The sequence below is a fragment of the Leucobacter rhizosphaerae genome (genome assembly GCF_022919175.1).
Taxonomy (GTDB): domain Bacteria; phylum Actinomycetota; class Actinomycetes; order Actinomycetales; family Microbacteriaceae; genus Leucobacter; species Leucobacter rhizosphaerae.
In genome coordinates this window covers 225,603-283,273 of the sequence record NZ_CP095043.1, presented here as the reverse complement: position 1 = coordinate 283,273, position 57,671 = coordinate 225,603, and the positions used below count along the sequence as shown (strand labels likewise).

Here is a 57,671-nt window from a genome sequence, read left to right as displayed (position 1 = left end):
TGCCGCATCGAATCCGCCCGCGAAATACTGAGCCAGATCGCGTTCAAGATCTGCAGGTGCTTGGGTTTGACAGAACGGGCATTTTCCCCGAGCCTCATCTACGTACTCTCGACCTTTGCTAACCCAGTCTTCATTCTGTAAATGCTGAATGAGTTCAGTGAGCCTTCCCCCTTGACCGTGCGAACTCTTGCTACCCACCTCTGCGACATCGGTGGCAGATATCAAACTGGTTGTCCGAATTTCTGGCAGCCTCGCGCGAGTCCTTTTGCCGCTACTCAAGCTCTGAGCGCGCACGATGATCGGCTCCCAGTCAACTTCTGAGTTTGAGGACTGAATCTCTTCGAAACGTTTGCGAGCCTCAGCAAAGAACTTGTCTTTGTTATTTCGATAGCCCCCAAAGACGATAGGAAGTACAGTCTCTTCAACCTTCTTGTGTGCATTGAAGACCGCATTGCGGGCATCAATTCGATAGCGTTCAATCTCTCCCAGTAGTCCGCTCTGTGCGTTCTCGTCGGGACCCGGACCAATCTCATCGCGCCACTCATCACGCTCGCTCACGCGATCTCTAATTTCCACCTTCAGAGCGTCAATTTGATCGTTAATCGTCTTTGATGTATCTCCCATGGTGAATATTCCATTCACCCGTTCGGTGAGGACTCGCGAGCGGTACGCCTCGTTGAACACTCGAATCGGAAGGTCCGTACTTGCGACATTCCAATTGACTCTTTGAGTCGCATCGATTGGCTGCCTAGCTAGCATGCTTGAGATCGTTGACTTGCCTGCACCATTCGGCGCGAAGATGAAATTGACCTTTTTGAGATCAGCGAGCTGCATGGGCTGCTTGCCGAAGCAGTACTCGGCCTGCACAGTGATTGACGCGATTTCCACGTTATCCTCCGTTGGTGTTCATTGCGTTTCAGTCCATATCCTCCCGCAAGATCGCGTACCTATTAACGGAATTCGTCCACAGTGGACAATCTGAAGCATTTCTCGACCTCGCTTTACGACGAGGGAACCTGGCAGCTTAGAGGCGAATCCGAACGCTTCCCGCCCGCCAGCACCTACTCGAGAACTGAAATCCCGACCTGATTCAGACCACCCTGTCAGCCATCGCGACTCCTTTCGAACGTCGATCGACAACGCAATGGCCGACGGCGATAAGGCCGGTGCGCGCCTCCAACCAGCTAGGCGGCCCGCCGGTCGAGTACGAGATCATCATGAACAAACAGATCGCACTCGCTGCCTGGCCAAACTGTCACCTATACGTGCATCAAACCCAGGTTCCTGCTAAATGAGCTCGCGGATTGACTGCCACAAGGGTCTGGTTGACAACAACATGGGACGCTTTTGTTGTCAGGATGAAGAAAACTAGGCTGCCTCGCAGCGGCGGTCAAATAGGGACCATCCCGCCCGCAACATTCGATACGAGGCCATGAAAGGCTCAGCTACGTGCTCCGGGCTTCCTGGAGAGGTCCCCTCGCCGATTCCCGTCCGTCGATCAGGCTGGCCAAAGATTGTTCGCTGGAAAAGTGACCATCCTAGGACGTGAGCGTCCGCGCTCATCTCCCGCCACATACGTCTAACGGCCTCACGAAACTTCAATTCCAAGAAAGCGTAATCAGCAGCGCTGCCGATAACTTCGGTGAGCTTGAGAGACGCTTTAGTCCTCTTCATTGAGGCAACGTCAGCGCGGCGCTGCCTCAACCAGGCCTGTTGCTCGTTAAGGGCTGCCTTATCCTCTTCGTCCAGTTGCGTTCCCTCGAGAAAGGAGTAGTACTTGCCCATTTGCTCGTACATTTCAGCTATTACGGTTAAACCACGCTCCTGGCGCACTTGTCGGTCTTCAGCTTCCAAGATCCAGACGGCTTGCGAGCTACCAACCAGAGCCCCTCGTAGGACCGTGAAATGAGATGACGGATAGACCTGCTTCGCTTTAATGGCATCAAGCGCGAGGCGCAGGTGCTCACCAGCGGATACGAGAGACGTCCTTACAAGCTGGCTTATCGCCATGGGAGGGAAAACTGTGTCATCAATCGCTAGCTCGCTTCCACGCTCAGGTACCTCCACACGATGCGCTCTTAGTCGCCAACGATCAAGGTCATCACTTGTGTGAAGCATCTGGGCCAGAGCGGCACATTGGGCTGAGCTTATTGCCATAGGCAGCAACGTACCAGCCACCATATCGCCGCGCCGCACCCGACTGGCAATTCGAAAAGTGCCGCTCGAAGCTAGGAAATTGTCAAGCAAACCCCAACTCTGCGACTCCACGAAACAGTTCTTGCAGTACCCAAACCTTTCACGAATGACTCTATTCATTCGCGTGAGTTTTCGAGCGCAATCAATCAACCGACGGTATCGCGCTTTCTGGTGCTCTGGGTCAACGCGTTCTCATATCGTTTAGCCAAGAGCTTCGACTCTTCCATTCGGCCGAGCTTCCGAAGAATAATCCCGGCGTGTTTGGCATAAAACGGAGGAGGGTAGGAAGAAGCACTTGGGTCTCGGTCTGACTGGACAAAGCTCGCCTCAGTCGCCACCAAGGCGATCTCCAACGCCTCCTCATAGCGCCGTTCCCGTTTGAGATTCTGGATCACATAGACCGTGTCGAGGTAGTGAACTCCACGATGCACACCCAGCGATTTCAGCTTGTGCTCGAGCGTGCCAGAGATACGTAGGTGTCCCTGCTCAGTCAAATCACTATGGTCTGACGGGAATACGCCTTCGCATCTATCCGCGAGAGATTCCAAGGCGCTCTGATCCCCGAGTTCCTCAACTCTGGTCCAATGGGGCTCAAATACAAGGAAACCATTCAGCCGACCGTCCACGACATAGAGGTGCCCCTGAACATTGCAGGTAGCCGTGATAGGACAAGCGAATCGACCGAGGGCACCCAAAGGAAGATACTGCGCAAACCATTCGGGGAGTTGACCCAGGACGATAGCCTCGTCCGGGTCAGTCGAGGAAACGAGTTCAACGGGCTGATTTGTCCCCTTCAAGGTATCTAGGCGCCTCAGGATGAATCCTGACCCCCATTGCTCCAGGTGGTCCCCTACTACTTGCTTCAGATTCTTCGTGACGCGAACCGGTTCAGTCCTAACAACCAGAGTGTCCAGGTGATGGTTTTCCACGCTCGAATCGTACCCAGTTCCACCGCCCTAATTCGAAGCGATACCTCGACTAGTGAGTCTCTGATCTTCATTCCGCGGGGTGAAGCAGGTCCGGCAGGCGAACACCGTCACAACGGGGGCACTCCCACCACCTTCGCCATTGAAACATTACGTCGCTGCTGCAGTAAGGACAGGACGGCGCGCGCTCTAGACCAAGTCCGTCATCCCCCTCATCCCAGGAATCGCACACCACACTAGACAACAGAATGCTTATGCCAAATCACTGTTGGGTCCTCCGCAAGCGGTCTCGAAATGAAGGTCACATAAGACCGACAATACTGGACCAAACAATATCCAGTCGTACACAAAGCACGACCAGCTGCAGGTGCGCGGGCAGGGTTGTGCGGACACGCGATCGATGGATCTCCACTGTGCCCGCCTCGAGCGGTTGCCGCAGCGAGTCCAGGACCCCGCGCGGAAACTCCGGGGCCTCGTCGAGGAACAGGACCCCGTGGCACGCCCGCGTGATGGCACCCGCACGGACCTCACCGCCCGAGCCGCCCCCGATGATCGATACCGCCGACGCGGTGTGGTGCGGCCGCTCGAACGGCGGCCGGCGGACGAGTGCCGTGAGCGGCAGCCCGCCGAGCGACGCGATGCTGCTCGCCGTGATCGCCTCGTCCGGGGTGAGATCGGGCAGGATCGTGGGGAGGCGAGTCGCGAGCAGCGTCTTCCCGGTGCCCGGGGGCCCGAGCAGCGAGACGTGGTGCCTTCCCGCGGCAGCGACCACCAACGCCTCCACTGCCTCCGGCTGACCGATGATGTCGGACATGTCTCCGGCATGGTCCGCACCGTCCGCAGCGTCCGCACCCGCACTGCCCGTACCTCCGGCGCTCGCGCCGGAGGGCACCACGCGCCACCCCTCCGGCTCACCCCGGTGCCAGGCCACCGCACCCGCCAGATCCCGTGCTGCGATGACCTCGATGCCGGGCACCAGCGCGGCCTCGGCACCACCCGCCTCGGGCACCATTACCCGGCTGAACCCGAGCGCACGCGCGGCGACCGTGGCGGTGAGGAGACCCGCAGGGCGGCGCAGCTCGGCGTCGAGGCCGAGCTCGCCGAGGTGGGCCGTCTCCGCGAGCCGGCCGGTCGGCAGGTGCCCCGATGCGGCGAGCGCAGCCAGCGCGATCGCGAGGTCGAAGCCGGATCCCTGCTTCGGAAGCGCCGCAGGGCTGAGGTTGACCAGGATGAAACGATCCGCGAGCGGCAACCCGGCCTGCGTCGTCGCGGTGCGGACCCGGAGTTTCGCCTCGGCCAGCGCTGTGTCGGGGAGCCCGATGATGGCCATGCCCGGCAACTGCTGAGCAACGGCAGCCTCCACCATGACCGCCGTACCGTCGAGCCCCGTGAGCGCCACAGAAGCAGCGCGGCACACTCCGTGTTTCGCCCCGCGGCTCACGAGATGCCCTGCAGGTGGTCGATGCGGGGCCGTTCCCCCGGTCGGAGGGTGATCCCGACGGCGTCCACTCGGAGCCGGGACCCGCGCTCACCGGATGCGCGCACCCACTCGAGGAGCAACCGTCGCAGTCGGCTCATCTTCAGGGCGGTGATGGCCTCCAGCGGGCTGCCGTAGCCCGCTCCGCTGCGGGTCTTCACCTCCACGGCGACGAGAACCTGCCCGTCGCGCACGATGAGATCGAGCTCACCCGTGCGGGTGCGCCAGTTGCGCTCGAGGATGCGGTAGCCGAGCCCCTCGAGGTAGGCCGCCGCGATGGTTTCGCCGCGGGCACCGAGGGTCTGCCGGTGGGGCACCCGGACCGGGTGTACTGCTGTGCGGGTCATGTCGCACCTCCTGCACCCATGGTGGGGTGCGGGGGTGCACGGAACCGGGGATCCCGAACCGATGTGGAGAACTCAGCACCGACGGTCGCTGGACGACGGGGTGTGAGCGGGGTGTGCGGCTACTCGTCGAGCGCGAGCTCCTGCGGCAGCGAGAACTCGCGCGCCGACAGCTCCTCCACGTTCACGTCCTTGAACGTGAGCACCCGAACCGACTTCACGAAGCGGTCGGCCCGGTACACGTCCCAGACCCAGACGTCCGTCATCGAGAGCTCGAAGTAGAAGTCGCTACCCGCGTCCTGCCGCTTGAGGTCGACGTCGTTGGCCAGGTAGAACCGGCGCTCGGTCTCCACGACATAGCGGAACTGACTGGCGATGTCGCGGTATTCCCGGAACAGCGACAGCTCGGCTTCGCGTTCGTAATCGTCTAGCTCTTCCTCGTTCATCCCTCCCATCCTAACCCCGTCCGAGACCCGCCGAATCGAGATTGACTTATTCGAACATATGTTCGAATATTGCTGCATGCACTCCCCCACGACCGTCCGCACGCTGCAGCAGCGCATCTCCGAGATGCAGCCGCTGCGGCTCGACGATCGTGCCCTGCCCACCTCCGCGGGGCTCCGCCCGCTGCTGCCCGGCGGCTCGCTGCGGAAGGGGGCCAGCTACGCCGTGCACGGGTCGCAGCAGCTCGCACTTTCGATGCTCTCCGAGGCCTCCGCCTCCGGGGCCTGGTGCGGGGTGATCGGCTGCCCCACGTTCGGCGCGGAGGCCGCCACCGCGCTCGGGATCGCGCTCGACCGCTGCATTCTGATCCCCGAGCCCGGCTCGGACGCGATCGGCCTGAGTGGTGCGCTGAGCGAAGTCCTCACGGTGGTGCTGCTGGTCCCCTCGATCCGGCCGCGGCCCGGCGAGGTGGAGCGCATCTCCGCGCGCCTGCGCGAGCACGGCACGGCGCTCGTCGTCGCGGGCGACTGGCCGCACCCCGAGAGCTCGCTGCGGGTCACCGCGTCGCGGTGGCGGGGGCTCGGCGCGGGCACCGGTGCGCTCGAGGAGCGCGAGATCGCGGTGCAGTCGCAGGATCGGCGCGGCACGCTCCGGCACACCGTGCGCTTCGCGGGCGGCAGCGTCGTCGACCCCGCCGCATCGTCCGTCCGTCGCCTGGTGCCGCGATGACCGCACCGAGCCGCACCCTGGTCTTCTGGGTGCCCGACTGGCCGATCCACGCGTTGCTCCGCGATCAGGAGGCCGCGGATGAGCCGCAGGAGCGGGTGGTCGCGACGCGCGCTGCGGAGAGCCCGGGTATTTCGGAGGCCCCGGGTGCTGCGGAGATCCCGGGTATTTCGGAGGCCCCGGACGCCGCGATTCCCCCGATCGCACTCCTCGCGCAGCACCGCGTGGTCGCGTGCTCCGCCGCGGCGCGGGCGGAGGGGGTGCGCACGGGGCTCCGGGAACGGGAGGCGCAGTCCCGGTGCCCGACCCTCGTGGTCCACCCGCACGATCCCGAGGTCGACGGGCGCCGCTTCGCACCGGTCATCGCCGCACTCGAGCAGCTGATCCCCGGCATCGAGCTGCGCCGCCCGGGTCTCTGCGCCATGCGGGTGCGCGGCCCGGCCCGCTACTACGGCGGCGAGGAGCCCGCGGCGGCGGCCCTGCTGCGACTCGCCGCGGAGCTCGGCCTGCCGCTGGCGCGGGTCGGGATCGCCGACGGGCTCTTCGCGGCCGAGCAGGCGGTGCGCGCCACCGCGACCACCCCCGGTATCGAGGCCCCGGCCGAGGCCGTCCGCATCGTGCCGCCCGGAGGCTCGGCGGCGTTCCTGAGTCCGCTCCCCGTCTCCCGCGCCGCATCCGCCGGGTTCGCGGACCTGCTCGTGGGGCTCGGGATCCGCACGCTCGGGGCGCTCGCGGCGCTGCCCGAGGACGCCGTGCAGCAGCGGTTCGGGGCGGAGGGGCTCACCGCGCACCGCCGGGCCGCCGCACTCGGGCAGGATCGCGGCGCCGAGGTGCGCCCCCGCGATCCGGTGCGCGAGCGCGCGATCGAGCTCACGTTCGAGCCGCCGATCGACACGACCGAACAGCTCGCCTTCGCGTGCGCGACGCTCGCCGAGCGCTTCATCTCGGCACTCACCGCGGATCGCCTCGTGTGCACCGCGCTGCGCATCGAACTCACCGACGACGTGGGGCTCCGGCACGAGCGCGAGTGGCTGCACCCCCACCGATTCACCGCTGCCGACACCGTCGGCAGGATCCGGTGGCAGGCCGCCTCCGCCGTGCGCGAGACCGAGCGGGGCGGGGCCGGCATCACGCACGTGCGCATCACCCCCACCCACACCGACCGCGCCGCCGCGCACGAACCCGGGCTGTGGAGCACCGAGCCCGACACGCGGGTGCACCACCACCTGAGCCGCGCGCAGAGCACCCTCGGCCACACCGGCGTCGGCACGATGGAGCTCACCGGCGGGCGGCTGCTCGGGGATCGTCAGCGCTTCGTGCCGTGGAGCACGGCGCGCTCGCGCGAGCGCGGATCCCGAGCCTCCGCGGCAGGCCCGTGGCCCGGCAGCCTGAGCGGCGCGACCCCCAGTCGGGTCTTCCCCTCGCCGCTGCCGTCCGAGCTGCTCGACGCCGAGGGCCGAGCCGTCGGTGTCGACGAGGACGACCTGCTCACCGCGACACCGGTGCGGCTGCGCGTGGGCGATCTCAGCCTCACCGAGACCGTGCAGGAGTGGTCGCTGCCCTGGGCGCTGCGCGAGCGCTGGTGGCAGGGCACCCCGACCCGGTTCCGGCTCCAGCTGCAACTCGAAGGAGGTGACGCCTGGCTGCTCTTCCATGAGTCGGCGCGGTGGTTCGCGGAGGGCCGCTACGACTGACCCCCGCCTCATCGCACCCCGTGCCTCGACCCTGACACCCCGACACCACCCGACACTCAACACCCGACACCCTGCACCCGGAGGGAGGCCGCATGGGCTGGAACAACGACCCCATCCCGTGGAGCGAGTTCGAACGCCGCCTCTCGGCCCGCGGGGGCGCGACGCCGCCCGCCGGGGACCGGGATCCCGGACCGCCCGTGCCGCCCGCCGGCGCCACCACGCACACGGTCAGTGCGCACACCGGCAGCGCAGACACCAACAGCGCGCACACCGACAGCGCGCACGAAGCCCCCGATCACCGCCCGCTCGTGCCCTACGCCGAGCTCCACGCGCACTCCCACTTCAGCTTCCTCGACGGTGCGTCCTCGCCCGAGCAGCTCGTCCGCGAGGCCGCGCGCCTCGGGCTCACCGGCATCGCACTCACCGATCACGACGGCTTCTACGGCGCGGCCGCCTTCGCGGACGCCGCCGAACTTGTCGCGCGCGAGGTCCGCGAAGCACCCTCCCCGCACCGCTCCGCGCCCCTCACCGTGTACGGCGCCGAACTCTCCCTCGGGCTCGACACCCCGCAGCTCGGTGTCGTCGACCCCGTCGGCACCCACCTGCTCGTGCTCGCACGGGGCGCCGCGGGATACCACCGGCTCGCGGCCGCGATCACGGAGGCGCAGCTCACCGGCGGAGAGAAAGGTCGCCCCCGCTACGACCTCGAGGCCCTCGCAGCCGCCGGCGGGGGTGACTGGGTCGTGCTCACCGGGTGCCGCAAGGGCGCGGTGCGGCAGGCGCTCGCGGGGGCCGGCACCCGGGAGCTCGGCGAGACTCGCGCGCTCGCCGAGCTCGACCGCCTCACCGCCCTCTTCGGCGGCGACAACGTCTACGTCGAGCTCACGCACCACGGCCACCCCGACGACGACGCCCGGAACGCCCGGCTCGCGGCCCTCGCCGCCGAGCGCCGGCTGCCGACCCTCGCCACCGGCAACGTGCACTACGCGGTGCAGGCCCACGCGCACCTCGCCGAGTCCATGGCCGCGGTGCGGGCCCGCCGCAGCCTCGACGAGCTCGACGCACACCTCCCCGCGGCGGGCACCGCGCACCTCCGGAGCGGTGCCGCGCAGCTCCGCCGCTTCACCGGGACCCCCGACGCGGTCGCCCGCACCGTCCCGCTCGCCGCCGAGCTCGCGTTCCCCCTGCGCGCGGCCCGTCCGAAACTGCCGAAGCTCGATCTGCCCGCCGGGCGCACCCAGATGGAGCACCTGCGCGACCTCGTCTGGCGCGGGGCCGAGGAGCGCTACGGCCGCTCGCTCACCGCGCACCGCCGCGACCGACTCGAGCGCGAACTCGATGTCATCGCCCGGAAGGATTTTCCCGGCTACTTCCTCATCGTGCACGACCTCGTGCGCGAGGCCCGGGCGCGCGGGATCCTGTGCCAGGGACGCGGCTCAGCCGCGAACTCCGCCGTCTGCTTCGTGCTGCACATCACCGAGGTCGACTCGATCTTCTACGATCTCCCGTTCGAGCGGTTCCTGTCGAGCATGCGTGACGAGGAGCCCGACATCGACGTCGATTTCGATTCCGAGCGCCGCGAGGAGATCATCCAGTACGTCTACGACACCTACGGCCGCCGCAATGCCGCGCAGGTCGCGAACGTCATCACCTACCGCCCGAAGGCCGCGATCCGCGACGCCGCGAAGGCCCTCGGCTACAGCGCCGGGCAGCAGCGCGCCTGGACCAAGGGGCTGGAGCGGTGGGGCAGCCTCGAGGAGGATCCCGCGAGCCCGATCCCGCTCCCCGTGCAGCGGCTCGCCGCGCAGTTCATGCGGGCGCCGCGCCACCTCGGCATCCACTCCGGGGGCATGGTGCTCACCGAGCGGCCCGTCGGCGAAGTGTGCCCCATCGAGCACGCTCGCATGGATCGCCGCACGGTGCTGCAGTGGGACAAGGAGTCCTGCGAGACCATGGGGCTCGTCAAATTCGACCTGCTCGGCCTCGGCATGCTCAGCGCCCTGCAGAAGACCATGGACATGGTCGCCGAGAGCACGGGCGAGCGGTGGACGATGGCCACCGTGCCCCGCGAGGAGCCCGGGGTCTACGACATGCTGTGCCGGGCCGACGCGATCGGGGTGTTCCAGCTGGAGAGCCGCGCCCAGCTGAACACCCTGCCGCGCCTCCTCCCCCGCAGCTTCTACGACCTGGTCATCGAGATCGCGCTCATCCGCCCCGGCCCCATCCAGGGCGGAGCGGTGCACCCGTACCTGCGGCGCAAGAACGGCGGTGAGCCGGTCAGCTACCCGCACCCGAAGCTCATCCCCGTGCTCGAGCGCACCCTCGGCGTCCCGCTCTTCCAGGAGCAGCTCATGCAGATGGCCATGGCCGTCGCCGACTGCTCCGCGGAGGACGCCGACCTGCTGCGCCGCGCGATGGGCTCGAAGCGCGGGCAGGAGCGCATCGAGAGCCTCAAGGACACACTGTTCGCGGGCATGCGGCGCAACGGGATCGAGGGCGACGACGCCGACCACCTCTACGCCCAGATCGAGGCGTTCGCGAACTTCGGCTTCGCGGAGAGCCACTCGATCAGCTTCGCGCTCCTCGTCTACGTCAGCTCCTGGTTCAAGCTGCACTACCCCGGGGCGTTCCTCGCGGGGCTGCTGCGGTCGCAGCCCATGGGCTTCTACGCGCCGCGCACCCTGGTCGAGGACGCCCGGCGGCACGGGGTCGTGGTGCGGCCACCGGATGTGCAGCGGTCCGCAGCGGAGGCCGGGCTGGAACCGCTCGACCAGGATGTCAGGCCCCGGGCCGCCGCGGCCCACCCCGAGTCCGGGTGCACTGCCCGCCACCCGCGCACCGAGGATCCGCCGCCGGTGCCGCCGTTCGATGCGAGCCGCACCGATACCAGCGGACTGCACCGGCTCGACGGCGCGTTCGCGGTGCGGCTCGGCCTGGCCGAGATCCGCGGCATCGAGGCCGCGACCGCCGAGCGGATCGTGCGCGCCCGAGAGCAGGGGCCGTTCCTGGACCTCGCGGACCTCGCCCGCCGCGCCGACCTCGACCGCGCCCGCATCGAGGCCCTCGCCACCGCGGGTGCCTGCGCGAGCCTCGGGATCGACCGCCGCGAGGCCCTGTGGGCGGCCGCACCGGCGGCCGACAACCGCGAGCGCTTCCTACCCGGCATCGCCGTCCACGTGCAGCCACCGCTGCTCCCGGTGCTCAACCCGGCCGAGCAGACGGCGCTCGACCTCTGGAGCACGGGCATCTCGCTCGACGCGCACCCCGTCGCGCTGCTCCGCGACACCCTCGACGCGCGCGGAGTGGTGCGCTCCGACCGGATCCGGCACGCGACCCCCGGTGCCGTGGTCGAGGTCGCGGGCCTCGTCACCCACCGGCAGCGTCCCGGCACCGCGGGCGGCATCACCTTCCTCACCCTCGAGGACGAGTCCGGGACCGTCAACGTCGTCACCTGGGCGAAGGTCTGGACCCGCCATCGGCTCGTCGCGCGCTCCTCCCCGGCGCTCATCATCCGCGGGGTGCTCGAGCGCTCGCCGGAAGGGGTGATCAACATCATCGCGAACGCCTTCGAGCCGCTCGCGTCGCCCGTGGGGGTGTCCTCGCGCGACTTCCGATAGATATGCTGGCGTTCGTGCACACGTCAACCGCGCTTCTCACGGACCACTACGAGCTCACGATGGTCGACGCCGCCCTGCAGGCCGGCACCGCGGACCGCGCCAGCGTCTTCGAGCTCTTCGCTCGGCGGCTCTCCGGTGCGCGCCGCTACGGCGTCGTCGCCGGCACCGGACGCCTCCTCGAGGCCATCGAGAACTTCCGGTTCGGCGACGCCGAGCTCGACTACCTGCGCGCGCACCGGGTCGTGGGCGACCGGACCCTCGACTGGCTCGCCGACTACCGCTTCTCCGGCGACATCTGGGGGTACGCCGAGGGCGATGTCTACTTCCCGGGATCCCCGCTCATCACCGTCGAATCGAGCTTCGCGGAGGGCGTACTCCTCGAGACCCTCGCGCTCAGCATCCTGAACTACGACTCCGCCGTGGCGACCGCGGCCTCCCGGATGAGCCACGCCGCGGCCGGCAAACCCCTCGCAGAGATGGGTTCGCGCCGCACCAGCGAGTACAGCGCCGTCGCGGCCGCCCGCGCCGCCTACATCGCGGGATTCAGCGCCACCTCCAACCTCGAGGCGGGCCGGAGCTACGGGATCCCGACCATGGGCACCGCCGCGCACAGCTTCACCCTGCTGCACGATAGCGAGCGCGCCGCCTTCGAGGCGCAGGTCGCCGCCCTCGGCGCCGACACCACACTGCTCGTGGACACCTACGACATCGAGCAGGGGGTGCGCACCGCGATCGAGGTGGCGGGCACGGGGCTCGGCGCCGTCCGCATCGACTCGGGGGACCTGCCCGTCGTCGTCGCGCGCGTCCGTCAGCTGCTCGACGATCTCGGGGCGACGCGCACGCGGATCACCGTGACGAACGATCTCGACGAGCACACCGTCGCGGTGCTCGCCGCGTCACCGGTCGACAGCTTCGGGGTCGGCACCTCGGTGGTCGTCGGGTCTGGCACCCCGACCATGGGCATGGTCTACAAGCTCGTGGCTCACCAGAACGACTCGGGCGCGTGGGTGTCCGTCGCGAAGAAGTCGGCCGACAAGGTCTCGGTCGGGGGCCGCAAGAGCGTGCGACGCAGCTTCAACCCGCGCGGGGTGGCCACGGCGGAGCTCATCTTCCTGGGCGATGGCCCCGGCGGCGAGCCCGAGGGCACGGAGCGTCGACCCGGCCACGGGGATCACCACCGCGAGGTGCTGGTACCCCTCGTCACGGGCGGCGCCGTGGAACCGGGGCACACCGGCACCGAGGGGATCGCGGCCGCGCGCGAGCGCCACCGCCGTCGCGTGGCCGAACTCCCGGCCGTCGCGATGAGCCTCACCCGCGGGGATCCCGCGATCCCGACCGAGTACCGCTGACACCGAGTTCCGCTGACACCCCGGTACCACTCACCTGCACCCGAGCCGCTGACTCGCACTCGGTCCGGTGCCGGAGCCGCTACTTGCGCATGCGCTCGTAGACCTTCTTGCAGTCGGGACAGACCGGGAACTTCTCCGGGTCGCGCGACGGGGTCCACTTCTTGCCGCAGAGCGCGCGGACGGGCTTGCCCGACAGCGCGGACTCGAGGATCTTGTCCTTCGGCACGTAGTGCGAGAAGCGCTCGTGGTCGCCGTCTTCGATCTGCGAGTCCTCGAGCAGCTGTTCGAGTTCACGATCGAGCACGTCCGTGCCCCCTGCGGTTCCGCTGCCCCCGGTGTCCGAATCACGACGCGTGAAAATACTCATACGGCCAGTGTAAACCCGGATCCCGAGCACGGCACCGACTCCACCGAATGCCTCTGATCGCGCCGAACGCCTCTGATCTGCGCGCTCACTTCAGCGGCGTTCGGCGAGAACAGCGGCGTTCGGCGCGAACAGCGGCGTTCGGCGCGAACAGCGGCGTTCGAGGCGAGGGTCGTCGAGCGCCCCGCAAGGAATCGATCCCCTAGTCGAAGACCTGCGTGACCCCGATGAGCTCCGGTCCGCTGCGGTCGAAGATCCGGCCGCCGATCAGGATCCCGAGGCCGAGAATGAGCAGCCCGTACCCGATGCCGAAGAGCAGCGCCCAGATGTTCTCGACGAACTCGATGTCGACGATCGCGGTCACGGCGAACCAGACGGCGGGCGCGGCGAACACCAGGGTGAGCAGCATGGACAGCGTCTGCGCGAGCCCGGATCCCGAGCCCGTCCACTGCGGCTGCACGAACGGGCTGTCCCCCGGACGGGTCGCGGGGTACGGCATCATCACCGAGAACACACTCGAGATGCCGCACGCCACGAGCAGCACCGCGATGTTCATCCCGACGATCGCGGGGAGCACCCGCCAGTCGCCGAGCACCGTCACGGTGATGCTCGAACCGATGAGGGCGAGCGGGATCCCGATCATGAGCACCGGTGCGAGTCGACCCGCACGATCCGCGCGCCCCTTCGTGCCGCTCGCGACGTGCTCCCAGATGGCGGTGGAGTCCATCGCGACGTCGTTGTGCTGCGACCACCCGAGGAGGAGCAGGATGACCGGCAGCGGCACGAGGGCCAGGGCCGAGAGATCCGCCCCCGCGATCCAGAAGGCGACGAGCATGATGATCGGCGCGATCGGGATCGCGAAGAGTGCGACGCGGTAGCGCGGATCCCGCGCCCAGTACGTGAGCTGACGAGCCGCGATCACCTGCGACGGTCGGGAGGAGAACCGCTCGAACCAGCCGAGGCCGTTACGCGCGATCCCGCGCTGAATGGGGCGATCGATGCGCTGGTTCGACACCCACGCGATCGGGATCCAGATCGCGATCAGGAAGAGCACGGCGCCACCCAGGATCGCGAGCCCCGGGAGGACCGCGTCAAGGTCGCCACCCGCCGCCGCTGCGAGCGCCGCGAACGGTGCACCGAACGGCGTGAGGGCGAGCACACCGGAGGCGTCCGCCATCGCGGACCCGCCGTCAGCCCCGAACGCGGTGGCCCCGGCGAAGACCGCGACCGGGAGGAACGCCACGACGAGGAGCAGCCCCACGGTGCGCAGGGCACCGGCGTAGAAGGGGCCGACCAGGAGCTTCGACAGCCCCGACATGACCCGCGTGCTCGCGAGTGCGAAGAGCGCGGTGAGCCCCAGGATCACGGGGGCCACCCAACTGGGTTCCCCCCACTCGGGGCGGAAGACCGACAGCGAGACCAGCCAGATCACGAGCAGGAAGAACGGCCAGGTGATGATCGAGGTCACGAGCAGCGCGAAGCCGATCGCACCGGGGCCCGCGGGGAACGACGCGAACTGCTTCGGTTCGAGGTTGCGACGGTTCTCGAAGAACGGCACGAGGAACACCGCGAGAAGGACCGCGGAACCGACGAGGGTGTCGATGACCGCGCGCTCGGCGGGATCGTCCGTGACGAGCGTGGGCGCCAGCGCGAGGCCGACCGCACCCGCAGCGAGGAGCAGGAACCAGACCGTCGTGCCGAGGCCCCTCCCGAACGATCCGCGGAATGCGCTGCCCAGCAGGGCTAGGCGGAGTCGGAAGAGCCGTGCAACCACTCGAGTCCCTTCCTCGTATCGTTCGTCCCGGTGAGGGCGACGAAGCGCTCCTCGAGGCTGACCCCGTCGCGCACGGCGTCGACGGTGCCCTGCGCGATCACACTGCCGTCGACGATGATCGTGACGTGGTCGCAGACGCGCTGGATGAGGTCGAGACTGTGGCTCGACATCACGACGCTGCCGCCGCCGCCGACGTACTTTTCGAGGATCTCGGTGACGTTCGACGCCGACACGGGATCGATCGCCTCGAACGGCTCATCGAGCACGAGCACCTCGGGGGCGTGGATCATGGAGCAGGCGAGCGCGATCTTCTTCTGCATGCCGGCGGAGTAGTCGGAGACGAGGCGACCGAGGGCGGATTCGAGCCCGAAGGCCTCGGCGAGCTCCGCGGAGCGCTGCGCCAGCACCGACTCCTGCACGCCGTGCAGCACGCCCGAGTAGTACAGGAGCTGCGCACCGGTGAGGCGGTCGAAGAGCCGCAGGCGGTCGGGCAGCGTGCCGATCAGCCGCTTCGCGGCGGGTCCGTCGGTCCACACGTCCACGCCGCTCACGGTCACGCGACCGGAGGTCGGCCGGAGCAGCCCGGTGATCATGGAGAGGGTCGTCGTCTTCCCCGCGCCGTTCGGCCCCACCACTCCCGTGAAGGATCCGGCGTGCACGTCCATCGAGACCTCGTTCGCCGCGACGAGGGATCCGTACGTCTTCGTCAGCATTTCGGTGCGCAAGACGACCGGATTCTGCTCGGCGAGACGGCCGCGCTCACGCGCTCGGACCACCGAGGGGACCGGAACCTGAATGCGGCCTGTGCGTGGACTGCGCGTTTCGGTCGATCCGGCGTCCGGTGCAGCGGCGTCCGGGGCGTCCTGCGGCGGAGCGGTCTCGGCCGGTGCGTCATCCGCGGCGGAGGTCCGGCTCGGGCGCACCCGCGGTGCGGTGGTTGGGTTCGCCCCGGTCACCGCCTCCATGACCGGTTCGTTCGACGTGGAGCCCACGAGCGAGTCGGGAGCGGGCACGGTTGACGAGGTTTCGGGCGGCACGCGTCTAATTTATCAAATCCTCAGCGTCTCGGTGTGTGCACACCCCGGACCGCGGAAACCGGCAGAATAGCTGTGTGACTTCCTCCTCCGAGCAACGGCCGCTGCGCGCCAGTTCGTGGTCCTCGCTCTGGCTGCTGACCCGGCGGGACCTGAAGGTCCGATACTCGACCTCGCTCCTCGGATACCTGTGGTCGATCCTCGATCCCCTGCTCATGAGCCTGATCTACTGGTTCATCTTCACCCAGGTCTTCTCCCGCTCCGTCGGCGAGGAGCCCTACATCGTCTTCCTACTCACCGCACTGCTGCCGTGGGTCTGGGTCAACGGCGCGGTGTCGGACTCGACCAAGGCGTTCCTCCGCGACGTGCGCCTCGTGCGCTCCGTCGCGCTCCCCCGGTGGATCTGGGTGGGCCGCATCATCTGCTCGAAGGGCATCGAGTTCGTGCTGAGCTTGCCGGTGCTCATCGTCTTCGCGCTCATCTCGGGGGCGACGGTCGGCTGGGAGCTCGTGTTCTTTCCGGTGGCCGTGATCCTGCTCGCCGTCCTGACGCTCGGGATCGGGCTCATCGTCGCACCGCTCGTCGTGTTCTTCCGCGACCTGGAGCGGGCGACGAAGCTGATCCTGCGTGTGCTCTTCTACGCCTCGCCGATCATCTACGGTGCCGCCGACCTGCCCGCCTTCGCGCAGCCGCTCGCGTGGCTGAACCCGTTGTCGGGCATCTTCGCGCTCTTCCGCGCCGGGTTCTTCCCCGACCAGCTGGACTGGCCGCTCGTCGCCGTCTCCGCGGCCGAATCACTCATGTTTCTCGCCTTGGGCGTGTGGGTCTTCCGCCGCTCCATCGGCAGTGTGCTGAAGGAGCTCTGACGTGACCGAACCCTCTCCCGGGCCCGCCCCGGCTACGCCGCCCACCGCGCCGATCATCACGGCCTCTGACCTCGGCGTGCGCTTCCGCCGCAACCGCGGATCCCGCCGCAGTTTCAAGGACCTCTTCGCACGTGGCGTCCGTCGCGCCCGCCCGGGCGACTTCTGGGCCCTGCGCAACATCTCCTTCACGGTGCAGCCCGGCGAGGCGATCGGCGTGGTCGGCCGCAACGGCCAGGGCAAGTCGACGCTCCTGAAGCTCGTCGCCGGGGTGCTCTTCCCCGACGAGGGCCGGGTGCAAGTGCACGGCGGGGTCGCACCGCTCATCGAGATCACCGGCGGCTTCGTCGGCGATCTCACCGTGCGCGACAACGTGCAGCTCACGGCCGGACTGCACGGGCTCGGCAAACGCGAGATCGCCGCGCGCTTCGACTCGATCATCGAGTTCGCGGGTGCCGGTGACGTGATCGACACCCCGTTCAAACACCTGTCGAGCGGGATGAAGGTGCGGGTCGCCTTCGCCGTCATCTCGCAGTTGGACGAGCCCGTGCTGCTCGTCGACGAGGTGCTCGCCGTCGGCGACAAGGCGTTCCGCGCGAAGTGCTACCAGCGCATCGAGGAGCTGCTCGCCGAGGGCAAGACGCTCTTCCTCGTCTCGCACAACGAGCGGGACCTCCGGCGCTTCTGCACGCGGGGCCTATACCTGAACAAGGGCGCGCTCGTGCTCGACGGCCCCATCGACGACGTGCTCGCGCAGTACGCCGAGGACCACCCCGTCTGACGCGTCAGGCCCGGGCGTCGGCGCTCGGCCGCTCGGAGCGCTGCGCCTCGGCGCGGGCGATGAGCGTCTCGATGGCCTCGTGGAAGCGCCGGGTCGGCGCACCGGGCGTCGTGTCGCCGAAGTAGTGCTGCGACCAGCTGCCGAGGCGCTCCCGCGCGGCATCGTCCGCGATCACCCGCTCGACCTGACCCACGATGCCGGGGGTGTCGACGGCCTCCAGCCACTCGCACACGCTGAGGTAGCCGCCCTCGTCGACCGACGCCTCGGGAGCGACCGGCTTCGTGACCATGAGCGGCTTGCCCGTGGCGAGCCGGTCGTAGACCATGGCGGAGATGTCGCAGATCGCGACGTCGGGGAGACTCAGCTGCCAGCCGAGGGTCGGCGCGGTGTCGTAGACGTGATGCGCCTCGGGATCCTGCTGGTTCGCCTCCGCGATCATCGCGATGATGCGCTGGTTCGCCTCGCCGAAGGCCGGATCGACGACGCCGCTGCGCGGGTGGGGCCGGTAGACGACGCGGTGGGTGCCGGTCGCGAGCAGCTCGCGCACGAGCGTCTCCCCGTGCGTGGCGACGGATCCGTAGCACGCGGCCGGGCGGTCGCCCTCCCACGTCGGGGCGTAGAACACGACGGTCCGGTCGTCGGGGGTGAACGGCGGCGCACCGCTCAGGTGATCCGTCTGCGGGCGCCCGATCGCGATGGTCGACCGGTCCACGTCGTAGTCCCACAGCGCCTGCGACAACCGCGCCCGGGCGGCGTCGCCCGCGACAAGCGCGACGTCGTAGCACTTGTGCTGGTTGCTCGTCATGTACATCTTGTCGCTCTCGCCGTGATTGACGAAGACGTGCCAGCAGTCGCCGTAGCGCATCATCTGGAAGTTACGGGTGTTCTGGTTCACGTACAGGATCACGTCGAGGCGCTGCTCCTCGATCACCTGCTCGAGGTCTGTGACCTTTGGGACGAACGCGATGTCGAGGCCGCTTTCGTCCACGAGCTGACGCGCGCCCGAGGCGTTGCGCGCGAGCACGAGCACGGGCCAGCGCTGCGACAGCTCCTGCAGCGGGGCGTACCACTGCCGCATCTGGTAGATGTTGACGTCGCTGTCCGCGAAGTAGACGCCGACGCGGTAGTGCTGCGCGGGCAACGGCCCCCGCTCCGCGAGCAGGGTGCGGAGCTCAAAGAATGCGCGGCGTCCTTTCAGGACCCGCTTGACGAGCCGTACCGCTCGTTTGCCGTCTTTCGCCAATTGCATCCCGCAAGGATAACGCGCCACGCTGACGGAACCGTGCACCGGGGCGGGTGTGGGGCGGTGAGGTGCGGGGCGGGGCGATGGGGGGGCGGAGCGGGGCGGGCGCGGGGGTGGGGCGGGGGCGGGGTTGCGCGGTCGCCGCGGGTGGTGCAGTGCCGGTCGGGTAGCGCCGGTCCCCCTGCAGAGATCTGCGTTCCGGCTGACGGGATCACCGAAACCCCTCAGCCGGAACGCAGATCTCTGCGGGAGTGCCGGCGCGCGAGCACGGCGCCGCTCCCTGGCAACGGGCAGGTTGCGCCGGGGCAGACACGGGGACACCACGCAGACGCCCTGTGGGAGGATGCTGATGTGATCCTGACGCCCCTCCCCGAGCTCCCCGCCGTCAGCTACGTCATGCCCGTGCTCAACGAGGAGGGGTTTCTCGAGGCGGCGGTGCGCACGATCCTCGCCCAGGATTATCCGGGCGAGAAGGAGATCGTGCTCGCGCTCGGGCCCTCCCGCGACCGCAGCGACGAGATCGCCGGGGCTCTCGCCGCCGAGGATCCGCGGGTGCGACTGGTCGAGAACCCTCAGCGCGACATCCCGGCGGGCCTGAACGCGGCCATCGCGGCGAGCCGGCACCCCGTGGTGATCCGGGTCGACGCTCACTCCGAACTCACACCCGACTACACCCGCCGCGGCATCGAGGCGCTCCGCCGGGAGTCGGCCGCGAACGTCGGCGGGATCATGCGTGCCGCGGGCTCGACGCCCGTGCAGCGCGCCATCGCACGGTGCTACAACAGCCCGTTCGGCCTCGGCGGCGGCGCCTACCACGGCGACGGCGAGCCGGGCCCCGCGGAGTCCGCGTACCTCGGGATCTTCCGGCGCGAGGCGCTCGACGCGGTCGGCGGCTACGACCCGGCGATCCTGCGCGGCGAGGACTGGGAGCTCAACCTGCGCATCCGACGCGCGGGCGGTCGGATCTGGTTCGAACCGCGGCTGCAGGTCACGTACCACCCGCGAGCGAGCCTCGGCGACCTCGCGAAGCAGTTCTTCGCCACCGGCACCTGGCGCGCCGTGCTCGTGCGGAAGTACGGCGGTGCCAATCCGATCCGCTTCTTCGCCCCGGGGGCGCTCGTCGTGGCACTCGCGGTCAGCCTCGTTGCCCTCGCGCTGCTGGTCACCGGGGTCCTCCCCTGGGCCTCGGGCTGGCCGGTGCTGCTCGCCCCGCTGGCCGCGTATCTCCTCGCCATCGCCGTCGCGACCCTGCGGATCCCCGAGCAGCGCGGGATCCGGGATCGACTCCTCACCGCCGTGACGCTCGTCACCATGCACGTGTGCTGGGGCAGCGGGTTCCTGCGCGGCATCACCCTCGGCGGCGGCCGGGTCGTCGACCGCTCCCGGATGTAGACGGGCCGCCTCTGCCCTGCGCCGTCAGGCCCCGGACGGCAGGGCGGCGCGGTCGACCAGCGCGTCGACGACCCGCTCCGCGGCGTGTCCGTCGTCGTGCGGGGCGAACCGCGCGCGCCAGGCCTCGGCCGCGCCGGCCGAGTCGACGACCCACGTCGCGCGAGACCCCTCGGCGCGGAGTTCCCGGGCGTGAGCCACGACCGCCGCCCGCTCGGCCAGCAGGGGCCCCGGGGCCTCGCGCTCGAAGTCGAAGGTGAAGCCGCGCTCGCGATCCCGGTACGCGGCGAGATCGGGGACGAAGAACACCAGAGGCACCCGCGCCACCGCGGCGTCGAACATGATCGACGAGTAGTCGGTGACGAGCAGGTCGGCGGCGAGGATCGCGTCGTTGACGTCCGGGTGCTGCGAGGCGTCGATGACGCGGCCGCCGTACCGGCCGAACGCGTGCGTGCGAGTGTGTCCGCGTGCGACGACCACCCAGTCATCGCCGAGCTCCTCGGCGAGTCGCCGCACGTCGAGGTCGTCGACGAGCGTGACGCCACCGTCGCGCCAGGTCGGGGCGTAGACGAGCACCGAGACCTCGGGTGGCACGCCGAGCGCCGCACGCGCCCGGAGCACCTCGATGGGGTTGCGCTCCGTGCCGATCATCGCGCGCGCGAGCCGGTCGTCGCGGGGATACCCGGTCTCGAGGATCTCGCCCGGGAAGGCGTAGCTCTCACGGAACACCGCGGTGGAGTGCGGGTTCTGCGAGAGCATCAGGCTCCACCGCCGGCTCTCTCGCCGGATCGCGAGCCGGGTGCGCAGCCCGACGTTCGGCCGGCCGAGGGCGAGGTGCTTGAGCATCGTGCCGTGCCACGTCTGCAGCACCGTCTGGCCCCGCCGGCGCCGGAACCCGCCGCGCAGCCAATCGTTCACGACCAGCAGCGGGGCGACCCTCCGCACCGCCGCCCACTCACGGCCGCCCACGAGCACCGGTACGGCACCGTCGGGTACCGCCTGGCGCTCATCGATGACACTCCAGTAGCGGGTGATCTCGGGTGCGCGACGCGCGATCTCGCGATCGAGCGCGAGCGGATTGCACGTGATCTGGCGTCCGTAGAAGCTCTCGAAGAAGACCGCGTTGGGGGCGACGAGTTCGTGATCCGGCAACCGCAGGCGACGCACCTCAGCGAGCACCCGAGCCGCCGCGCCTCCCTCGGGATAGCGGTGGAATCGTGCGGCCAGTGCGCGCGTCTCCGCCTCGGCTGCGCGCCGGTCGACGGTTCCGGGGCGCAGCGCCCGCATGCGCTCGGCCACCGATTGCCAGTCGCGCTCGATCCGCCCGCCGGTCGTGACCGCGAGGGGCTCGTACAGCCCGCGCGTCTGCTCGTAGTGCTCGAGATCGGGTGCGAACCAGACGATGGGGCGGCCCGTGAGGGCGAAGTCGACCGCGATCGAGGAGTAGTCGGTGATCGCGGTATCGAAGGCGCCCAGCAGCGGGGTGATGTCACGCACCAGATCCGCGCCGAGCGCGTGCACCCTCGCACTCGAGAGGAGAGCGTCGTAGGCCCCTCGGCCGAGCGGGTGGGAGCGGATGACCAGGTGCGCGTCCAGGTCGTCCAGCACCGCGTGGATGCGCGCGGCGTCCTCCCCCGAGGTGGTCGCCGGGTCGGGTTCCCCGTCGCGCCAAGTGGGTGCGTAGAGCAGGATCTCCGCGCGTTCCGAGATCGCGGCGCCCGCGTCTCCGAGGAGTGCGCGGAGCCGGTCGCGGGATGGGCTGTCGACTCCGCCACGCGCGAGCTCGACGGCCAGTGCGTCGTCGCGCGGATCCCCGAGGACCTGGACGCGACCGGGATCGACGCGGAAGGCCGACCGCAACCGCTCGGCGGCGAGCGGCGAGCCCGCGACGTAGAGGTCGACCTGACGCGTGCCCACGACGACCATGCGGCGCAGCAGCGAGCGAACGATGGCGGGTCCGCGCACCGAGGTCGTGACCGGCGAATCGAGGTGCAACCGCTTGAGCGGCGCGCCGTGCCAGAGCTGCAGGACCCACCCCCCCATGACCCCGAAGCGGTTCGCGTCGCCGAGCCCGTGGGTCACAACGATGCACCCCGCGCGCAGCGTGGCCCAATAGCCGGCCCGACTCTGACGCAGGACCGGCTCGAAGCCTTCCGCGCGGGCGCGCTCGGACTCGGCCTCATCGGCGACGAGCCAGGTGATCCTCGCCTCCGGCTCGTCCCGGCGCAACTGGCGGGCCACGGCGAGCGCGCCCTCTCCGACTCCGCTGCCGCTGCCGAACACCCACCGCCCCGGCACTCGCGGCACGAACCAGGCGACGACGACGGAAAGCACGTATTTCGGGAGCGCGAGCAGCTTGGCGAGGTTGCCGCGCTCGAAGCTGAATCCACCAGTCTTCATTGTCTCAACTGTAGGCCATGGGTCGGACAACAGGATGGGCGGGACTCCCGAGGAGCCCCGCCCATCCTGCGCCGCTAGCGACTCTCGACCGCTACCACTCCAGCTTGCCGAGCGTGGCCTCGGTCTGACCGACCTTGCCGCCGCGCGAGTAGTCGATCGTGACCGTGCTGCCGCCCTCGTGCATGCGGATGAGCGCCGACACCGACGTTCCATCGACGGCGGGCGTGCCATCGACCCCGGTGATCACGTCTCCGGACCGCAGCCCGGCTTCCTCCGCCGCGCCGCCCGGCGTGACCTCGACGATCAGGCCGCCGGCGACGTTCCGATCGTCGTCGGTATCCTGGCTGGAATCCACGACCGAGGCACCGAGGAGGCCGTGCGACGGCTGCTCCCCCGCAATCAGCGCGTCGGCGACGCGCTGGGCGAGGTTCGACGGGATCGCGAACCCGAGTCCCACGCTGCCCGCCGTCTCCCCCGTGGTCGAGGTCGACGCGATGGCGACGTTGATCCCGATGAGCGCGCCATTGGCGTCGAGCAGGGCACCGCCTGAGTTGCCCGGGTTGATCGACGCGTCCGTCTGGATGACCGGAAGGGTGACAGTACCCGACGCGGCCTGCTGCTGCGCACCCTGGCCGCCGTCATCGGGCGTGCCGAACCGGAAGTCCCAGGGCAGCGTGCCCTGGCCGCCGTCGTCGGGCTGCGGCTCTTCTTCCCCCTCGGCGGACGGATCCTGCGGGATCAGCGGGCTGCCGACCGAGATCCCCCGGCTCATCGCACTGATGACACCGCTCGTGACCGTGTTGGCGAGGTTCAGCGGGGCGCCGATCGCGACCGTCACGTCGCCGACGTTCAGGGCGGACGAATCTGCGATCGTGATGGCCGGCAGAGAGTCGGCCTCGACCTTGACGACCGCGAGATCTGCGTAGGGATCGACCCCGACGAGCTCGCCGTCGAGGATGCGGCCGTCGCTCAGCTTCACGCGGATCGCGGCATCGGATCCCGCGGCGCCGTCGAGCGTGACGACGTGCGCGTTGGTGATGATGTACCCGTCCTCGCGGTAGATCACCCCGGAGCCCGATCCGCTCGCGCTCCCACCGGAGACCTCGAGGGTCACCACGCTCGGGGTTGCGACCGCGGCGACACCGGAAATCGTCGTCGCGCTATCGGGGTTGTTCAGCGTCAGCGTGCCCCCACCCTCTGCGACCACGGGCGCCTGGGTGTTGGACGAGACGACCGCCGCGACGCCGCCGCCGACGATGCCACCGAGCAGGGCGCCGATCGCAAGCCCGGCGAGGAGCGCCCCCGTGCGATTCTTCGGCTGCGCGGAGTGCGTCTGCGGCTCCGCTTCCGCCGCGGGCGCTGAGAACGCGGATGTGTCGTTCGGCGGCGGGTACCCTGCGCCCCCCGGAACCTGGTGGGCCGCGTAGGCGGGGGCCGGAGCGTGGCCGTAGACCGGAGCGGTGTGAGGGGCCTGCACCATCGGGGCGCCCGGCGCCTGGGGCAGCGCGTCGTGCAGGGGAACCGTCGGCTGGGACTGCGTGAACTGCGCAGTCGGCTCCGTGCCGGTCCGTTCCGGGCCAGCCGGCGGGTGAGTATTCGACGCCGGAGCGTTCGGCGACGACGCGTCCGGCGTCGCAGCGTTCGGCGTCGAGCCCTGCGGCGAGCCGGTCGAGTCGTGGTCGGGGGTGGTGGTCATGGGGACTCCCTTCGTATGCCCCTAGCTTGGCCCGCGAATCTATGAATAGCATTTGCGAGGCCTGCATAAGCTCTGCGGGATCCACCAGCACCCCCACCATCCCACTCCTCACGCCGATCGTCGAGGTCGGACGGCCCTGCTCGCCAGCGCGACCAAGCCCGCCCCCGAGAGCAGCAGCGCCGCGCTGCCGGCAAGCGCACCCCAGGTCGCCCCACCCGTGCTCGCGAGCTCGGACTCGGCGCGCCGCACCTCCGTCGTCTCCTGCGCTGCTCCGCAGACGCCGCGGTGAAGCTCGACGCTCGATCGGTCTCGGGGATCCTCGACCGCAAGATCCTCCACCCAGCGCACCGTGCCCGCACTCCGCGGCACGACGTCGGGCGAGCGCACCTCGCCCGGGCCCTCGATCCGAACCCGTGCGGTACGCGCCACAGGTTGCGCGAGGCACTTCTCGCGCGCATCGAGATGCGCGAGCTCGGTCGCCGTCCAGCGCTCCGGCACGCCGCTGCGGCTGAGCACCGGGCGCCAGTGCGCGTCCATCTTCACCGCTCCGACCTCGGGTTGCAGGTACACGGTGAATCCGAGGCTCGACTGCTGAGGCACTCGACCTCGGACGGACGCCACATCGTGGATCGTCTGGCCGACCAAGCCCGAACGCTGCGCGACCGTCATCACCCGGGGCAGCACGATCCGCGCGGACTCCTCGGGGACGCCCCAGTCGTCGCATCCCTCGACGACGAGCTCGCGGACCGACTCCGTCTGGTCCTCCGCGAGCACGCAGACCTGCACGGTCACCCCACCGTTTCGCCGCAGCGGCACGTCCACGGGAACCGTGATCGGCGCGTCCGCGGAGCTCACCGTGACCCGCTCCGTCGCGCGAACCGTCGCTCCGTCGGGCGCCCGGGGCGCACGGACCGGAACGCCGTCGACCTCGGTGACGGTCGCCCGGAAGGTGACCGGCGCCGGCTCGCCATCCGCGCGGAGCCAGCCGCCCGGCCCGGGATCCACCGTGATCACGTCCTCCGTGGCTTCGCCGGGAGGCAGCTCGGTCTCTCGGAGCGCCGTGGTGATCGTGAACTCCATCGGACGAAGGTGCGTCTCCTCCGCCAGCCCGAAGCCGTCCTGGAAACGGTACGCACCGGCGACGTGCCACGCCTCCGGAGTCCCGGTCTGGATCACGTCGGGCTGATCCTCTCCGTCGACCTCCCACACCCAGGTGTAGAACCCGGCGGCCCGAGCCTCGGGGACGTCGAGGGGCACGTCGTAGGTCCCAGCGCCCTGCTCTGCCTCGACGACCGCCGTGCCGACGATCGGGGGCGCGGGATCGTCGGGGACCTGCGCCGCGGGCTCGGGACGCTCGGCGAGCGGGCCGTAGAGGGTTCCGGTCGCCCGCACGGCCCGGGGATGCCAGGCCCCGTCGGCCCAATAGCTCGGCCACGCCGCGGACCCCGGGGCGATCCCGAAAGTCACGCGATCGAGATACGCATCGCCCGGGCTCAAGCGCGCCTGCGCGACCTGCGTGGTGACGATCGGCTCGAACGCCCGGGGCTCCGACGGTGCGACGGTCTTCGTCCACACGCCCGCGTCCGACTGCACCTCACCCCCACCACCGACCACGAGCAGTTGATCCGACGCGTCCGCCCCGGGCTGGAAGCCCCAGAGTTCAGCGGGCCAGCGCGTGAGCTGCTGCGACCACTCGGCTCGCAGCTCGAGCGGCAGGATCCGCGGGGACGACAGTGTCGGCAGGGACTCGATCGACAGAGTGTGCGCGCGTGCGGGGTCGAGGGTGGCAGTCGTGCCATCGTTCGCGAAGGCGACGCCGGCAGGAGCGTTCCCGACGAGCCGGCCGCCGGATGCCGCGTGGAAGCGCTCGTAGCCGACCGGGACCGTCACGACCGCCTCGCGCTCACTGCTCCACGTGACCGACGGTTCGGCCGGTGGGACGATCCGGGCGGTCACCGCACCCGCCGCCTCACTGACAAATCGATCGGCCAGCGACCGGACGGCCACCGGCGCGAGGCCGCGAATCGTCTCAACCCACCCGGCGACGACCCCGTCCTCCCACCCGCGAATGGTCCAGATCGATAACGCGACGGCCGCCGCCTGGCTGTTCTGCCAGTCGTCGCCGGCGCCGAGGGTGCCGTAGGTCGCCGTCACGTAGTTCATCATGCGCAGCCCCTGCTCGTTCGCGTACGGTGCCACCCAGTGCCCGGTCGACTGCATCAGGTACCCCCGCAGACTGGTCATCCGTGTCGCCGGAACCTCCGCGGTCGGGTTGTCGCCGTCGGGCTCCGCGCAGAAGGCGTTCGACCCGTTCGTGGAGGTCACGTACGCGCCGACGAACACACCTCCGAGACGCACCCCCGGACCCTCGGCCGCCGCGTACGCGGTACTCGCCCCCGTGATCCCGGTCGCCACCGCGATCACCGCCGCCAGCGGCGCCGCGATGCGGAGCACCAGCCGGCGCCAGTGCCCTCTCGAGGGCTTCCCTTCCGCGGCTGCGTCAGCCCCATCCGGTCGCCACAAGTCCTCCGCGATTCTCCGTGCCTGTTCCTGCTCGTGCATGCCTGCTCCTTCGGTGGTCCGGCGGGGCGTGGCACCGAGGTACCCGCAGAGCCCGCCGCGGAGGTCCGCCCTGCCGCGCCTCCATGGTGGATCCGACCGGCGACTGCCCGGATCGTCTGTCCACAGGCTCCGGAGGGCACGACGCCGCGCCCGAACAGGCTCGATTCGCGTGACGTCGAGGGGCGTGCTAGAGTCATATCTTGTGCCGCGGGGTGGAGCAGTTCGGTAGCTCGCCGGGCTCATAACCCGGAGGTCGTAGGTTCAAATCCTGCCCCCGCAACGGAACGTCGCACAGCGGCATGAAAATCCCGGTCTCAGTGAGACCGGGATTTTCGCGTTTCACGGGTCCGCAGCCGGCCCGCGGCCGAGGGGTCGAGCGCGGTCGATTGTGAGCGACGAACACGGCGCTCGGCCACCCGCACCGCCCACGCCCGGGTGCACCGCTCGGTTCGCGTCGAGCTCAGAGAGACTGCTAGGCTCCTATCTTGTGCCGCGGGGTGGAGCAGTTCGGTAGCTCGCCGGGCTCATAACCCGGAGGTCGTAGGTTCAAATCCTGCCCCCGCAACGGAAACAGCGAAGGCCCGGTCTCAGTGAGACCGGGCCTTCGTGCTGCGCACCGCCTCCGGGCCCGGTGTCCCGGGCCCGGAGGCGGATCCGCTACTGCGCCTCGAGCGCGGCCTCCACAGCGGCCTTCAGCCGCTCGTCGGCCACACCGTACGCGGCCCAGTCGCCGTCCTTCATCGCCTGCTCACGATCGGTGATGGCGCTCTGCATCTCGCGCAGCGCCGCTTCCAGCGTCGCGCTCGTGCCCGTGCCCCCACCGGTGGCCCCGGTGTCCCCACCGGTCGCCGTGTCCCCCGTGTCGGGGGCCGCGGGCTCCTCGCCGTCCACCGCGTCGCCGTCACCGGCGCTCGCTCCCGAGTTTCCGCCGAAGAGCACGTCGAGCGCCTCGTCCAGCGTGTCCTCGAACGCGATCTGGTCGCCGAACGACACGAGCACCTTCTGGAGCAGCGGGAACCGTGTGCCCGATGATGCCTCGATGTAGACCGGCTGCACGTAGAGCAGCCCGCCGCCGACCGGGAGGGTCAGCAGGTTACCGCTGCGCACCGTGGTCTCGCCCTGACGGAGCAGGTTGAGCTCGGTCGACACCTTCGGGTCGGTATTGAAGCTGTTCTGCACCTGGCCGGGGCCGGGGATCGTATTGCCCTTCGGCAGCGTCAGCAGTTTCAGCGACCCGTAGCCGTCCGATACCGTGCCCGCCTCCGCGCCGGCGTTCGAGTCGGCCGCGAGATACCCGGTCAGGATGTCTCGGGCTCCCTCGCCCCGGGCGTCCGGGATGTAGGTGGAGTAGATCGAGTAGTTCGGCTCCGCTCCGGCACCCGCCGAGAGCGTCAGGTAGTACGGCGGCTGCGCCGGCGCGGTCGTGCCGTCCCCGGTCGCGGCGACCGGATCGTTGGGCGTACGCCACGCGTCCTCTTCGGAGTAGAAGGCACCGGCGTCGGTCACGTGGTACTTGCTCAGGACCTCGCGCTGCATCTTGAAGAGATCGGTCGGGTACCGGACGTGGCTGAGCAGGTCGCCGCTCATCTCCGAGACGCTCTGCAGCGTGCCGGGGAACACCTTGCTCCACGCCTTCAGCACCGGATCCTCGGTGTCCCACGCGTACAGCGTCACGCTGCCGTCGTACGCATCGACCGTGGCCTTCACCGAGTTGCGGATGTAGTTGACCGGCTTCGTCATGAGACTCACCCGCTCGTTGTCCGCGTCCACGGTCACCTCGTTGAGGTCCTTCTGCTCCGAGTACGGGTACTCGGAGGACGTGGTGTAGCCGTCGACGATCCAGACGACCTTGCCGTCGACGACCGATGCGTAGGGCGCTGCGTCGAGGGTCAGGTAGGGCGCGACCTTCTGCACGCGCTCGATCGGGTTGCGATCGTAGAGGATCTGCGACCCGTCGACCACGGCGCCGGACAGCAGCACCTCCATGTCCTGGAACTTGAGCGCGTAGATCAGCTTCGTGAAGATGTTGCTGAGCTCCGGCCCACCGTCGCCGGCGAACGTGGTGAGGTTCTGACGGCTGCCGTCGACCTCCTCGACCGCCTGCTCCTCCTCGGCAGCGGCGTCCGCCTCGGCGACGTCGGCCTCGACCTGCGCCGCATCCGCGTTCTCCGGCTCGGCCGGAGTCGCCTCCTCCGCCGGGGTCGCGTCGTCGGCGTCCTCGGCGGCCGCCTCGGCGGTGCTCTCGGCGTCCGCGGGGAAGTCGAGCTCGATCGGCTTGTCCCGCTCGCCTCCGACGATGGAGTACTCGGGCGAGTTCATGCCGAAGTACACGCGGGGCTCGAATTCACCGAGCTTGCCGCTCGTCGGGATCCCGCTCTCGAGGAACACGGGCTCACCGCCCGGGGAGCGCTGGTTGCCGTACGCCGCGACGAGACCGTACCCGTGCGTGTACACGAGGGTCCGGTTGTACCAGCCCTCCTGATCCGTGATGTCGATGTCGCGCACCGCCGAGACCGTGTCCTCGACCTCTCCGTCGATCACGTAGCGATCGACGTTCAGCGAGTTGGGGAACGTGTAGTACTGCTTGCTCTGCTCGAGCTGCGCGAAGGTCCGGGAAATGATCTCGGGGTCCATGATGCGGATGTTCGCGGTGGCGACGGCGTCGTTGCGCAGCGCGCCCGGCTCGGCGTCGGTCACCGCGTCGTAGCGCTCGACCTCGACCTCGTCGACGCCGAAGGCCTCGCGGGTCGCGGCGATGTTGCGCTCGATGTACTCGGACTCGAGGCTCTTCTCGTCGGGGCGCACCTGGAACTGCTGCACAGCCCAGGGGTAGCCCATGCCGAGCACGATGCTGGAGACCAGGAAGAGCGCGGTGCCGATGACCGGGAGACGCCACTTGCCGGTGAACGCCGTGATCAGGAAGAGCACTGCAACGATGAGCGCGATCCCCGCAAGGATCTGCTTGCCCGGGATCACCGCGTGCACGTCCTGGAACATCGCACCGGTGAGCAGCCCGTTCGGATCGTTCACGGAGCGGTACTGGTCGAGCCACAGGCTCGCGGCCTGCAGTAGGAGGTAGATCGTGGCGAGGATCGCGGCCTGGATGCGCGTGGCCTTGGAGACGCGCACATCACGGCCCGAGAAGGAGATGCCGCCGTAGAGGTAGCTGGTGGCGACGCCGGCGATGAGCGCGACCAGCGCGACGGCCGAGGCGAAGCCGACGATGCCCTGCAGCACCGGAAGGTCGAAGAGGTAGAAGGAGACGTCGATCCCGAACTGCGCGTCCGTGGTGCCGGTCGGCTCACTGTTCATCCAGAGCAGCACGCGCTGCCACTGCGTCGCCGTGCTGAAACCGCCGAACAGGCCGATCACTGCGGGCAGGCCCCACTTGACGAGGCGCCGGAGCGGTTCGAACAGCTCCTGGTACCGGTCGAGCTGCGCGGTCAGCCGCGCGTAGACGGGCCGCTTGCGGTACGCCAGGTCGATGGCGAAGAACACCGGCACGGCCATGCCGAAGAAGCCGATGAGGAACATGACCCCGGCTGCGATCCACTGCGTGGTCAATACCGGGAGGAACCCGACTTGGCGATACCAGAACACCTCCGCCAGCACGGCGGCGACCGCGAGGAAGCCGAGGATCAGAAGCACGACAATCACGATGGTGATGGCGAGCGGGGAGAGTCTGCGCTGACGAGTAGCCGGCGCACCTACGTTTTGGTCGGTCACGTCGTTTTACTTTCCTGTCCAAAGTGCACACGGGTGTGCCGGGCGGGTTCCCGACCACTGTATCGGGCGCCGCTGACAAAGGCCCCGGTGGCCTGGGCTACGGGGCGTCGCAGCGTTCGATGCCGGCCGGGGTCTCCCCCGCCGTCGCGCCTTCGATGGCGTCGATGGCCTCGGCGAGCGTTTCGACCGGGGCGACCGTGAGCCCGGAGGGGATCCGCGATGGCAGATCCGCGCAATTCGCAACCGGCATCAGGAACAGATCGCTGTCCGCGCGCGACGCGGCCCACATCTTCTGCGCGAGCCCGCCGATCGGCCCGACGACGCCCTCGTCCGAGATCGTGCCGGTGCCGCTCACGGTCAGCCCGTCGAGGAGACCCCCGGGGGTCAGCTGGTCGTAGATCCCGAGCGCGAAGATCATGCCCGCGCTGGGCCCGCCGATCTGGGACAGGCTGATGTCGACCTCGGCCGGCAGGTCGTAGCTCGACGAGATCACTGCGCCGAGCATGGGCTCCGTGCCGCCCTCGGGCAGCCGCGGGGTCACCGATACCTCGGTCGACTCGCCGTCGCGACGCACCTGGATCGTGAGCGCCGCGTCGACGCCCGAGTCGACGATCGCGGACCGCAGCGCCGCGAAGTCAGCGACCGGCGACCCGTTGATGCCCTCGATGACGTCGTCGACCCGCAGGATCCCCTCGGCCGGTCCGTCCTCGGAGACACCGGCAACCCGCAACTCGACGGCGACGGGTTCTCCGAGCTCGCGGAAGGCGGCAGCCGCGGACTGCATCTGCGAGGTGTCCATCATGACGGTGTTCGCCGCCTCTCGATCCTGCTCGCTCACCCCCTCCGGGAAGAACTCGTTGCGCGGAGCAATACGCTGCGAGGGGTCGAGCAGCGCCGGCACGAGCGACAGCCAGCTCACGGGGTGCTCGGGGCCGCCCGCAATCGACACGGTGAGCAGATTGAGTTCGCCCGTGGTCGGATAGGTCTCGGCGTCGAGGATCGCGATGACGGGCATGGTCTCGTCCTCGATCGCCACCTCGCCCAGCGTGTTCACGACGGGACCGGGTCGCTCGATGGCGAACGGCGACGGGATGACGGCGGCCAGCAGGGTCAGGCAGGCGAGAATCGCGATCCCGAGCAGGATCCGGACCCGGCGCCGCTCGCGCTCCTCGTCGATCATGTCGTGCCGCACCCGTCTCCCCGTGACCGCCCCGCCCGCTCGGGCCGCGCGCTGTTCGCAGTCGGCGCAATGGAATCGCCGCCGACCGGGTCAATCTAGCAGGCGTATCCAGGTGGTGTGCCGTAGCGTTGACAGGGACGACTGAGGAGAGCGGTATGAGCGCGAACGATCACGACGACTCCGGCAACCAGGGCGGAAACCCCGACTTCGACGAGCTGCAGCGGATCCTGCGCGACATGCTCTCCGGGAACGGCGCCCCCGAGGGCGGTTTCGACCCCGAGCAACTGGCGAAGGCCGCCGGGATCCCCGGCGATCCGGCCGCGATGCAGGGACTCTTCAACACCCTGCGGGGCGCGATGCAGCAGCCCACCGACGGCATCGATTGGTCGGCGACCCGTCGCACCGCGATTGAGGTCGCCAGTGACGGCGGTGCCGCGCACGATCCCGCGTCCGTGCTCCGCGCCTTCCCGGTCGCGACGCTCTGGCTCGACGAGGTCACCGAGATCGGACCGACCTCCGACGCGCCGCGCGCGCTGAGCCGCATCGAGTGGGTGCAGCAGTCGGTCGATACCTGGATCAGCATGGCCGAGCCGGTCGCCGAGTCGGTGACGCAGGCGCTCATGGGCGCCCTCCAGTCGCAGATGCCCGAGGAGCTCGGGGACGCACTGCAGGGTGCGGCGCCGATGCTGCGCAGTGTGGGCGGGGCCCTCTTCGCGGTCCAGCTCGGCACGATCATCGGCAAGCTCTCGGGTGAGGTCGTGTCGGCGGGTGAGATCGGGATCCCGCTCCTCACCGGTCCCGGACGCGAGGGGGGCGCCCTGCTCCCCGGGGGTGTCGCGTCCTTCGCCGAGGGACTCGACCAGGACGTCGAGGCCGTCACCCTGTACCTCGCCGTGCGCGAGCTCGCCCACGCGCGGCTCTTCCGGCACTCGAAGTGGCTCCGGCTGCACCTGCTCTCCGCGATCACGGACTACGCGCGCGGGATCCGGATCGACACCGATCGGATCGAGGAGGTGGCACGCGACATCGATCCGGCCCACCCCGAGCAGCTCCAGGAGCTCCTCTCGAACGGCGCGTTGATTCCGCCGAAGACCGAGGCCCAGGAGGCGGCGCACGCGCGGCTCGAGACCATGCTGGCGCTCGTCGAGGGATGGGTCGACGTGGTGACGGCGGACGCTGCGAAACGCCTCCCGGGAGCCGACGCCATCGCCGAGATGGTCCGCCGTCGACGCGCGACCGGGGGCCCTGCGGAGCACGCGTTCAGCGCGCTCGTCGGGCTCGAACTGCGGCCCCGCCGCCTACGCGACGCTGCAGCCCTGTGGCGTCTGGTCGGCGAACGCGGCGATGCGCAGGTGCGCGACGGGCTCTGGGCCCACCCCGACCTGCTGCCGACGGCCGAGGAGCTGGATCACCCGGCCCGCCTGCTCGAACGACTCGGGTTGGCCGGAGCCACGTCGGAGTCGAAGACCGACGCGGACGACTTCGATGCCGCCCTCGCGCAGCTGCTCGACGGCGAGCTCCCCCCGCACGATGGCGATCGTCCGCCGCACGACGACCGGGCCGACGACGGCCCGGCACCCGCGCCGTAGCACCGGGGTGTCGGGACCATTCGCCCCGCACACCCAGTGACCCCAGACGTTCCACGTCCAGAACACGGGTCCGGGTGTGGACAGCGCAACCGGGTGATCCAACCCGGGGCACAATCGGGGCATGCCGCTCCATCTCACCCGCATCGACCCCACGCTCCCGCTGTGCTGGGAGGACGCCGACACCCTCCGCGTCGGCTTCGAGTATGCCGACGCTCGGATCCGGGCGCCGTCGGCGGGCGTCCAGCGACTGGTCGGTGCCCTCCGCACCGGGGTCCTGGACGGCGAGCTGCGCCGAGCAGCGCGCCGACTCGGGGCCACCCCGCAGGAGGCGCGGGAGCTCCTCACGACGCTTGCCCCCGTACTGCGGCGGGAGATCGAGCACGGCGCCGACGCCGGTCCGCCCGCGGATCGGGATTCCGAGGGCGAGCCCAATGAGCCGCGAGTCCGCGTCGGGCTGAGTGACGACGGCCGGCCGGCCGCAGGATTCGATGCGGCGCTCCGAGCCGCGGGCGTGTGCGACGTCGTCGAGGGGTCGACGGCCGACTCCCTCGATCTCGTGGTGCTCCTGGAGCGCTATCTCGAACCGCTGGAGCGCGCGCAGCGGTGGCTCTCCGTCGATCAACCGCACCTGATCGTCGCGTTCACGGATCGGGCGATCCGCGTCGGTCCGCTCGTATCGGGAGCGGGCGCACCGTGTCACACCTGCACGAGCCTCGCCGCACTCGATCGCGACCCGGCGCTCGCCATCCTCGCGGCGCAGCTCGCGGGATCGCGCCCGTCCACCGAGACTGCCGCGGGGGTGCACGCGGCGGCGGCGTGGGCGGCGGTGTTCATCCGCAACTGGGCGGCGGGCGATTCGGGGGTCCGCACCTCCCGCGCCACGATTCCGTGCATCCGCGGTCGGCCCGTCGGCACGATCTCGATGGAATCGGTCGCCGCCCACCCGGAGTGTGCGTGCTCGGCGGCTACGCCGCGATCCCGGCCTCTCCGATGAACCTGGACGGCGATCGTCGGGATCGCGCCCCACCCGCGACGCCCGACAGGCGCAGGGTGTCGCGCGCGCGGGTGAAGGCGACGTAGCAGAGCCGCCGCTCCTCGGAGATGCTGTCCTCGTCGACCGCGTGGGCGATCGGCAGGAGCCCCTCGCTCATACCCGCGACGTGCACGAGCGACCACTCGAGGCCTTTCGCCGCGTGGATCGCGCTCAAGGTCACGGCCTCGAGGGTGGGTTCGTGCTGCGCACGCTGCCGCGCGAGGAGCTCCTCACTGAACTCCTGGATCCCCGTGCCGGGTGGCATCTCGTCGACCAGCGAGAGCAGCGCGCTGAGCGCTTCCCAGCGTTCGCGCTGCGTTGCGCCCTCCGGCGGCCGGGAGCTCCACCCGCCGGAGCGCAGCACATCGCTCACGATCTGGAACAGCGGACGTCCGTCGGCGACCTTCGCCTCTCCGCGGATCATCATCACCGCCTGACGCACGTCCGCGCGCTCGAAGAACCGCTGCGCGCCGTGCACACGGACGCCGATCTCGCGCTGGCGCAGAGCCTCCTCGAAGCGCGCCGATTGCGCGTTCGTGCGGTAGAGAATCGCGATCTCGGACGCGGGGGTGCCCTGGGAGATCGCCTCGGCGATGGACGCCGCGACCGCGGTCGCCTCGTCGAGCTCGGTCGCGAACCACTCGAAGGTGGGCGCCGCGACCGCAGGAGCCGCCGGCTTCACGGGGCTCCCATCCGCGTCCATACGTCGTGCCGGGACCTGGATCGTGTCGCGCGACGCACGCAGCGTCAGCGCACCGGGGCGATCCCGCATGAGCCGATTCGCGAGCCGGACGATCGGCTCGGCCGAGCGGTAGTTGCGCTCCAATCGGATCTCCCGCGCGTGCGGATACTCGATCCCGAACCGCAACAGATAGGAACTCGACGCCCCGGCGAACGAGTAGATGGTCTGGCTCGCATCGCCCACGACGCAGACGTCGTCGCGATTGCCGAGCCACACGCGGAGCAGGGCGTGCTGCAGCGGCGACACGTCCTGGTACTCGTCGACGGTGAAGAAGCGGTAGCGCTCTCGGACCTGCACGGCGGCGAGCGGTTCCGTCTCGAGCATGCCCGCGAGCAGCACGAGCACATCCTCGAAATCGATCTGCCGGCGCTCCTCGAGGAGGGACGCGTACCCCTGGTGCACGTCGACGACCTGCTCCGGCGTGAATCCCTGCGGCACGGGGCGATCCGCGATCCGGCGCCCGTACTCCTCGATCCCGAGCATCGAGGTCTTGCGCCACTCGATCTCGGACGCGAGATCCCGCAGCGCCTCGCTGTTCGGGTGCAGTCCGAGCGACTCGACGACCTGGGACACCACCGCCACCTTGCCGGGCAGCATCGTGGGGGCCGCGCCGCCCACGAGCTGCGGCCAGAAGTGGTTCAGCTGCCCGAGCGCCGCACCGTGAAAGGTCTGCGCGCGCACCCCGTCGGCACCGAGTCCGCGCAGGCGACCCTGCAGCTCCCCCGCCGCTTTCCGGGTGAAGGTCACGGCCAGCACACGCTCCGGGGCGTACACCCCGGTCCGCACGCCGTGGGCGATCCGGTGCGTGATGGCGCGGGTCTTGCCGGTGCCCGCACCCGCGAGCACCGAGACCGGGCCGCGCAGCGCCTCCGCGATCTCGCGCTGCTCGGGATCGAGCGCGTCGAGAATGTCGTCAGTGCCGTCGGCCACGGTCATCCCCCTCGTTCACCCACGTGTCGATCATCCAGCGCGCGATGGACATCGGCATGGGCAGCCGGAGGTCGGGAGCGGGGTTCCGGATCTCGTCCCGGGTGAACCAGCGCAGTTCCGAGATCTCCTCGATATCGGGCGACAGATCGTCGGGGTCCGCGCCATCCGCGAGGCGGGCGCGGAAGCCCACCATGAGCGAGCGCGGGAACGGCCAGGGCTGCGAGGCCACGTAGCCGATCTCACCCAGGTGCACCCCCGCCTCCTCGAAGATCTCGCGGCGCACCGTCTGCTCGAGCGATTCGCCCGCCTCGACGAACCCCGCGAGCAGGGAGAATCGGCCGGTCTCCCAGAGGGCGTTGGATCCGAGCAGCACCCGGTCATCGTGCTCGATCAGCACGATGACCGCCGGATCCGTGCGCGGGAAGAGCTCGCCGCCGCGCGCCTCCCGGCGCCCCCACCCGCCGAGCTCCGGCGCGGTCGGCTCGCCGTCGCGCGGCGAGTACTCGGCGGCCTCGTGCCAGCGCAGCAGGGCGGATGCCACGGCGACGATCTCGCACTCGAGGTCCGTCAAACCGCTCCCCACCTCGAAGGGGTGACGCCAGGTCACGGTATCGTCGTGCGCGGCGGACTCCTCCTCCACGAGCATCGCGAACACCGGCGCCCCCGACATGCGACCGACGTACACGTGGCCGACCGCGGCACCCTCTCCCTGGAGCGCCAGAGCGCCGTCAGTGGGCAAGAGCGCCAGCCGGGTCGTGCCCGCGTCGTCCGTGGTGACCGGGATCTCGACGCCGCGCAGCCGGAAGAGCCGGGCGCCCGGCTCCGCCCAGGCGGACTCGAGCAGTTCTGGATCCTGACGGGTCGTCGCGTCGCGGTCGAGGATCCCCGCGGCGAACGGCGGGTGTGGCTGGCTCATGGGTGGTCCCTTCGATGACGGTGCGGCCTCGCCGCGGCACCGCGCTCCGAGGGTCCTCTCTGTCGGCTCCTCGGGCGCTCCGGTGTGCGGCGCATTGCGCGTGGCGTGACTGCCGTTTCGGCGGGGGTGCCTACGCTGATGTACATGGCCAGCATTCCATTTACTCTAGCCGCGCTCGCCACCTCCGCGGTGCCGGGTCTGGTGGTGCTCGGCGCCCGGGGCCACGAGGAGGACGAGTCGTTCGCCTCCGCGATCGTGACCGACGGCACGGACGAGCTGCTCGTGCGGGTGCCGCGCTCGCAGGCCGCCGAGGTGCAGCAGTCCGCGGAGCTCCTCGGACTCGCGGCCCTGACCGAGGGATCCCGCGCGGCGTTGCCGTTCGCGATCCCGGAGTCGCTCGGCATGACCCGCGCGGGAGACAGCCGCGCGGTGGTCACGACCTACGTCGATGGCGGTCGGTTCGACGCCGAGGATCTCCAAGCCGACTCGCTCCTCATCCAGCCGATCGCGCAGGCCATCGCGGCCATCCACGGCCTGCCCCAGTCCGTCGCGCACCAGGGCGGGCTGCCGATCCGGTCTGCGCAGGATCTGCGCTTGCAGGCGACCCGGCTCATCGATCGTGCCGAGTCCACGCGCCTCGTGCCCCAGACGATCCTGTCGCGCTGGACCCGGGTGCTCGAAGCGGGCGACCTCTGGGACTTCGAACCCACGATGATCCACGGCTCGCTCGAGGCGGAGCACTTCCGGGTGACCGACGATGAGGTCACCGGGATCGTGGGATGGTCCGAGTGCTCCGTGGGCGATCCGGCGAGTGATCTCGCGTGGCTCCTGGGCGCCGGCCCCGACGTGCTGAACGGCGTGCTCGCCCGGTACGCCACGCTGCGAGATCGCAGTTCCCTGGCGGCGGTGCGCACCCGCACCGCGCTTTACCACGAACTCGAGATCGCCCGCTGGCTGCTCCACGGCGTCGAGTCCCACGACGACGAGATCACGGACGATGCCGTGCGGATGCTCGACCGCCTGGTCGATCGGGTCGGGTCCGTCGGCACGGGTCTGTCGGCGGGCCTCGGCGCGGCGACGCCCGCACCGCTCAGTGAGACTGAGGTCGAGTCGCTGCTGGCGGAGACGCCGGAGGTGCACGATCTCCTCTCCGACACCGCCGCCTTCGAGGCGCTGGACGAGGACCGCATGTTCGGCGTCGATACGGACTTCATCGAGCCGTTGCGGGACGGGACCGGCGAGGAGTCCGCTGCGGAATTGGCTGCGGATCCCGACGACACGGCGGGGCACGCGTCCGGGGACTCGGCTGGCCACGCGTCTGATGACCGTGTGGATGAGCGGTCCGAGGCGCGGGACGGCGAGCGCGGACCTCACGACCACGATGATCAGCTCACCGAGCCGATCTCGGACGACGAACTCCCCGAGCGCGACCGCTGACCGCAGGGCAACGGCTCTCCACGACCGGCCGACGCGCCGCACCGCGCTGCATTGCCCCACCGCGTTGACGCACTTCGTTCCCGCACCGCGCAGGAGGTCAGACGCCGTCGACGACCCGCTCGGCCGCGGCGAGCCAGATCTCTTCGAGTTCCTCGAGGCTCCGCGGGGCGTCACCGACGAGTTCCACGCCCTCCGCGACGTAGTAGAGCGCCACGTCGATGCGCTCCGGGTCCACTCCCGCCCACTGCGCGTAGGCGTGGCGGTACAGATCGAGCTGGAAGAACCGGCTGCGACGCTCGTCCTCGGTGCGCGGTGATCGGCCCGACTTCCAGTCCACGACCTCGTAGCGTGTGCCGTCCGGTCCGTCGGAGCGGTACACGGCGTCGAGTTTGCACACGAGGCTGCGGCCGGCGAACGGCAGCGTGACCTCCTGCTCGACGGCGATGGGCTGGAGATCCGCCCAGCGCGACCGCTCGAACTGCTCGATGAGCGGCTGCAGTTCCGCTTCGACGCTCGGGACGGCTTCGACGCCTCGGCCCGCCTCGAGGCCGGACGCACTGAGAAGTTCCTCCGGTGATTCCCGATCGGACATCCCCCCTGCCGGATCAGCGACGTCGACGTCGAATCCCGCGAGCGGAAGCGACGTGCCGCGCGCCGTGGTGGAGCGGCGCTCGACCCACTCGTGGAAGCGGTTGCCGATCCGGGTGCGCCGGTACGGGCGCTGCGGCACGGGACGGAGGCGGCGGCGCTCGGCGCCGACCGGGTCCTCGACGAAGTCATGGAAGGTTGATGCGGTGATGCGGTCGGGCAGGGTCTGCGCGTCGGCGACCCGGCGAGCGTCGGAGCGCGGAGGGCCTTCCGCCGATGACCGGGCGCCCCCCAGGCGGCGCTCCTCCGTGGCGGCACGCTCGGCCAGCAGCAGCTGTACCACCTCGTCCACGGGCTCCGCGGGCGGTGCTCCCTCCGCTGTCGCCTTGAGCGCCTGACGCACGGTCTCGGCAGCACGCAGCACCACCGGAGCGCGCGTGCCCAGCGGATCGAGCGGCCACTCGAGGGTCAGCTCGGCGAGCTCGCTCGGATCCGCCTCGTGCGCGCTCTCGGCCGGGAGCGCGCAGTCGCCGCCACCGAGCAGCCCGCGCTCCGCGAGCTCCCCGAGGAAGGGAGACGGACCCCGCGCTCGCGTCTGGCCACCCCAGAACGAGCCGCTCAGCAGCAGCCGTTCCGCAGAGCGGGTCACGGCGACGTAGGCGAGCCGACGCTCCTCGTCGGCGTGCCGCTCCTTGAGTTCCTCCCGGTACTCGCCGATCCGCGTCTTCAGCTCCTGCTGCGTGTCCGCGAGACGCCACCGCAGCTCCGGTCGCGCCGACGCATCGCCGCGCAGCTCATCGGGGATCTGCCCGGTGCGCAACCAGCCGGCGCCGGCGCGTGCGGGCCCCGGGAACTCCCCGGCCACGAGCCGCGGCACCGCCACGAGGTCCCACTCGAGACCCTTCGACCCGTGCGCGGTGATGAGCTGGACCGTGCCGGGGGTCGGCGCCGCGACGTGCTCCGCGGTCTCGTCCGCCTCGGTCGCCCGCTCGATCCACTCGAGGAGCGAGGCGAGGGTGCCCCGGGTGTCGACGGCGAGATAGGACTCGACGAGATCGGAGAAGACGTCGAGGTTGGCGTGCACCTGGCCGTCCGTCTCCGCGTGCCGCGCCTCGTTCGCGTCGAGCTCGATGTCGAGGCGGAGCGCCTGCACCGTGCTGTTCAGGAGCTCGCCGATACTGCCGCCGACCCCCTGCCGCAGCGTCGCGAGTACCCGCCCCGCCTCCTGCAGGCGCGTGCGACCGACCGCGCTGATCCCGCGCAGTGCGAAGTGGTCGAGCGACCGCATCGAGGCGATCTGGTCGAGCGCATCGATCAGGGTGAACTGCCGATCGGGATCCGGAAGCACCCGGTCGGCGGCCACGTCTTCCGCCGCGAGAGGCTGCTGGGAGACGTCACGGCCGGCGAACCATCGCGCCGCATCGCGGAGTCCGGCGAGATCGGCCACGCCCACCCTGAACCGCGGCCCGGACAGGAGCCGGATGAGATCTCCGCCCGCATCCGCGTACCAGACGCAGCGGAGCGTGCTCACGACATCCGTGACCTCGGGGGTCGTGAGCAGGCCGCCGAGACCCACGATCCGGTTCGGCACCCCCTCCCGCGTCAACGCCGCTGAGAATCCGGCCATGTGACTGCGCTTCCGGAAGATGACGGCCGCGCTCGGCAGCTCGCCGTGCTCCGCGACGAAGGTGTCACGCGCCTCCCGGAACCAGCGGGCGACCGCCTGCCGCTCCTCGTGGATCGTCTCGGGAAAGCACCACTCGACGGTGCCGGCCGCAGCACCGGGCCGGGGTTGCAGCTCCGGCACCTCGATGACCGACTCGGCGGTGAGCGGCGCCGCGATCGTGTTGGCCACCTCCAGGATGCGCCCCGGGTTCCGCCAGCTCGTCGAGAGCGAGAGCGTGGCCGCGGGGGTGCGCGGGGGTGCTCCCCGGCCCCGGAAATCTTCGTGGAAGGATCGGAGCCCCTCGGCCGACGCTCCGCGCCACCCGTAGATCGACTGGTGCGGATCCCCCACCGCCATCACCGACGCACCGGCGAAGATCATGGCGAGGAAGCGGGTCTGCCCGACGGACGTGTCCTGCACCTCGTCGAGCAGCACGACCCTGGACCGCCGCCGGAGGACCGCGATCCCGTCGGGTGACCGCTCCAGCGCGCGGGTCGCCAGGGCGAGCTGATCGGAGAACTCGATAACTCCGCGGCGGCGCTTCTCCGCGGCGAATTCCCGTGCGAGTCGGGTGATGAGCGGGGTCTCTGCGAGCTGCGCGACGGCCGTGCGCACGTCGGCGTAGACCTTGCCGCTGCGCTCGCCCTGGAGCTCCTTTGTGTTGTACGGCAGGTCGATGACGCGGGCAAACTCTCCGACGACCTGGTCGACCCGGTCGAGGGAGCTCAGGTGGTCCGCGACCGCGTGATCCAGGTCGATGATGTGCCGCACCAGGGACGCGAGTCGCAGCTCGCTCATGACCAGATCCGGATCCTCGCTCCCCAGCACGGTCTCGCGGGCGATGCGCCACGCCGTCGCCTCGTCGATGATCACCGAGTCCGGATCGACGGCCGCAGCCGCCCCGAACTCCTGCAGCACTCCCGCCGCGAAGGCGTTGTACGTGCTGACCTCGGGAATGTCGATCCCATCGGCGAGGAGCGAGATGAGCGCGTCGGCGCGCTCGAGCTCGGACGGACCCAGTTCGCCGAGCTCCGCACGCTCCTGCAGCCGGGCTGCGAACGCGGCGAGCCGACCGGAGATGCGCTCGCGCAACTCCCCCGCCGCTTTGCGGGTGAAGGTGAGGCCGAGGACCTGATCCGGTTGCACGAGTCCGTTCGCGACGAGCCACACCACCCGGTTGGCCATCGTCTCGGTCTTGCCGCTGCCCGCGCCGGCGACGACGAGGGTGCTCCCGCCGAGGGGGTGCTCGATCATGCGCTGCTGCTCCGCCGTCGGCGAGAGCGGAGGTGCCGGCGGGACGGCGAGGATCTCCGCGATGCGCGCCGCGGAGAACACTGCGCCGCGCGACCCACCCGCCGTCGGTGCTGCGTGAGGACCGCTCATGCGCGACTCACCGCCGGGATGATGTGGACGCGGCAGTTGCCCGGGGTGTGCGGGTCGGAGCAGTGGTGCTCGACACGCGCGGTGAAGTCGCTGGCGGACATGACCCGGGCGATGCGCTGCACGCGCTGTTCGAGCTCCGCGCGGGTCTCCTCGGAGATCGGCTCCTGACCGCGCTCCACGTAGCCGCCGCCCCGCGTCGCATCCGGGTGCACGTACAGGAGCCGCGCTCCGCCGCTCCGGGCGGCGTCGAGCGCACCGGAGTCCGTTCCGGCCTGCTCCGTGGTCGGCGTCGCTTCGGCGAACGCCCCGGTCACCACGCCCAGCTGGTACGCCTGCAACTGCGCGTGCGCGGCCGTTTCCGCGCTCGTCGGCGGGGTGCGCCCGGTCTTCAGATCCACGACGGTCACCTCGGGGGTGCCGTCGGAGGCGAGCCGCTGCTCGAGCCGGTCGGCCATGCCGCGGAGCACGGCCTGACCGATCGGGATCCTGAATTCCGCTTCCTGTCCGAGCAGACGGCGATCGGAGGACTCGAAGTCGCGGAGGTACTCCGCGAGGCCCGAGGCCATCGCCTCCGCGAGCCGGTGCGCCCGCTCCGACTCCCACTCGGCGTCGAAGGGCAGCTTGGCCCACTCGGCGTCGATCGCTGCGAGCATGGCGGCAGCATCCGGCTCGGTGGCCGTCTCCAGTGCGTGGTGCACGAGCGTGCCGAGGCTGGCCTGCACACTGCCGCTGCCCCCGCCGAGGCTCGCGATCACCCAGTCGAGCGGGCAGGCCTCCGCGCGCTCGAGCTGGGACGGGCTCACGGACACGCGCGCATCGGGATCACCGTCGAGGTCGACGAGCGGCGCGTCCGTGCTCGCGGGGAGCACCCCGTACCACTCGTCCGGGTGCGCGCCCGGGATCCCGGCGTCGGCGAGCGCGACGAGCGAGCGCATCGCGGCGGCATCGGCGGTGTCACCGGTGATGCGGCGCCGCATCTGCGCCGCAGCGCCGCGCAGCGTGAGACGGGCGCTCGGAAGACCCGCGCACGCATACTCCTCGCCGAAGCGGAAGAACGCGCTGGGGTGGTGATCCTCGTCACCGACGGCCACGACCAGCAGCTCGGAGCGCGCACGAGCGCAGCTGTGGACGAACAGGCGCAACTCGTCGTGGATCGTGTCGCGCCGCGACGGCGCCAGCGCCTCACCGCCACGCAGCCAGCGCTCGAGCGCGGCGGCACCGAGCAGGGAACCTCGGGCGCGGAGATTGGGCCACGAACCGTCCTGCGCGCCGATCACGGCGACGAGCTCGAACTCCCGACCGATCACGCCCTGCGGAGTGGTCACGGTGACGACCTCGCGCTCGCTCCGCTGGGCCAGCGTGTCCTCCGGCACGGCGCTCTGCAGCAGGTCCTCGAGGAGGGCGGCGATCGGCTGATCGCTGTCCTGCTCCTCGTGGCGCTGGAGCGCGAAGAACAGCCCGAGCACGGCGTCGAGCGAGCGGTGCGCCTCGTCCGACCGCGCCCCGCGCCCCTCGAGCGCGTCGGTCTGCCAGCCGTCGGCGAGCCGAGTCGCGTCCCACAGCGCCCACAGGACCTCGCGCGCCGTCCCGCCCGCGGTGTGCGTGGCGCGCCCCTCCGCCGCGATGATGCCGAGCCGCCGGAGGACGCGCCCGCCCGCGCTGTCGACGACCGGGGTGTCGCCGGGAAGGGCGAAGGCCTCCGCCACGATCTCGTCGATCGATGCCACGCCGCGGCCGCCGCCGTGCGCGTCGCCGCCGTCACCGTGCGCATCGCGCCGCGCCTGGAGCAGCAGTGCGCTCCGCAGGCGCCGGATCGCGACGGGGTCGAGCCCGCCGATCACCCCGCCGGCAAGGCTCAGCACCTCACCCGGAACGAGGGGCTGCAGCCCGAGCGCGTGCTGGAGCAGCCGGATCAGCTCGCGCACGATCTGATGCTCGCGCAGCACGAGGCCGCCGGCCGCGATGCGGGTCGGCACTTGATGCGAGGCGAGCAGCCGGGCGACACGGTTCGCCTCGGCCCGGGTACGGCACACCACGGCCATCTCGGACCACGCGAGCGGCACGGCGCCGCCGACCCCGAGCCGACGCGCACGGAACCGGTGGGCCAGGATCCCGATGTGCTCGGCGGGTGATGCGGCCACCGCGAACTGCACCGGCGCGTGCTCGCTCGGGAGCCCTCGGGACGCCGCTGCATCTGCCGCCGACGACGCGTCGGCGGCACGGTGCGCTGCGCCGTCGCCCGCACCGATGCGGGCCGTGAGACTGCGAATGAAGGTGCGCAGCACCCCGTCGTGCCGGTGCACGCGATCCAGCGCTACGACCTGCTCCCCCTCGGCGATGCCCGAGGCGCCCGCGAGATCCGGGGCGCCCGCGACACCACCACGGCGTTCCAGCTCGTCGTGCAGGCGCGTGAGCGCGCGGGTCCGCTCGCCGTGGAACGCGCCCGTCGCGAGGTCGGGGTCGCCGAAGACCCACACGCGGGAGCCCGCACGCGTGCACGCGGCGAGCAGGGCAAGCTCGCCCTCCCCGAGTTCCTGCGCGTCGTCGACCAGGATGAGCCTCGGGAGACGGAGTGCCGCTCCGTCGTCAGTGACGCTGCCGGCCCGGGCCGCCCCCGTCGCACCCATCCGTTCCACCGCGGCGGCAGCGCGGCGGAGCAGGGCGCTCGAGCTGCACTCGTCGGGCCGCTCGCGCGCGAGACCGGCCGAGACGGCCGCGATGACCGAGAGACTCTGCTGCCAGCGATCCAGCAGCTCCGGCGCCGGCGCGCGGGTGTGCGCCTGCGACACCGCCTGCGCCCGCACCTCGCCGAGCTCCTCGGCCAGCCGAGCGGGGTCGAGACCGAAGTCGTCGGCCACGCGCCAGAGCTCCCGCAGTTCGGCCCGGTAGGTTCCACTCGCCATGACCTCGGGGACGAGCCCACCGCTCGCAGCGGCGCCGCCGCGACCGATCTCGGCGACGACCGCGGCGATCGCCTCGTCCTGCACCGTGCCCGTCAGCAGGCGCGGGGCGTTTGCACCCTCCACCGCGGTCACCCGCGACAGCAGCGCGAAGCCGAGCGAGGCCGCGGTGCGCACCGGAGTGCCGCCCCTCGCACGACCGAGACGACGCTCGATCGCCGCGCGCAACTGCGCCGACACCGTGCGGTTGGGCGCAAGCACGAGCACGTCCTCCTCCGCCCAGCCGGGCCGGTCGAGTGTGCGGGCGACGGCCTCGACGAGCACGCGCGTCTTGCCGCTCCCGGGAGCCCCCACCACACGGGCGTGGCGCCCGGGATCCAGCGCGAGAACGCGCTGCTGGGAGGGGTCGAACTCGAACATGCCATCAGCCTAGCGAGCACCTCCGACACGGAGGTTCCTCCTGCCTCGGCGACTGCTCCAGCGACTGCGCCCGCGGCAGTTCTCGCGTCCGTACTCGCAGTCGATCCCGCGCCCGACCCCATGCCATGAGCGACGCGCGCCGCCCGTGCACGGCTGCGCTGACGGCGAACGGACCGCGAATACCGGGCCCCTCTCCCCGCAGCCGCCCTAGACTCGAAGCAGCACCATCCGTGGCGTTCGGCCACCGATCCGAGGAGGCACCCGTGGAAGTACGTATCGGCATCAAGCACTCGCCCCGCGAGCTCGCATTCGAGACCGAAGCCCAGGCCGAGGAGGTGCGCGCGCTCTTCGAACAGGCCGCAGAGCACGCCCTCGTCGCCCTCAGCGACACGAAGGGGCGCCAGTACCTCATCGACTCCGAGTCCGTCGCCTACGTCGAGCTCGGTGGTGACGCGGGCCGCAAGGTCGGCTTCATCAGCTAGCCGCCGGACCGGACGAGCCCCCGCCGATCCTCGCTGGAGGGTCGGCGGGGGCTCGTCGTTGGTCGGGGCGTTGTCGTCGCGGCGTTTTCGTCGCGGCGTTTTCGTCGCGGCGGCGCGAGCCCGGGCCGATGGGCCCGGTGTGCTCAGCTCGCGAACTCCCGCGCGTCGTCGATGGCATCGGCGATCGCGTCGATCAGCGCGTCGGCCGTGTCGCGCTTCGATCCCGAGGCCGTTGCGACGACGTCGCCCGCCGAGCCCAGGATGTGCAGGGTGTTGTCCGACGCCTCGAACCCCTGCGACCACCCCACGGCGTTCACCGCGAGCAGGTCCACGCCCTTGCGATGCAGCTTGCGGCGCCCCCGATCGAGCAGCTCGTCCGTGTCCTCGGCCGTCTCGGCGGCGAATCCGACGAGGACCTGACCCGGCCGGCGCTCCCGCACGAGGGCGACGAGGATGTCGGGATTCTCCACCAGCGTGAGCGTCGGTGCGTCGCCGCCCCGATCCTCCTTGCGGATCTTCTCGGTCGAGACGTTCGCGACCCGGTAGTCCGACACCGCGGCCGCCATCACCACCACGTCCGCGCCGGGCGATGCGGCGAGCGCAGCGGTTTCGAGCTCTGCGGCCGAGGTCACCGGCACCACCCGGATCGCGGGGTTCGTCGCGACCTCGGCGAGCACGGAGTCGTCGATGTTGGCCGCGAGCAGCACAACCTTGGCACCGCGAGCGGCGGCGGCTGCGGCGACCGCGACGCCTTGCTTGCCGCTCGAACGATTGCCGATGAACCGCACGGGGTCGATCAGCTCCCGCGTTCCTCCCGCACTCACGAGGATCCGCGTGCCGTCGAGGTCTCCCCCGTCGGCGCGGTGATCCACGCTCTCGAACACCCCGGTGACGTCGGGCACCGGATCACCGGAGCCTGCCACCCCACCGCGTTCCGCCTCGGCCACGGGGCCGACCGCTGCGGGCGGCGCGTCGGCGATCCCGTCGGCGGCGTGCTCGATGCCCTGGAGCAGCTCCTGGATCCGGGCGAAGATCTGCTCCGGCTCGCTCAGGCGCCCGGGCCCGCTGTCGGCACCGGTCAGACGGCCGCTCTCGGGGCCGATGACGTGCACGCCGCGGGAGCGGAGGATCGCGACGTTGTCCTGCGTCGCCGGGTGCTGCCACATCTCCGTGTGCATGGCGGGCGCGACGAGTACGGGAGCCGAGGTGGCGAGCAAGGTGACCCCGAGCAGGTCGTCGGCCAGCCCCGCGGACATGCGGGCGATCGTGTGCGCGGTGGCCGGCGCAACGACCACCAGCTCCGCGCGCTGCCCGAGCGCGACGTGGCGCACCTCGGGCACGTCGTCGTGCACCGACGTGGTGACCGGGTTGCGGCTGATGGCCTCCCAGGTCGGTGCGCCGACGAACCGCAACGCGTCCGTCGTCGGCACCACGTGCACGTCATGGCCCGCTTCGACCAACAGGCGGGCGAGCGAGACGGCCTTGTACGCGGCGATCCCGCCGGTCACTCCCAGTACGATGTTCACGCGACCATCCTCCCATGACCCCGATCGAAGGGCCCGCCCATGTGCACCGTGATCGTCGATGTTCCGGCTGATCCTCGGGATCCGACTCGGGTGCTCGCGGTGCGGGACGAGGATCCCGCACGACCCTGGGACGCCCCCGGCGCGTGGTGGCCCGCCGACTATCCCGGGGTGCGCGGGGTGCGGGATCGGCGCGCGAACGGCGCCTGGCTCGCGGTCGCCGACGCCCCGGGACGGCTCGCCGTGATCCTGAATCGAGCCGAGCCCGTCGCACCCGGATCCGACGGCCCGCTCGCATCGCGGGGCCGTCTCGTCCTCGCCTCGGTCGCCGGGGGCCCCGCCCCGGACGAGCCGCGCACCGCCGCCTACAACCTCGTGGAGGTCGACGCGGGCCGCGCGACGGTGTCGAGTTGGGATGGCGCCGGTGTGCGGCGCACCGAGCTCCGACCCGGCGTGCACATGATCGCCCACCACGACCTCGACGACCCGCGCACGACGCGCATCACCCGATGGTTGCCCGAGTTCCGCGCGGCGTCGTTGCGGGACGCGTCCGCGCCGCAACCCGACGACTGGCGCGCGCGGTGGATCGAGGTCCTCGCGCGGAGCGCGCAGCTCGCCCCGGACGACGACGCCGCGATCGTGCGCGACAACCGCGCGCACGGCTTCCCCACGCTCTCGCTGCTCGTCTGCCTGGCCGAGGTCGGCGCCGACGCGGTCGAGCTCAGCGAGGCGACGCTCCCCGCACCCGGCGAGTGGGGTGACCCCACGTTCACTCCCGCGTGATCAGCGTTCGAGGAGGACCGCGACCTCGAGGTGGCTCGTGTGCGGGAACATATCGAACACCCGTGCCTCGCGCACCGCGAACGACGGCATGTCCGCGAGATCGCGCCGAAGGCTCTCGGGGTTGCAGCTCGAGTAGATGACGTCGGGCACCCCGCTGCGCTCGAGCCACGCCGCGAGCTCGGGGCTGATCCCGCGCCGCGGCGGATTCACGATGACGAGCTCGGGGAGATCGCCCTCACTCGCCCCGAGCGCGAAGGCCGTGGCGTCGGCGGCGCGAAAACGCGCAGGCAGCCCGGCGTCGCGCGCACTGCGCTCGGCGGAGCGCACCGCGGCCTCGCTGACCTCGACCCCCAGCACGTCGCGGGCCGCACCGCCGGGATGGCGGGCGCAGTGCAGGGCGAAGCCGCCGACGCCGCAGTAGAGATCCCAGAGCGACGCGGGATCCACCCGGTCGACCCATTCCGCCGCCTGCGCGTAGAGCGCCTGCGCGACCGCCGTGTTGGTCTGGAAAAAGCTCTGCGGCAGCAGGTGGAGCGCGACGTCGGCGCCCGGCGCCGCTTCGGGGACCGCGAGGTGCATCTCGAGCGAGGATCCGAGCAGCAGCTCCTCGCGATCCCCCTCGAGCACCGCCTTGTGCTCCGGCAGCAGATTCACCGAGATCACCGCGGCCCGCGGCAGCGTCTCGCGCAGCTCGGGGAGCCGCTTGCGCAGTCGATCGAGGGACTGCTCCGTGCGCACCACGAAGCGCAGCATGAGCGCGCCGCCCGGAGCCTCGGTGACGTGCACCAGTTTCAGCTCGCCCCGCCGCTGCGGCACGTTGTAGGGTGCCAGCCCTGTCGCGTCGAGGAAGTCCGCGAGGCGCGGGATCGCGGCGCGGATCCCCGGCGACTGGATCAGGCAGTCGCGCAGATCCACCCCGGCGCCGTCCGGGCCCAAGATCCCGAGCGTGACCCGCCCCGTCGCACCGCCGACCACGAGCTTCGCCTTGTTCCGGAAGTCTCGGTCGGGACTCGCGACCGGGGGCAGCCAGGCCGCGGCCGGAACCCCCGTGAGGAGCTCGCGGCAGCGGTCCTGCTTGGCGCCGAGCTGCGCGGCGATCGGCGTCTCGATGAGGGTGCAGGAGCGGCAGCGCCCGGCCTCGAAGTAGTCGCAGTGCGGGAGCGTGGCTTGCGGGAGCGCCGAGTGCGGGAGAGACATGCGACGCGCGGCCTAGGCCGTCAGCCCGAGCCCGTCCATGCGTCGGATGTGATCGGCGATGAGCTCGGTGAACACCGGCTCCACCTCGCTCGCGACGAACGGGCGGTGATCGCTGAGGAGGAGCACCTCGCGGGACACGAGCAGGGTGTCGCCCACGAGCCGGCGCCCCCAGAGCGCGAGCCAGCTCGACAGCGTCTCATCGGCCGCGAGCGCCTCCTCGAGGAGGGCCTTGAGCTCGTCCCGCCCCGTATCGTCGCGCAGGATCGCGATCGCCTCGGTGCGGTAGCCGTCGCGGAGACCGCCTGCGAGGGTGGCGAAGAAGTCGTCGAAGAGTCCGCCGACGAGGTAGAGGGAGAGCACGTGCTGGTGCCAGTCTGCCGTGTCGATCCGCTCGACGTACTCGTCGATGACCCGGGCGAACGGGGCCATCACGGTGTGCGGTTCGTGGCCGCGCTTGCGCAGCTCGGCGGTCAGGCGCTGGTGCTTCGAGAGCGTCTGCCCCGCGACCCGGGCGAGCACGTCCTTCGCCTGCAGCGTCGCGGCGCCCGAAACGGCACGGGTCGCGGCCTCGTAGAGTTCGAGCTGGAGATAGGCCGTCAGGCCGATGAACGGGAGGATCCCGGGCGCGAACTCGGCGAGTTCCACCCGCTCGGCGTCGGCGCTGTCGTCGCGCGAACGCACCTTGCGCACCGGCGCCGCAGCCTTGCGCAGGCCCTTGATCCACTCGAACACCCTGACAGCTTACCGTCGGAACCGACGGCAGTCGGAATAGACTGGCTGCCGTACGTATTCATCGTCGGTGCCACAGGAGCGCCGGCCGCTGCGCCTTCGTGCACTGTGCGCGCAGCACCACACGCATCGAATAGGACGTAACGTGACGACTTTCCGTGAACTCGGGGTGGACCAGGATATCGTGGATGTGCTCGCAGAGAGCGGCATCATCGAGGCCTTCCCCATCCAGGAGCAGACGATCCCCCTCGCGATCTCGGGGCAGGACATCATCGGCCAGGCCAAGACCGGCACCGGCAAGACCTTCGGGTTCGGCCTGCCGCTGCTGCAGCGCATCGGCGACACCCCTGAGGACGGGGTGCAGGCGCTCATCGTCGTGCCGACCCGCGAGCTCTGCGTGCAGGTCTACGAGGATCTCGAACTGGCCGCGAAGAATCGTGCCGCGACCGTGGTGCCGATCTACGGCGGCAAGGCGTACGAGGGCCAGATCGAGCAGCTGAAGGCGGGCGCGCAGATCATCGTCGGCACCCCGGGGCGCCTGCTCGACCTCGCGAACCAGCGGATCCTGAACCTGAAGAACGTGCGGGAGATGGTGCTCGACGAGGCCGACAAGATGCTCGACCTCGGCTTCCTCGCCGACATCGAGAAGCTGTTCTCGATGACGCCGGCGACCCGCCACACGATGCTGTTCTCGGCGACGATGCCGGGCTCGATCGTGACGCTCGCGCGTCGCTTCATGACGAACCCGATCCACATCCGCGCGACGGACCCCGACGAGGGCCAGGCCCAGGCCAACATCGAGCACATCATCTACCGCGCGCACTCGCTCGACAAGGACGAGGTCATCGGCCGCATCCTCCAGGCCGAGGGCCGCGGCAAGACCGTCATCTTCATGCGCACGAAGCGTGCAGCCGCGAAGCTCCAGGAGGAGCTGTCGGACCGCGGGTTCCCGGCGGCGGCGGTGCACGGCGATCTGAACCAGGATCAGCGCGAGCGCGCGATGGCCGCGTTCAAGTCGGGCAAAAAGGACATTCTCGTCGCCACGGAGGTCGCCGCGCGCGGCATCGACGTCGACGACGTCACGCACGTCATCAACCACACCGTGCCCGACGACGAGAAGACCTACCTGCACCGCGTGGGCCGCACCGGCCGCGCCGGCCGCACGGGCATCGCCGTCACGTTCGTCGATTGGGACGACATGCACAAGTGGGCGCTCATCAACAACGCGCTCGAGTTCGGAATGCCCGAGCCCGTCGAGACCTACTCCTCGTCCCCGCACCTCTTTGCCGATCTCAAGATCCCGGAGGGCACGAAGGGGCGCCTGAAGGCGACGCCCGTGAAGGATCGGCCCGCCCGCGGCGAGGGCGAACGGCGCGACGGCGGGCGCGGCGAGGGCGGGCGCGGTGAGAAGCGCGAGGGCGGCCGCACGCGGCGGCGCACGCGCAGTGCCGACCCCCTCGGTCGCGGACGTCACGAGACGCACGGGCACGAGCAGCACGGGCACGATCTCGAGGGGGGCAGCGAGCCGGGCGCGTCGCTCGATCCCGCACCCGAGGGTGAGGCCGCACCGCGGCGCCGTCGCCGTCGTCGCCGCGGCGGCTCGGGTGGCCAGCGCGCCACCGACGCCGGCACCGCGTCGGGTGAGGCCTCGACGGACGGCGGCTCGGCCGAGTCCGCCGCCGCTCCCGCAGCGGAGTAGCCCGCGGCGCTCTACCGCGGCGTCGCGACCTCGGCCCGGATCCGCGCCACGATCGACGCATCGGAGGAGCGCTCCCCCAGCCGATTCGGCTTGCCCGCGCCGTGGTAGTCGCTCGCCCCGGTGACGACGAGACCGTGCCGCGCGGCGCTCGCGCGCAGCGCGGGCAGCCACTCCGGCAGGTTCTCGGGGTGATCGAGCTCGATCCCCCACAGGCCGGCGCCTGCGAGATCGGCGATCTCCGCCTCACCGAACGCCGAGCGCTGCCGCTCGGCGGCGGGGTGCGCCAGCACGGGGAGTCCTCCGGCCGCGCGCACCAACCGGATCGCCTCGACCGTGTCGAGTGCGTAGATGGGCAGGTAGTACGGCCCGCTCGGGCTGAGGATCGACGCGAACGCTGCGCTGCGGTCCACCGCGTACCCGCCCGCGACGAGCGCGTCCGCGAGGTGCGGCCGGCCGACGCTGCGGCCCGCGATCGCGAAGACGGCGTCCCAGTCGATGGTGAAGTCCGCGGAGAGGCGGTCCGCCATCGCGCGCGCCCGATGCACCCGAGAGTCCCGCAGCAGCGCGAGTTCCGCCCCGAGTGCGAGATCGGCGGGATCGGGCCCGTAGGCGAGCAGGTGCGCGGAGCGGCGACCCGAGTGCGTCGTGAGCTCGATGCCGGGCAGGAAGTCGACCCCGTGGGCGGCCGCCGCGTCGCGCGCGTCGTCCCAGCCCGCCGTAGTGTCGTGGTCCGTGAGCGCGAACCCCACAAGACCCGCGTCGGCGGTCTCCCGAGCGATGTCATCCGGGGTCGTGGTGCCGTCGGAGAACACCGAGTGCGTGTGGAGGTCGAATCGCCCCGGGGCTTCGGTGTCGTGCATCCCTCCATCGTACGAGGTTGCGGCGCACCTGCGCGCCGCGGGCCGCGCGCGCGATATCCGGCTCGCAGCACCGCTCCCGTGCGAGGTGAGAGGATGGAGGCATGAGCGAAGACGACGTGCAGATCGACCACTCGAACCGCAGCACCACCCCGAAATCCGACCGATTCCTCGAATACATCTCGACCGGCTGGGCCGAGCGCGCCGACACGGTGCCCGCCGAGCTTCCGGTGGTCCCGTTCGCCCGCGCCCGGCGTGCGGCGCTGTCCGCGCAGTTCCCCGGAGCCCGACTCGTGCTCGCGGCCGGCGCCATGAAGCAGCGGTCGAACGACACCTTCTACCAGTACCGCCCGCACAGCGCCTTCGCCCACCTCACCGGGTGGGGCGCCGAGAGCGAGCCGGGTGCGATCCTCGTGCTCGACCCGCTCACCGACGGAGCCGAGTCCGGCCACACCGCGACGCTCTACTTCCGCGAGCGCGCCGGCCGCGACAGCGAGGAGTTCTTCGCGAACCCCGAGATCGGCGAGTTCTGGATCGGCGCGCGCCCCTCGCTCGCGCAGGTCGCCGGGGCGCTCGGGATCCCGACCGCTCCCCTCGAGTCCTTCGTTGCGAGCGACGACGATCTGGGCCTGGAGCACCCGGAGCTCGCCCGCGCGACCTCCGAGCTCCGCCTCGTGAAGGACGCGTTCGAGCTCGCCGAGATGCAGGCGGCGGTCGACGCGACCGGCCGGGGCTTCGACGATGTGCTCGCCGCGCTGCCGCAGGCGAGCGAGCGGCCCCGCGGCGAGCGCGTCGTGGAGGGCGTCTTCAACCAGCGCGCCCGCCTCGAGGGCAACACGGTCGGGTACGAGACCATCGCGGCCGCGGGATCGCACGCCTGCACCCTGCACTGGATCCGGAACGACGGCCACGTTCGAGACGGCGAACTCCTGCTCCTCGACGCGGGTGTCGAGCTCGACAGCCTGTACACCGCCGACATCACCCGCACCGTGCCGATCTCCGGCACGTTCACCGAGGTCCAGCGGCGCGTCTACGAGGCCGTGCTCGAAGCCGCGGACGCGGCCCGGGCGATCGTGCGCCCCGGGATCCGCTTCGGCGACGTGCACGACGCGGCGATGGCCGTGATCGAGCGCCGCACCCGCGAGTGGGGCCTGCTGCCGAGCGCGGAGGGCGATCCCACTGCCTACTACCGGCGCTACATGGTGCACGGCACGAGCCACCACCTCGGCCTCGACGTGCACGACTGCGCCCAGGCGCGCCGCGACCTCTACCTCGACGGGATCCTGGAGGCGGGCATGGTCTTCACGATCGAGCCCGGGCTGTACTTCCAGCCCGACGACCTCACCGTGCCCGAGGAGTACCGCGGCATCGGGGTCCGCATCGAAGACGACATCGTCGTCACCGAGACGGGGTGCACGAACCTCTCCGCGGAGATCCCGCGCACGGCCGACGACGTCGAGCAGTGGGTGCGGGCGGCGCGATCCGGCGCCTGACCCGACCGGGTCCATGAGGCCGGCCGGGCCGCGCGGCTCCTACCCCAGGATCTCCAGGGCGGCCTGCGCCGCGTTGTGACCACCGAGCCCGCTCACGGCGCCACCGCGCCGCGCGCCCGAGCCGCAGACGAGCATGTTCGGCAGCCGGGTGGCGACGCCCCAGCGACCCGCCGGGGTCGCCAGATCGTCGTCGTCCTCCGCCCATGGCCACGACAGCGCACCGTGGAAGATGTCGCCGCCGACCATGCCGAGCGACTCCTCGAGGTCGAGTGTGGTCCGCGCCTCGATGCACGGGGTGCCGTCGGGGGCGAGGTACAGGCAGTCCGCTATCGGTTCGGCGAGCACGGAGTCGAGCGACCGCTGCGCGGCCGCCAGCAGCTCGGCGCGCACCCGGTCGTTCGTCTCGGGCGTGACGAGGCGGTCGGGAACGTGCAGTCCGAAGAGCGTCAGGGTCTGCACCCCCTGCGCCTGCAGCTCGGGCGACAGGATCGACGGGTCGGTGAGCGAGTGGCAGTAGATCTCCGCGGGCAGCGGCTCCGGAATCGCACCCCCGGCGGCACTGGCGTGCGCCGCCTCGAGCTGCGTGAGGGTTTCGTTGATGTGGAAGGTGCCCGCGAAGGCCGCCTGGGGATCGACGTCTTGATCACGCAACTTCGGCAGCCGCGAGAGGAGCATGTTGATCTTCACCTGCGCGCCCTCCGGCCGCTCGGGCGTCACCGGCGCCGCGGGCGCCCCGCCCGCGGCGAGGAGACGCTCGAAGACGGCCGGGCCCACCCCGCTCAGCACGAGTCGACCCCGTGCGGTCTCGGGCGTCCCGTTCCGCGTGGCGTGCACGGTCCCGTCGGCGCCGATCGCCGTGACATCCGCACCCGTGTGCAGCTCCGCGCCGGCCTCCCGAGCCGCGCGCTCCAGTTCGCCGCTCACTCGGCCCATGCCGCCCACCGGCACGTCCCAGTCCCCCGTGCCGCCGCCGATGATGTGGTAGAGGAAGCACCGGTTCTGGCGCAGCGACGCCTCATCGGCCGTCGCGAACGTGCCGATCAGGCCATCGGTGAGCGCGATGCCGCGCGCGAGGTCGCTCTCGAGCGACGCGCGGATGACCTGCCCCAGCGGGCGCTCGAAGAGGTCCTGCCACAGTGCGTCGTCGTCGATGAGCGCGCGCACCTCGGAGCGGCGCCGAAGCGGCTCCGTGACCGTCGGGAACAGACGCTCCGCGACCGGGGCGATGCGTGCAGTGAACGCCTGGAACCTGCCGGCCTCCTCCGGATCTCCGGTCACCCGAGCGAATGAGGCGGCCGTCGCCTCGGCGTCGCCGTTGTCCACGAGCACGCCCCGGGTCGGATCCGCGGGGTCCGGCGTGTACGACGAGTAGCGGCGGCGGTTGAGGTCGATCCGGAGCCCGAGGTCCCGAATGATCTGCCGTGGCAGCAGGCTCACGAGATAGGAGTATCGCGAGAGGCGCGCGGCGACCCCCGGCCACGGCTCCTCCGACACGGCGGCGCCGCCGACGTGGTCGAGCCGCTCGTAGACGGCGACCGACTTGCCAGCGCGGGCGAGATAGGCGGCGGCGACGAGGGCGTTGTGCCCGCCACCGACGATGACGACGTCGTGCGTGGGTGCCGACGTCGGTTCGGGATCGGGCGCAGAGGCGGGTGCAGGGGCTTCGATGACCATGACCCCAGCGTACCGACCCTCGCGGACATCCCCGCGCACCACCGGGCCCCGGCTACAGCGGGTCGCCGTCCACGTACACCCAGCTGCCCGCGGACCGCGCGAAGCGGCTGCGCTCGCGCTGCTCGAGCCGCCCCTCCGCACTCCGCGCGACGGCGGTGAACGTCACCTCACCGCGCTCGTCGAAGGGACCGCCCGCCACCGCGCGCTCGACGATGAGGCGCTTCCACGTGAGCGTCGGATCGAGTTCCATCGTCGCGGGCCGCGTCGCCGGGTCCCAGCTGCGGAGCAGATAGGGCGCGTCCCCCACGACGAATGCCGCGTAGCGCGACCGCATCAGGCGTTCCGCGGTGGGCGCGGGCTCCCCGCGGTGCAGCGGGTCGCAGCACGCGCCGAACGCGACTCCCCGGCCGCACGGGCACGGATCCAGCGCCCCGGGCGTCTCGAACGCCACTCAGCGCCCCTCGAACTCGCCGCGGAGCGCCCGCTCGAGCGTGTCGAGCCGGACCCCGCCGAGTGCGAGGGCATCCCGGTGGAACGCCCGCACGTCGAAGTCGGTGCCCGCCGCCGCCGCGCTCCGCTCGGCCTCCGCGCGCAGCCCCTCCCACACCCGCTGGCCGACCTTGTACGACGGTGCCTGCCCCGCCCAGCCGAGGTAGCGGTTCACCTCGAAGCGGACGAAGCCGTCGTTCATGTTCACGTTCTGCCGCATGAAGTCCAGGGCGAACTCGCCGTCCCAGACCCCGCCCCCACCCGGCCGCGGCTTGCCGAGGTGCACGCCGATGTCGAGCACGACCCGCGCCGCCCGCATGCGCTGACCGTCGAGCATGCCGAGTCGATCCGCCGGATCGTCCAGGTACCCGAGCTGCTCCATGAGCCGCTCCGCGTAGAGCGCCCACCCCTCGGCGTGCCCGGACGTGCCGGCCAACTGCCGACGCCACTCGTTCAGCTGGCCGCGGTTCACCACGGCCTGGCCGATCTGCAGGTGATGCCCGGGCACCCCCTCGTGGTACACCGTGGTGAGCTCGCGCCAGGTGTCGAACTCGGTGACGCCCGGCGGGACCGACCACCACATGCGCCCCGGGCGGGAGAAGTCGTCGCTCGGACCCGTGTAGTAGATCCCGCCCTCCTGCGTCGGCGCGATCATGCACTCCAGCGTGCGGATCTCCTCGGGAATGTCGAACTGCGCGTCCGCCGCCGCGCCGAGCTCGGCCACCGCCCGGTCGCTCGTCTCCTGCATCCATCGGCGGAGTGCCTCGGTGCCGTGCAGCTTCCGGGACGGGTCGGCCTCGAGCACGGCGATGGCCTCGGCCACGATCCCGGGCCCCGGTCGCCCACCCGGCACGATCTCGGCGGCCACGCGTTCCTGCTCGGCGACCATGCGACGCAGCTCCTCCAGACCCCACTCGTACGTCTCATCGAGATCGACGCGCGTGCCGAGAAACCCCTCGGAGGCCAGCGCGTACCGGTCCCGACCGAATGCGTCGGCTTCGGGCGCGACGGGCGCGATCGTCGTCTCCAGGAAGTCGGCGAGCTCGGCGTACGCGGCCGACGCCGCCTGCGCGGCCGCGCCGAGATCCCGCGCGAGCGCCGGCGGCACCGCACCCGCCCCGGCAACGAACCCGTCGAAGAAGCCCGGCTCGCCCGCGACCCCCGCGACCCCGGTGTCCGCCGTGGCTCCGGCCGCCCCCGCCGTTCGTCGCGACTGGGCCGCGACCTCCCGCACCTGGCGGATCGCGGGCGCGAGACCGCGCTCGGCACCGAGGGCGAGCGACGCGCGGTAGCCCGCGAGGGCCTCGGGGACGGCGCGGAGCCGTGATGCGACGACCTCCCAGTCCTCGGTGCCGT

At 70.7% G+C, this 57,671-nt stretch carries 40 protein-coding genes and 2 tRNA genes (2 of these 42 cut by a window edge); 16 read left to right on the top strand and 26 right to left on the bottom strand.

Annotated elements, in window-relative coordinates; genetic code table 11:
* The 6 genes from MUN76_RS01315 to MUN76_RS01290 all read right to left on the bottom strand — a co-directional run.
* Window positions 1-888, bottom strand: partial view of an AAA family ATPase gene (locus tag MUN76_RS01315; RefSeq protein ID WP_244686460.1) — the 5' portion only. Its footprint begins 1,404 nt before the window's first position; 888 of the gene's 2,292 nt are visible here — the first part of the coding sequence; the start codon lies at window positions 886-888; its stop codon lies beyond the left edge, outside the window.
* A gap of 480 nt (window positions 889-1,368) precedes the next feature.
* Window positions 1,369-2,316 (bottom strand): hypothetical protein, encoded by a 948-nt coding sequence (locus MUN76_RS01310; protein WP_244686458.1) that lies wholly within the window; start codon window positions 2,314-2,316, stop codon window positions 1,369-1,371.
* 26 nt (window positions 2,317-2,342) lie between these two features.
* Window positions 2,343-3,125: a hypothetical protein gene (locus tag MUN76_RS01305; RefSeq protein WP_244686456.1), complete on the bottom strand. Its 783-nt coding sequence runs from the start codon at window positions 3,123-3,125 to the stop codon at window positions 2,343-2,345.
* 298 nt (window positions 3,126-3,423) lie between these two features.
* The gene (locus MUN76_RS01300) at window positions 3,424-4,521 is read right to left on the bottom strand and encodes an ATP-binding protein (RefSeq protein WP_244686455.1); all 1,098 of its coding nucleotides are present in this window, start codon (window positions 4,519-4,521) and stop codon (window positions 3,424-3,426) included.
* Window positions 4,522-4,559: 38 nt separating this feature from the next.
* Window positions 4,560-4,946 carry a YraN family protein gene (locus MUN76_RS01295; protein WP_244686453.1) on the bottom strand — a complete coding sequence of 129 codons (387 nt, stop codon included), beginning with the start codon at window positions 4,944-4,946 and terminating at the stop codon, window positions 4,560-4,562.
* Window positions 4,947-5,065: 119 nt separating this feature from the next.
* Window positions 5,066-5,389, bottom strand: coding sequence for a DUF2469 domain-containing protein (locus MUN76_RS01290; protein WP_244686451.1), 324 nt, complete (start codon window positions 5,387-5,389; stop codon window positions 5,066-5,068).
* Window positions 5,390-5,465: 76 nt separating this feature from the next.
* Here MUN76_RS01290 and MUN76_RS01285 point away from each other — a divergent pair, with 76 nt between their 5' ends.
* The 4 genes from MUN76_RS01285 (at window position 5,466) to MUN76_RS01270 (ending at window position 12,773) form a co-directional block, all read left to right on the top strand.
* Window positions 5,466-6,116 (top strand): hypothetical protein, encoded by a 651-nt coding sequence (locus MUN76_RS01285; protein ID WP_244686449.1) that lies wholly within the window; start codon window positions 5,466-5,468, stop codon window positions 6,114-6,116.
* Entirely contained in the window at window positions 6,113-7,807 is a 1,695-nt protein-coding gene (locus MUN76_RS01280; RefSeq protein WP_244686447.1) for a DNA polymerase Y family protein, read from the top strand. Before MUN76_RS01285 ends, MUN76_RS01280 begins: the two co-directional genes overlap by 4 nt.
* 92 nt (window positions 7,808-7,899) lie before the next feature.
* Complete coding sequence (locus MUN76_RS01275; RefSeq protein ID WP_244686445.1) at window positions 7,900-11,424, top strand: error-prone DNA polymerase; 3,525 nt, start codon at window positions 7,900-7,902, stop codon at window positions 11,422-11,424.
* A gap of 14 nt (window positions 11,425-11,438) precedes the next feature.
* Window positions 11,439-12,773 (top strand): nicotinate phosphoribosyltransferase, encoded by a 1,335-nt coding sequence (locus MUN76_RS01270; RefSeq protein ID WP_244686443.1) that lies wholly within the window; start codon window positions 11,439-11,441, stop codon window positions 12,771-12,773.
* 79 nt (window positions 12,774-12,852) lie between these two features.
* On the opposite strand, the gene MUN76_RS01265 is transcribed toward MUN76_RS01270, so the two are convergent.
* From MUN76_RS01265 to MUN76_RS01255, 3 genes are all read right to left on the bottom strand, one after another.
* Entirely contained in the window at window positions 12,853-13,140 is a 288-nt protein-coding gene (locus tag MUN76_RS01265; protein ID WP_244686441.1) for a DUF3039 domain-containing protein, read from the bottom strand.
* A 199-nt stretch (window positions 13,141-13,339) separates the two neighbouring features.
* The gene (locus tag MUN76_RS01260; protein ID WP_244686439.1) at window positions 13,340-14,911 is read right to left on the bottom strand and encodes a hypothetical protein; all 1,572 of its coding nucleotides are present in this window, start codon (window positions 14,909-14,911) and stop codon (window positions 13,340-13,342) included.
* Entirely contained in the window at window positions 14,881-15,948 is a 1,068-nt protein-coding gene (locus MUN76_RS01255) for an ABC transporter ATP-binding protein (protein WP_346730402.1), read from the bottom strand. The genes MUN76_RS01260 and MUN76_RS01255 overlap by 31 nt, the downstream gene beginning before the upstream one ends.
* Window positions 15,949-16,022: 74 nt before the next feature.
* On the opposite strand from MUN76_RS01255, the gene MUN76_RS01250 reads away from it, so the two are divergent.
* On the top strand, window positions 16,023-16,811 hold the full coding sequence (locus MUN76_RS01250) for an ABC transporter permease (RefSeq protein ID WP_244686437.1): 789 nt from the start codon (window positions 16,023-16,025) through the stop codon (window positions 16,809-16,811).
* Between the two features lie 52 nt (window positions 16,812-16,863).
* On the top strand, window positions 16,864-17,589 hold the full coding sequence (locus MUN76_RS01245; protein ID WP_244688601.1) for an ABC transporter ATP-binding protein: 726 nt from the start codon (window positions 16,864-16,866) through the stop codon (window positions 17,587-17,589).
* Window positions 17,590-17,593: 4 nt separating this feature from the next.
* Here MUN76_RS01245 and MUN76_RS01240 read toward each other — a convergent pair whose 3' ends face one another.
* Window positions 17,594-18,838, bottom strand: a complete 1,245-nt coding sequence (locus MUN76_RS01240) for a CDP-glycerol glycerophosphotransferase family protein (RefSeq protein ID WP_244686435.1) — start codon at window positions 18,836-18,838, stop codon at window positions 17,594-17,596.
* A gap of 345 nt (window positions 18,839-19,183) precedes the next feature.
* Here MUN76_RS01240 and MUN76_RS01235 point away from each other — a divergent pair, with 345 nt between their 5' ends.
* The gene (locus tag MUN76_RS01235; protein ID WP_244686433.1) at window positions 19,184-20,224 is read left to right on the top strand and encodes a glycosyltransferase family 2 protein; all 1,041 of its coding nucleotides are present in this window, start codon (window positions 19,184-19,186) and stop codon (window positions 20,222-20,224) included.
* Between the two features lie 24 nt (window positions 20,225-20,248).
* Here MUN76_RS01235 and MUN76_RS01230 read toward each other — a convergent pair whose 3' ends face one another.
* The 3 genes from MUN76_RS01230 to MUN76_RS01210 all read right to left on the bottom strand — a co-directional run bounded on the left by MUN76_RS01230 (window position 20,249) and on the right by MUN76_RS01210 (window position 26,879).
* Complete coding sequence (locus MUN76_RS01230; protein WP_244686431.1) at window positions 20,249-22,621, bottom strand: CDP-glycerol glycerophosphotransferase family protein; 2,373 nt, start codon at window positions 22,619-22,621, stop codon at window positions 20,249-20,251.
* A 91-nt stretch (window positions 22,622-22,712) separates the two neighbouring features.
* A complete protein-coding gene (locus MUN76_RS15475; protein ID WP_256451797.1) occupies window positions 22,713-24,317 on the bottom strand; it encodes a S1C family serine protease in 1,605 nt (534 codons plus the stop codon).
* A gap of 108 nt (window positions 24,318-24,425) precedes the next feature.
* Complete coding sequence (locus MUN76_RS01210) at window positions 24,426-26,879, bottom strand: hypothetical protein (RefSeq protein ID WP_244686430.1); 2,454 nt, start codon at window positions 26,877-26,879, stop codon at window positions 24,426-24,428.
* A gap of 206 nt (window positions 26,880-27,085) precedes the next feature.
* On the opposite strand from MUN76_RS01210, the gene MUN76_RS01205 reads away from it, so the two are divergent.
* A tRNA-Met gene (locus MUN76_RS01205) sits at window positions 27,086-27,159 on the top strand.
* Between the two features lie 211 nt (window positions 27,160-27,370).
* Window positions 27,371-27,444: transfer RNA gene (locus MUN76_RS01200), tRNA-Met, on the top strand.
* Window positions 27,445-27,536: 92 nt separating this feature from the next.
* On the opposite strand, the gene MUN76_RS01195 is transcribed toward MUN76_RS01200, so the two are convergent.
* Both MUN76_RS01195 and MUN76_RS01190 read right to left on the bottom strand, forming a co-directional pair.
* On the bottom strand, window positions 27,537-30,605 hold the full coding sequence (locus tag MUN76_RS01195; protein ID WP_244686428.1) for a UPF0182 family membrane protein: 3,069 nt from the start codon (window positions 30,603-30,605) through the stop codon (window positions 27,537-27,539).
* A 97-nt stretch (window positions 30,606-30,702) separates the two neighbouring features.
* The gene (locus MUN76_RS01190) at window positions 30,703-31,797 is read right to left on the bottom strand and encodes a YlbL family protein (protein WP_244686426.1); all 1,095 of its coding nucleotides are present in this window, start codon (window positions 31,795-31,797) and stop codon (window positions 30,703-30,705) included.
* Window positions 31,798-31,940: 143 nt separating this feature from the next.
* On the opposite strand from MUN76_RS01190, the gene MUN76_RS01185 reads away from it, so the two are divergent.
* The gene (locus MUN76_RS01185) at window positions 31,941-33,374 is read left to right on the top strand and encodes a zinc-dependent metalloprotease (RefSeq protein ID WP_244686424.1); all 1,434 of its coding nucleotides are present in this window, start codon (window positions 31,941-31,943) and stop codon (window positions 33,372-33,374) included.
* 121 nt (window positions 33,375-33,495) lie between these two features.
* The gene (locus MUN76_RS01180) at window positions 33,496-34,368 is read left to right on the top strand and encodes a hypothetical protein (RefSeq protein ID WP_244686422.1); all 873 of its coding nucleotides are present in this window, start codon (window positions 33,496-33,498) and stop codon (window positions 34,366-34,368) included.
* Here MUN76_RS01180 and MUN76_RS01175 read toward each other — a convergent pair.
* Both MUN76_RS01175 and nudC read right to left on the bottom strand, forming a co-directional pair.
* Complete coding sequence (locus MUN76_RS01175; protein WP_429952974.1) at window positions 34,340-36,079, bottom strand: ATP-dependent helicase; 1,740 nt, start codon at window positions 36,077-36,079, stop codon at window positions 34,340-34,342. The genes MUN76_RS01180 and MUN76_RS01175 overlap by 29 nt on opposite strands.
* On the bottom strand, window positions 36,063-36,995 hold the full coding sequence (gene nudC / locus MUN76_RS01170) for an NAD(+) diphosphatase (RefSeq protein ID WP_244686418.1): 933 nt from the start codon (window positions 36,993-36,995) through the stop codon (window positions 36,063-36,065). The genes MUN76_RS01175 and nudC overlap by 17 nt, the downstream gene beginning before the upstream one ends.
* Window positions 36,996-37,139: 144 nt before the next feature.
* On the opposite strand from nudC, the gene MUN76_RS01165 reads away from it, so the two are divergent.
* Window positions 37,140-38,432 carry a phosphotransferase gene (locus MUN76_RS01165; protein ID WP_244686416.1) on the top strand — a complete coding sequence of 431 codons (1,293 nt, stop codon included), beginning with the start codon at window positions 37,140-37,142 and terminating at the stop codon, window positions 38,430-38,432.
* A gap of 97 nt (window positions 38,433-38,529) precedes the next feature.
* On the opposite strand, the gene MUN76_RS01160 is transcribed toward MUN76_RS01165, so the two are convergent.
* Both MUN76_RS01160 and MUN76_RS01155 read right to left on the bottom strand, forming a co-directional pair.
* Window positions 38,530-42,069, bottom strand: a complete 3,540-nt coding sequence (locus tag MUN76_RS01160; RefSeq protein ID WP_244686414.1) for an ATP-dependent helicase — start codon at window positions 42,067-42,069, stop codon at window positions 38,530-38,532.
* On the bottom strand, window positions 42,066-45,389 hold the full coding sequence (locus MUN76_RS01155; protein WP_244686412.1) for a UrvD/REP family ATP-dependent DNA helicase: 3,324 nt from the start codon (window positions 45,387-45,389) through the stop codon (window positions 42,066-42,068). The genes MUN76_RS01160 and MUN76_RS01155 overlap by 4 nt, the downstream gene beginning before the upstream one ends.
* A 263-nt stretch (window positions 45,390-45,652) precedes the next feature.
* Here MUN76_RS01155 and MUN76_RS01150 point away from each other — a divergent pair, with 263 nt between their 5' ends.
* Window positions 45,653-45,871: a DUF3107 domain-containing protein gene (locus MUN76_RS01150; RefSeq protein ID WP_244686410.1), complete on the top strand. Its 219-nt coding sequence runs from the start codon at window positions 45,653-45,655 to the stop codon at window positions 45,869-45,871.
* Window positions 45,872-46,014: 143 nt separating this feature from the next.
* Here MUN76_RS01150 and MUN76_RS01145 read toward each other — a convergent pair whose 3' ends face one another.
* On the bottom strand, window positions 46,015-47,397 hold the full coding sequence (locus tag MUN76_RS01145) for a bifunctional phosphopantothenoylcysteine decarboxylase/phosphopantothenate synthase (RefSeq protein ID WP_244686408.1): 1,383 nt from the start codon (window positions 47,395-47,397) through the stop codon (window positions 46,015-46,017).
* Window positions 47,398-47,436: 39 nt separating this feature from the next.
* Between MUN76_RS01145 and MUN76_RS01140 the strand changes: the two genes are divergently transcribed.
* Window positions 47,437-48,177: an NRDE family protein gene (locus MUN76_RS01140; protein WP_244686407.1), complete on the top strand. Its 741-nt coding sequence runs from the start codon at window positions 47,437-47,439 to the stop codon at window positions 48,175-48,177.
* Here the strand turns inward: MUN76_RS01140 and MUN76_RS01135 are convergent, their stop codons facing one another.
* Window positions 48,178-49,374: a methyltransferase domain-containing protein gene (locus MUN76_RS01135; protein WP_244686405.1), complete on the bottom strand. Its 1,197-nt coding sequence runs from the start codon at window positions 49,372-49,374 to the stop codon at window positions 48,178-48,180.
* 12 nt (window positions 49,375-49,386) lie between these two features.
* Complete coding sequence (locus tag MUN76_RS01130; RefSeq protein ID WP_244686403.1) at window positions 49,387-50,106, bottom strand: ferritin-like fold-containing protein; 720 nt, start codon at window positions 50,104-50,106, stop codon at window positions 49,387-49,389.
* A 142-nt stretch (window positions 50,107-50,248) separates the two neighbouring features.
* Between MUN76_RS01130 and MUN76_RS01125 the strand changes: the two genes are divergently transcribed.
* Window positions 50,249-51,802, top strand: a complete 1,554-nt coding sequence (locus MUN76_RS01125; protein WP_244686401.1) for a DEAD/DEAH box helicase — start codon at window positions 50,249-50,251, stop codon at window positions 51,800-51,802.
* A gap of 11 nt (window positions 51,803-51,813) precedes the next feature.
* Here MUN76_RS01125 and MUN76_RS01120 read toward each other — a convergent pair whose 3' ends face one another.
* Window positions 51,814-52,662, bottom strand: coding sequence for a PHP domain-containing protein (locus MUN76_RS01120; protein ID WP_244686399.1), 849 nt, complete (start codon window positions 52,660-52,662; stop codon window positions 51,814-51,816).
* A gap of 101 nt (window positions 52,663-52,763) precedes the next feature.
* Here MUN76_RS01120 and MUN76_RS01115 point away from each other — a divergent pair, with 101 nt between their 5' ends.
* A complete protein-coding gene (locus MUN76_RS01115) occupies window positions 52,764-54,152 on the top strand; it encodes an aminopeptidase P family protein (RefSeq protein WP_244686397.1) in 1,389 nt (462 codons plus the stop codon).
* 39 nt (window positions 54,153-54,191) lie between these two features.
* On the opposite strand, the gene MUN76_RS01110 is transcribed toward MUN76_RS01115, so the two are convergent.
* The 3 genes in view from MUN76_RS01110 to MUN76_RS01100 are tightly spaced (at most 52 nt apart) and all read right to left on the bottom strand, a layout consistent with a single transcriptional unit that may run on beyond the window.
* Window positions 54,192-55,826, bottom strand: a complete 1,635-nt coding sequence (locus MUN76_RS01110; RefSeq protein ID WP_244686395.1) for a phytoene desaturase family protein — start codon at window positions 55,824-55,826, stop codon at window positions 54,192-54,194.
* Window positions 55,827-55,878: 52 nt separating this feature from the next.
* The gene (locus MUN76_RS01105; protein WP_244686393.1) at window positions 55,879-56,277 is read right to left on the bottom strand and encodes a YchJ family protein; all 399 of its coding nucleotides are present in this window, start codon (window positions 56,275-56,277) and stop codon (window positions 55,879-55,881) included.
* Window positions 56,278-57,671, bottom strand: partial view of a DUF885 domain-containing protein gene (locus MUN76_RS01100; RefSeq protein ID WP_244686391.1) — the 3' portion only. 358 nt of this gene lie beyond the right edge of the window; the window shows 1,394 of its 1,752 coding nt (coding positions 359-1,752); the start codon falls outside the window, past its right edge; its stop codon occupies window positions 56,278-56,280.

What these genes read in the sequence shown, in the direction of transcription:
- MUN76_RS01310 (WP_244686458.1), bottom strand. Translation starts at nt 2,316, where the DNA reads ATGAATAGAGTCATTCGTGAAAGGTTTGGGTACTGCAAGAACTGTTTC.
- MUN76_RS01295 (WP_244686453.1), bottom strand. Translation starts at nt 4,946, where the DNA reads ATGACCCGCACAGCAGTACACCCGGTCCGGGTGCCCCACCGGCAGACC.
- MUN76_RS01290 (WP_244686451.1), bottom strand. Translation starts at nt 5,389, where the DNA reads ATGAACGAGGAAGAGCTAGACGATTACGAACGCGAAGCCGAGCTGTCG.
- MUN76_RS01285 (WP_244686449.1), top strand. Translation starts at nt 5,466, where the DNA reads ATGCACTCCCCCACGACCGTCCGCACGCTGCAGCAGCGCATCTCCGAG.
- MUN76_RS01280 (WP_244686447.1), top strand. Translation starts at nt 6,113, where the DNA reads ATGACCGCACCGAGCCGCACCCTGGTCTTCTGGGTGCCCGACTGGCCG.
- MUN76_RS01275 (WP_244686445.1), top strand. Translation starts at nt 7,900, where the DNA reads ATGGGCTGGAACAACGACCCCATCCCGTGGAGCGAGTTCGAACGCCGC.
- MUN76_RS01265 (WP_244686441.1), bottom strand. Translation starts at nt 13,140, where the DNA reads ATGAGTATTTTCACGCGTCGTGATTCGGACACCGGGGGCAGCGGAACC.
- MUN76_RS01240 (WP_244686435.1), bottom strand. Translation starts at nt 18,838, where the DNA reads ATGCAATTGGCGAAAGACGGCAAACGAGCGGTACGGCTCGTCAAGCGG.
- MUN76_RS01230 (WP_244686431.1), bottom strand. Translation starts at nt 22,621, where the DNA reads ATGAAGACTGGTGGATTCAGCTTCGAGCGCGGCAACCTCGCCAAGCTG.
- MUN76_RS15475 (WP_256451797.1), bottom strand. Translation starts at nt 24,317, where the DNA reads ATGACCACCACCCCCGACCACGACTCGACCGGCTCGCCGCAGGGCTCG.
- MUN76_RS01210 (WP_244686430.1), bottom strand. Translation starts at nt 26,879, where the DNA reads ATGCACGAGCAGGAACAGGCACGGAGAATCGCGGAGGACTTGTGGCGA.
- MUN76_RS01185 (WP_244686424.1), top strand. Translation starts at nt 31,941, where the DNA reads ATGAGCGCGAACGATCACGACGACTCCGGCAACCAGGGCGGAAACCCC.
- MUN76_RS01180 (WP_244686422.1), top strand. Translation starts at nt 33,496, where the DNA reads ATGCCGCTCCATCTCACCCGCATCGACCCCACGCTCCCGCTGTGCTGG.
- nudC (WP_244686418.1), bottom strand. Translation starts at nt 36,995, where the DNA reads ATGAGCCAGCCACACCCGCCGTTCGCCGCGGGGATCCTCGACCGCGAC.
- MUN76_RS01165 (WP_244686416.1), top strand. Translation starts at nt 37,140, where the DNA reads ATGGCCAGCATTCCATTTACTCTAGCCGCGCTCGCCACCTCCGCGGTG.
- MUN76_RS01160 (WP_244686414.1), bottom strand. Translation starts at nt 42,069, where the DNA reads ATGAGCGGTCCTCACGCAGCACCGACGGCGGGTGGGTCGCGCGGCGCA.
- MUN76_RS01155 (WP_244686412.1), bottom strand. Translation starts at nt 45,389, where the DNA reads ATGTTCGAGTTCGACCCCTCCCAGCAGCGCGTTCTCGCGCTGGATCCC.
- MUN76_RS01140 (WP_244686407.1), top strand. Translation starts at nt 47,437, where the DNA reads ATGTGCACCGTGATCGTCGATGTTCCGGCTGATCCTCGGGATCCGACT.
- MUN76_RS01135 (WP_244686405.1), bottom strand. Translation starts at nt 49,374, where the DNA reads ATGTCTCTCCCGCACTCGGCGCTCCCGCAAGCCACGCTCCCGCACTGC.
- MUN76_RS01120 (WP_244686399.1), bottom strand. Translation starts at nt 52,662, where the DNA reads ATGCACGACACCGAAGCCCCGGGGCGATTCGACCTCCACACGCACTCG.
- MUN76_RS01115 (WP_244686397.1), top strand. Translation starts at nt 52,764, where the DNA reads ATGAGCGAAGACGACGTGCAGATCGACCACTCGAACCGCAGCACCACC.
- MUN76_RS01110 (WP_244686395.1), bottom strand. Translation starts at nt 55,826, where the DNA reads ATGGTCATCGAAGCCCCTGCACCCGCCTCTGCGCCCGATCCCGAACCG.